The sequence below is a fragment of the Acinetobacter sp. GW821-FHT01E09 genome (assembly GCF_059422385.1).
Genome location: NZ_JBWKWU010000001.1, coordinates 2,825,153 through 2,882,823 on the forward strand (window position 1 = coordinate 2,825,153; position 57,671 = coordinate 2,882,823).

Consider the following 57,671-nt stretch of genomic DNA (forward strand, 5'->3'; position numbering starts at 1 on the left):
TTGGTGAAGTTGAAGAGGTTCAACGTAAGCCAGCTAAACCTGTAAAACCGTGGTCTGATGAAGTGCGTCTAAAAGGCGAAAAAGATACATTGGGTTTATATCTGACAGGTCATCCAATTGATGTCTATCGTGCAGAATTAAAATCCTTTATTCCAAATAAAATTAATGAATTAACCCCTACTCGCCGTGGTGTAACCACCGTTTTCGCTGGTTTAGTGGTCGATATTGCCAATTTCCCAAATCGAATGATGATTACCCTTGATGACGGCACAGCACGTATCGAAGTCTCTGCGAATCATGAACGCTTCCAACGCTTTAAAGACATTATTCAAAATGAAAAAGTGGTGGTGATTGAAGGTGAAATTTATGAACGTGAAGGTTTTGACCGCCCTATGGGTCGTTTGACCAAAGCATTCACCCTCAATGAAATTCGACAAAAGCGTGCCAATAGCATTGCCATCACACTGAATACTGAAGTGATGACGAAAACTTTAGCCTCGGATATTCAAAAGATCTTACTGCCTTTCTGTAATGTCGATATGTGTCAACACATTCCAATGCAGATCCAGTTAGATTATGACTATGCCACGGCTGAGTTACATTTAGGTCAACAATGGAAAGTTGCCCCATTGGATGAGTTACTTTCAAAATTACGTGATTACTTTGGTAAAGAATCTATTCATATTGAATACCAAGTCAAATCTAAAGCGGCAAAAGCCGTAGATCATCGTGGACTTGCCCAACCGACTCAAGTTGCACCACCACCAGAAAATATGAGTATGGATGATGCAATGGATGACTATATGGCAGATGCAGGCCAATTCTCCTAACCTCCCTATTTGAATTTAAAGCTTAATATTTTGGAATATTCATGGATATTTTCGACAATGCTGTGATTTCACAGCATTTAAGTCATGTACGTATTGTCATGGTCAATACGACACTTCCTGCCAATATCGGAAGTGCTCTACGTGCAATGAAAACAATGGGCTTAACTAAACTTGTGCTCGTTGCACCTAAAACCTACCCTCACCCAGATATAGATGCCTTGGCAGCGGGTGCGGCAGATCTGATTGAGCACATAGAAATTGTCGACAGCTTAGAAAGTGCCATTAAAGATTGTCATATCGTATTTGGAACCAGTGCGCGTAGTCGCACCATTCCGTGGCCTTTGCTTGATGCACGCCCTGCGGCGCAAAAATCTATGCAAGCGGTTATTCAACATCAGCAAGAAATCGCTATTGTCTTCGGTCGTGAAGATCGTGGTTTAACCAATGAAGAGCTTGCACTGGCAAACTTTCATGTCACAGTCCCAGTAAATAGTGATTATGGTGTGTTAAATGTTGCTCAAGCAATTCAAGTGCTGTGCTATGAAATGCGTATGGCAACATTAGAACTGGCTGATAAGAAACTGGATACTGAAGCAGTGATGCGGGTAACAGATTCAGCAGATATGCATTGGGATGAACCGTTGGTCACACATGAGCAAATGGAACAATTTTATCCGCATATTGAAAAAATGTTGGCTGATATCGAATTTTTAGACCCTAAAAACCCGCGTTTACTGCCTTTACGCTTGCGTCGATTATTTGGGCGTATACAATTAGATAAGATGGAATATCATTTATTAAGAGGCATTTTCAGCCGAGTTCAAGCCTTAAATAATGGTACATGGAAAAAGTCAAAAGATGAGGATCAAAACTAATGCTAAAACAGCTTAAAGAAGATATCCAAGCTGTATTTGCGCGAGATCCTGCTGCGCGTAATACATTTGAAGTTTTAACCACATATCCTGGGATACATGCATTAATCATGCATCGTGTTGCCCATGAATTATGGGAAAAAGATTGTAAAACTTCAGCACGCATTTTGTCTTCTTTTAGTCGTTTTACTACAGGTATTGAGATTCACCCTGGCGCTAAAATAGGTAAACGCTTTTTTATCGATCATGGTATGGGTGTGGTGATTGGTGAGACAGCAGAAATTGGTGATGATGTCACCTTGTATCATGGGGTGACTTTAGGTGGCACGACATGGAATAAAGGTAAACGTCATCCGACTTTAGCAGACGGTGTTGTAGTAGGCGCTGGTGCAAAAATCCTAGGCCCTTTTGTGGTCGGTAAAAATGCCAAAGTCGGCTCAAATGCTGTGGTGACTAAAGCTGTACCTGATGGCGTCACGGCGGTAGGTAATCCTGCTCGCTTTATTAGCAAAGATAAAGAAATCGTCACTACACCAGAACCAAGTTGTCCAGAAGAAATGACCAGTGGTATCGAAAACACAGAATTTCAAGCCTATGCAGCCGTACCAGAACAATCCGACCCTATGCTTGATGGTATGCGTGTTTTGTTAGATCGTTTGGAACAAAATGAAAAACGCATCAATAGTTTGTGTCAGCGTTTATCACTTTTAGACCCAACCTTTAATTTACAACACAATATTGAACAGCCTTTAAGTGAAGATGAAATCAAAATTATTGAAGAAGTTAGACGTGAATGTGAAGCACAAAACCACTCATCGAAAGCATAAGGTTTCTTAGGGCCTGTTGACAATTCGTCTATGTTTGCGACTACGTGTGTTTTTTAGGCGATACTAGACGCGAAATACGAAATTTAGTCATTCTAAATGAGTAGTTCGTAACGACGTAGCGGCAAAAAATACACTAGTCCCGAAGGGTTGTGGCTAAAATTATCTCAGCCTTCGTTATGAAACTCGAAAATAGTCTCGCTATTCTCTTCGTTTCATGCCTTGCCTGCTCAATTTTAACCTACAACGCAAGCCATTTATGAAATGGCAACAGACCCAACTACTTCACAAAATGAAGTGTCAATAGACTGTAATGTATAATTTTTAATAATACGAACCAAATCAAGTTGCATGTTCAGACGTCTTTTCATAGACTGATGCGCATGCACGTTTTTTAATATAAATTAATGGAAGAAACACATGACGATTAAGCCTTTGGCATATGCATTGCTCGCAACATCATTACTTACTGCGTGTTCAACAACACCGACCAAGCAACAGAATAAAATAGATGCAAACGAGCCGTTTATTTACACTGAGCCTGAATTGTCTCCTCCGTTCTATGCATTAAACCCTTTCGATTACTCGCAACCGCCAGTTTTTGAATTAGAGTTGAAAAAAGCAGCGGCTCAACCTGTAAATAAACTCGAAGTGACAGATCCTGCAAATCCAAGCCAAAAAATCATTTTAGATACCAATAAACTGATTGTACCTACAGTAAATAGCGCACAACGTGCTATGAAATATGCAGTACTTGCTGGAAACAATGAAATTGACATCACAGCCATTGATGATTTCTTGCAAATGGTTGAAGGCAAAGCACGTCATTACCCACCACAATTTAGTGACCGTAAAGAACGTAAAGGCTTTGAAACTAAGTTGAAAGAAGTCTCTACTCAGCTTGACCAATTGGCTGCGGCACCAAATGCTTCTTTTGATGTTTTGATTCGTGCATTTAAAGCCAGTGTTTTAGGCCGTAACCTTGACTTAGGTTCTTCTTATACCACCAAGTCATTAGAGTATGCTCAACGTATTCTCAAAATCAACAAAGATGATGCTGAAGCAAACTTGTGGTTTGGTTTCTCTTTATCTGAGGGTGGCGGTCAAAAAGAAGCGATTCCATATTTAGATAAAGCCATCAAACAAGGTGTTCAAGAAGCCTATTTATCTTCTGCAAACAACTTTATTGGTATGGAGCAAAAGAAAAACGCGATCCAAACCTTGAAAAACTATAAAGTGAAATACCCAGAAGAAGCTGAAGTTGCTGATCGTTTAATTCAAGAAATTGAAAAACAAGGTCGTTACAACGTTTGGCAGGTTTTGAAAAACCCAGCTCTGGCAAAATAAATTTATAAATTTTTGAAAAAAATAGGCTGAACATTCAGTCTATTTTTTTGTTTATAAATTGAATAAAACTAACGTATGATTCAGACAAAGATTGATCTAGTTAATGATTATGCAATACTCAAAAAACAATATTTTGCTTTGTGCTTTAGCAATGAGCCCATTGATTTTATCTGGATGCCAAGTTGTCAGTGTAAAAAATCAAAAGGTGAACGTAACCATTGCCAATGAACGTGACAGCATTTTGACACGTTCAAAAATGAGTGAAGCCAGCTTAAATGTCTTGTCGATGACTGGACGAGAAGCCAAATCTTGTACAGATGAACCCGAAAAATGTGTGGCAGATTTAGCTGAAATCCCACAGATTCAAGATGAACAACTGCTTTCGACCGCAAGTGAAATTTACTTAACCAAAGCAATCAATCTTGGCGACTCATCAGATTGTAAAGTCAGTCTTTTTTCAAAACATCAATCCACTGAAAAGCAGCAAGCCTCTCAGAAAAACTATGAGCAATGTTTAGATCAGCAAATGGTGATGCTAGATAACAGTATCCGTTATAGTTATGCCTATTTGTTTAAAACTGAACGCCAACCTCAAGACCGTATTTTTAACAACAGACAAGTTCAGATACGTGACTTTTATAATCAAGCTTTAGCCAAACTGATTTCGACATATGCCATAAGAAATAAAAACCAAAAAGTGGCAAAACAAATTAAAGTGGGCAAAAGCACTTACCGTATTAATTTTAATGGCTACCCTGCACTGGCTCAAATTGAACTTGAAGATCTCGTTTCAAGCTATAATTTAAACTTCTCAGGATTACGCTCGATCAACCGTAGAGACGGTTTCGGTGCAGAATTTGTCGCAATTTTACCCAACACGACAGCGCCTGAAGAAAACAAATATATTGTGAATCCGTTTGATTATAAATACAAAAATGGCATGAATCCCAATATTCATCAACCGCGTTATTTATCGGTCAGTATTGCAGCACAACCTGAAAATGCAAATGAATCATTACAGAACATCTTACATAACCCAAATTTTCAACTGAATGTGTATGACCCGTATAGCATTGAAAATTTAAAAATTGGCGGTAAGCAATACCCACTTGCTGCAAACTTTTCAGCTCCCTATGGCCTATGGCTGGCTCAAAACAACTTAGGCATCGCAGCTTATTTGAGCTTAATTGATCGCGATCAAAGCCTGACCATGCCTCATTTATATATGCTTGAACCGTATAACCCAAATAAGAAAGTGATTGTTTTGGTACACGGTTTAGCCAGTAGCCCTGAAGCGTGGATTCGTTTAACCAATGATATTATGGGCGACAATGTATTACGTGAGCACTATCAAGTCTGGCAGGTTTTTTATTCAACCAATATGCCGATCTTAGAAAGCCGTTTTCAGATCAATGCTATCATTAATCAAGGTTTTGCTTCAATTAATCAAAATTCGGCTTCTGCTAAAGATGCCGTGTTGATTGGGCATAGTATGGGCGGGATTATTGCGCGCTTATTAGTCAGTGATGCCAATCTGACACAACCCGCCTTAAAGATGTTGAACAATCGTAAATTTGATAAATTTAAAGATGATCCAATGTTCAAATCTCGTTTGACCATTCAATCTGTGCCTAATTTTGATCGTGCTATTTTTATTTCAGCACCACATCGCGGTACTGCATTTGCTGATCGCTGGTTCACTTTGGCTGCTCGTCGAATTATTAAGCTGCCAGGCGCCTTCTTGGGAGCTTTAGCTGACTCTATAGATGATCGTGATTTAAATGCAAAAAACTTTTTAAAAGATGTTGGGCATGGACTGATTCAAAATGGTCCAAGTGACTTAAGCCATAGCTCAAACTTCACCAAATTGACTGAAAACGTTATGCCAAAGAAAGACATGATCTATCATTCAATTATGGGGAATATCACCAATAGCACTGATCCTAACGTGATGACGGATGGAATCGTTCCATATACCAGCTCACATTTAGACGGCGCAGTATCTGAGAAAATTATCAAAGGTGGCCATTCAATCCAAGAGACACCTGAAGCCGTATTGGAACTTAGACGGATTTTAAGATTACATTTGACTGAGCTTGGGCTTTATAAACCTTAAACTCAGCGTCCAAGCACGTAAAAATGCCAGTCAATTTCAATTGGCTGGCATGGAATTATTGGTTTTATAAAAACCTAAGGTCTTATCAGAATCAGTGAATAACTTATTTATAAATCAGTGGTTCCTGCAAAAAGCGCTATTACATCTGCTTCGGTTAGTTTTTTTGTGTCATTGTTAAAAGCATAAAACTCAGGTTTATTGTCTATAAAAATTTCCATATCGAATTTTATATCTTGAGGCTGTTGATCCAATGCAAATGCATTGATATTGCAATAACTTTGGTCTTTAGTCCGCCAAAATAAATTTGTGCCACAGCAGTTACAAAAACCTCGCTCGCCCCAATCAGAAGAATTATAAATACTTAAGTGCTCATCTTGAGAAAACTGTAAACTGCCCTGTTCGACATCAATCGTCATAATTACACCGCTCGTTTGTCTTCTGCAAATTGAACAATGACACGCATGAACATCATGATTTTTTAATTCAACCGTAAAAGTTGTTGCCCCACAAACACATTGCCCTTTCATAATGATTTCCTTGTTTTATAAATTTTCCATAAAGATACTACAATGATGTAGTGAAATTATAGTGAAACAGATATTTTTTATCATACCCATGTTTTTTAATTGAAAAGCGAAATGATTCGCTCTAAATTAGTCAATACAACAATTTAAATATAATATTTGGAAAAGTATGCGTTATAAAATTATAGATGTTTATCAGCTCCAAAATATTCAACGGTATATTGCAAAGTGTCTAAAGACACAATCACCTCAATTCATTGTGATTGAAAGTGATCAAACCTTATGTAAAGAGCTCGATATTATTGATGTCGACTTACAAGCATCGATTGCCACGTGGGCAACGGGTGAAAGAATTGATTTAAAAATCATTCATCAATCCAACCATATTGAAAAATTCTACGATTTTGAACATTAAAAAGACCAACTCAATCGTTCAAATTCAATAAAAAGTTTGACAGTAAATCCCCCAACATCATATTTTACTTTAAGTTCTCTTTTAGAACCCTATATAAAGGATAAATATATGAAACACCCAAAAGAAATGACAGGGCTTGAATTTCTACAAGCAATGGTTGCTGGACAAATTCCTAGAGCATCGATTAGTGAAACCATCCCGATGGATTTACATGAAATTTCGCATGGTCATGCAAGTTTTAAAGTCAAAGCGGACCAACGTCATTTAAATCCTTTAGGCGGCGTACATGGCGGTTTTGCAGCAACAGTTTTAGACTCAGCAACAGGTTGTGCAGTACATACCACCCTAGAAGCAGGCGTAGGTTATGGCACCATCGATTTAAATGTAAAAATGTGCCGCCCTGTACCTCAAAATAAGCAATTATTTGCTATTGGACAGTTGATTAATTTAAGTAAAAGTCTTGCCATTTCTGAAGGGAAATTGGTCGATGAAGATGGCAAATTATATGCACATGCAACAGCGACCTGTATGATTATTCGTACATAATTGACTGCTTAGAGTGCTATTTATATTGAATAGCACTTATTCAGCATTAGCCTTCGGTTCATCAACATACATCTTACCCATCTTCAGCTGTTTTAGGCTCTCATCCCATTCCAAATTACGCTTACAATTGATTGCTTCTGCACGGCTAATTTCTGCCATGTTTTGCCCACAATATCCCCCACCAACTTCGACTTGAACGATAGCTTTGGCTTGATTATTGATAACCTGATAAGAAAATACCGCACTGTTAAAAATTTCTTGTATGGTTTTATGATCTTTAGATTGGTAGATCACCAGCTGATCTCCCCCATGCCCTCTAAATACACCATCTTCAACACACCGAATCGAGTCAGGTTCATAAATATATTCTGGCTGATCATCCCCAATTAAATCCACAACCGTAACAACATCTTTCATATCAACCGCTACAGCTTGCTTACAATGTTTCTGCGCATCTTTTACCTGCTGTATAAGCTCATCAGGATAATTGAACGCTTTAGATTTATGCTCTATTTTTGCTTCAGTAACAGTCGTAGGAATTTCGGCTTCAACTTCACTGCTTGCCTTTCCTGTATCAGCTTTTGCACGATCAACTTTGTCATTATTATCTGCTGCAATCGCTGCTTTTTTCGTAGACTCCGCTGGAGCTGCATTCTGAGAATTTTGTTGAGAACAAGCGCTTAAGAAAACAAGCCCTGATAAACTCAAAATATTGACGATGTTCAAAATATTTTCCTAAATATAAACTAAGGTTTATTAATAAAATAAATACTTAAAGTTATGAAATTTAACTATAAAAAATGAAATCAGCAATTTTATAAAAGACCGAATAATAACGATTTTTGCTCTGATATAAATTCACCTTTAAAATTTTAACAAATTTACTTTCGCATTTTGCTCAAAATGTTTTCTAAAATATTCAGTCTGATACAAAGGTTGCATGTGATAAAAATGCTGTAAAACTTCTGCTCTTTTGACTTTATAGATTTCTGCATCAACCCACGCGTATTCTTGTTGAATTTGCTGTTCATATTCTGCAAAACGTTCAGCAGAGCTAGCTAAAATTGCTAAATCGATATCAAGTAAATAATTTAAATCATGCTGTTTAGACGGTTGATGCTCTTGTGTTGCAATGATCCATTGAGAAACTTTGTCTAAGACCGATTGCGTTAAAATATCCGCACAATGCTCACGCATTAATTGAGCACTTTGTTGTTCATTATCTTTTGCTTGTGGATTATAAACGGCATCATGAAACCAAATTGCCAACTCAACAGCAACAGGATCACTCAATTGCGCTTTTACTTGGTGAAATAACTCAAGGCATTCGACAATATGTTGAACCGTATGATAATGACGTTGTGGCTCAGTATAAGCAGCAACAAGCAACTGCTGTAAAAAAATACAATGCTCTGTTTCGATTGCTATGTGATTCGCAAATTCACCCCAATACTGATTGAATGGTTTGAGGTAATCTTCTGTTTTAGCTATGATCATATTTATAGAACATCTAAGACTTTATATATTAATACAACATTTTTGGTTGTTATCCCATGATCAATAAATCAAAATTTTTAGCCCCTTCTCATTTAGACAAATTTGCTTGTTATAAACACGCTGCCTATTTTCAAGATCTCATTGATATTGAATGGCGAGGTCAAATACAGTCCTCCACACAAAATAAACGATTTAAAATCAAATATTATGGAGAGATTTTTGAAGAATATCAGCTCATTTGTGGGACAGACTTTGCACCAGAACTCATCTACGCGGTAGATGTAGAAGGCAATGAAGAAATTTTACTTTTTGATGGTACGCAACATGGCTATGATCCCATGTTCTGTGATGAGTTTACACATGAACAAATCACCGAAAGACCGTTAATCCATTTTTATAAAGATCAGGACAATCAGGATGAATTCGAGATCATTTTTAGTGTCTATGACAATATAGATTATGATGAAGAACTAAATGATTTTCTCAATCAAGACGGTGAAATTGAGCTTATTTCGGGGGAAATAATTTCTGCTGAGAGATTAAAATTAGATGGCTTTGATTTTGTTCAAATCAAAGCGGTAAATTCGCTTGGTCATGAATACATTATTTTTGAAAAAGAGCTGGCTTAAAGCAAGCCAACTCTCTTTCAATACATTAAACGCTTTAAATACTTAAGCAACTTGCTCATCACGCTTAAATACCAGTTCACCTTTCAATGAACTCTCGGCATCGAAATAATAACCATCAGTATTAAAGGATTTAAGATCATCCATTTTTTTCAATTGATTTTTAATGATGTATCGAGCCATTAAGCCACGCGCTTTTTTAGCATAGAAGCTAATCACTTTATATTTACCATTCTTCTGATCTAAGAATACTGGTTTAATAATATCAGCCTGAATTTTTGCTTCCTTGACCGATTTATAGTATTCATCAGAAGCAATATTGACCAATAACGTTGAGCCGCTTTGTTGCAAATCCTGATTGATCAAATCGGTAATTCGATCCCCCCAAAACTCATAAAGATTATGACCACGGGTATTGGCAAGTTTTATTCCCATTTCCAAACGATACGGCATCATTAAATCAAGAGGACGTAATAAGCCATATAGACCAGATAAGCTGCGTAAATGATCTTGCGCAAAATTGAGATCGTCTTGCGACAAACTATATGCATCCAGACCAGTATAAACATCGCCTTTAAATGCAAAAATTGCTTGTCGCGCGTTGGCAAAACTAAAGTCAGCATTCCAGTCACGAAAACGCTCCGCATTGAGATTGGCAATTTTTTCACTGACACTCATCAAACTGGCAATATCTGAAGCGGAGAGTTTACGACTTAGGTCTATAAGCTGTTGAGATTGATCCAGCAGTCTTGGTAGAGTGTGCGTATCGGTCGGGAGTGCTGACTGGTAATCGAGCGTCTTAGCAGGGGAAATTAAGGCGAGCATGGTCTTCCTGATCAAAAAATAACTAATCAAACTATAACAGTCGGGATATTTTAATTCCAATTCATGTTTTCTGTGAACAGAATCGGTAAACTATCGCACTTCCCTGCTTATGATCGTTTAAATTATGTCCGAACAACTGTTCATTCAAGGTTCGGTTGGCAAAATTGAAGTTTTTGTTGACTATCCTGTGGGCGAAGTAAAAGGTTTTGCTGTCGTTTGTCATCCTCACCCACTGCAAGGTGGTACACCTCAACATAAAGTTCCTGCTTTACTTGCACAAATCCTCTCTGAACAGGGTTGTGTGGTCTATCGCCCAAGTTTTCGCGGTTCTGGACAAAGCGATGGAATCCATGATGAAGGCTTTGCTGAAACTGAAGATATTCTAGAGGTCATTAGACACGTTAGACAATTACACAAAAGTCTACCTTTCTATGTTGGCGGTTTTAGTTTTGGTGCACATGTAATGGCAAAAGCCTATCATGCGCTCCCTGATGAAATTAAACCGCAACAAGTGATCTTATGTGGTTTACCAACATCCACTGTAGATGGTCTACGTCATTATGTTACCCCAGCAATTAAAGGCGATATCCTGTTTGTACACGGTGAAGCAGATCCGACGACTAAACTCTCTGATTTGCTTGAATGGGCGAAACCACAACGTCATTTGATCACCGTATTGCCAGGTGCAAACCATTTCTTTACAGGTTATTTAAAGCAGTTAAGAATCGCAATTTCGCGTTTTCTTCTTGTGCCATAAATCTGAATTTAAAAAATTTAGGATAAATAAGGTGAGTGATTCACTTTATTTATCCGTTCACATCATCCCAACTCAAACCAAATTTCGCCAAATACTTTTTCACGCGATCGCTGTCGTTGGTGGTTTGTCTTTGCTCGCGAGATACAGAAAATAAACGCCGTCCAGCATCGGCCATGGATTTCGATTTTTGGCAAACATCAATCACCCCCTGCAATTGAATACGATCAAATTCATCAATCTGCGCCACTTGTTCAGCACTTAAAATTTTCATCAGTGACGATTGGGTTAAAGCCTCTTTATTTTCAGCAATATTCCAAATTTGTTGTAGTCGGCCAATCTCAGCATTTACTTCATGTAAACCAATACGCTCACCATTGGCTAAAGTCGCCATACGTGTCACGCTTGCAGTTAAATCACGAAAATTCCCTTGCCAACTGGCGTCTAAAGATTGCGCAAATTTTAAATATTTTTCTAAGGCATCGGTATGAAAACGTAACTGCCGTTGATGCGCAACAGCAAAACGCTGTAACTCAAAGGTGATGTTCGGTTCAATATCTTCCACACGATCTTTTAAGCTCGGTAAAAAGAAGGTCCATGTATTTAAGCGAGCCCATAGATCTTCACGGAACCGCCCTGCACGGACTTCCTCACGTAAATCTCGATTGGTTCCAGCAATCAACTGAAAGTCAGCCTGAACCTCTTTATCACTTCCTACATGAAAGAATGACTTATCCTCCAAGGCCTTGAGCAACATGGCTTGCTCATCCAACCCTAGCTCGCCGATTTCATCGAGAAATAAAATGCCATTATCCGCACTTTTTAAATAACCAGTACGTGCTGCAATAGCACCTGTAAATGCACCTTTACTATGACCAAATAATGTCGACATCGCACTATCACCAACCAGCGTTGCGCAGTTCACATCAATAAAGCGCCCAGAAAGATGAAATTTTTCCTTTTTCAATTGATAAATTTGCTTAGCTAAATGCGACTTACCGACCCCTGTTGCACCCATAATCAAAATTGGCGCACTTGAGCGTGTTGCAACCAGTTCTACTTCTTGAATCATTTGATTAAAGTTTTGGTTCTTCGTGGCAATATTGGCTTTTAACTGCTGCCAATTTTCAGATTGTTCATGTTCAAACCGCTGGGTTAATGCTGCATATCGAGATAAATCTAAATCTATAATACGATATTCACCCTCAGGTTGTTGTTTACCTGTAGGTGCACTTTGAATGAGTTTGGCTGGTAAATAATGCGCATCAATTAATAAATACCAACATATTTGCGCAACATGCGTACCTGTGGTGATATGTAATAGATAATGATTGTTCTCAGTATCAAAAGAATATGATTTTACAAAGTCATATAATGCACCATACATATCCGAAAAATCCCAGGGATCACGGATATTCATCTTATGGCCAGTAATTTGGGTTTGCGGTGAAATTTCTAAAGCATCTTGTCGCAAATGATCAATTAAGCTGACATTTCGGCGATCATGTAATAAAACCAGCTCATCAACCACTAAATCTTCATGCATCAACAAACTCATGGTGGGACGCCAGCGTTGCCAGCGATCAAGTTTTTTCCCTTGATCTAAAGTTGAACCCACAAAACCAATCACGACTGTTTTTTTAAATTTTTGCATATTTCTATAAATCTATAAAATTTTATATATCTTGCTTAAAGCATAGTTTTATTTTGTCAAAAATCAAATACTGTTTATACCGTCATTTTTTAATATTTTAAAAATCTCAGTTTCTCTTTTGAATATAATGCGACTATACTATTGATGTACAAAACTTTTACTCACTTCTCCCATCACCGTCTGATTCGACACTTTTTTGATGGAATCCACCCTGCTTTGTTGTAAAAACAATCATAGAAAACATTTTAAATATTCAATAGGTTTTAATTCCTCATGTTACAGTTTACATTCTTAGGGACATCCTCTGGTGTGCCCACATTAACACGCAATGTGTCAAGTTTAGCGATTCATTATTGCAAAAGCAAAGACTGGATATTGGTTGATGCAGGCGAAGGTACACAGCATCGTATTCAACAAGCAAAACTCTCTTTACAACATTTAAAAGCCATTTGCATTACGCATGTACACGGCGATCATTGTTATGGCTTGATGGGTTTACTGGCAAGTGCTGGTATGAATGCACGCAAAGATCCGATCACGCTGATTGCACCCAAAGAAATTCAGCAATGGTTTGAAGTAACCTGTCAATTCACTGAACTTTTCCTGCCTTATCCAATACATTTTATCGATGTAAATACTTTGACGAATCCCTTTCAATTGGATGAGCATATTTCCATTGACGTTCATCACTTACACCACCGTGTGACAAGTTATGCTTATGGTTTTAAAGCGACACAAACTCAGCGCAAACTCAATGTTGACGTTTTAAATCAACTCAAAATTCCAAAAGGTAAACTATGGGGTGATCTACAACAAGGTCAAAATATTGAGTGGAATGGGCAGTCCGTCTTAAGTCAAGATGTTCTCATTCAAAACACTCAAAGTGTTTATGCCATTGTCGGTGGAGATAACGATCAGCCAGAATTACTATCGAACGCTTGTCAGGATGCAGCACTGCTGATTCATGAAACAACCTATACTCAATCGATATTAGACAAAGTAGGCGCAGGCCCAATGCACAGTTCTGCGAAAATGGTCGCTGAGTTTGCAGAATCGATTCAACTACCTAATTTAATTGCAACGCATCTCAGTGCCCGTTACCACGATGCACAAGGTGTGCAAAGCATTGGTAATGAAATTGCCCAGTACTATCATGGCAATTTTTACATTGCTGATGATTTTGATCAGTATGAACTAAATATGCACGGCGAATTAACACCGTTTCGCACTGGGAAACCCTGGGAAAAGTAATTTTCCCAACTTCAATTTAACGCTATGCAATATTATTGAATCATAGATGGTCGTTCTATCGTGTGGAGATATGGATATCGCCCATTGTGTAGGAATGCTGGGTACAGGATCTATCCCTCGCCCAACATGAGCAAAACAAAGCTCAGCTTTGTTTGCAGCGCAAGGTTTGGCCTCATCTTCAAAAGGTGTGGCAGTGTAAGCTTTTTATATTCAAATAGTTTATTCCGCCATGCAATTAATTTAATTAAAAATATGAATTAAAAAAAACATCTTTTTGTGCCTGAGTTTTTAATAGGTTGACTATATCCCAACTAACTTTGCTTTTAGCTGGAGTTAGTGTCCTTTTTTATTTGCACAACATTAGGCTCATTGATTTTTTACTTTAAAAATAGAAATAAAGATAAAAATCTATAAATAAAGATATTTTATTTTATACCTTTTAAATTTTAAAACAAATAACCACTGAACTTTTAAATTTTTTAAACTCATAAAATCAGTCACTTAAAAATAAAATTTCATTCCAAAACAAAACTTGGCACACTCTCTGCAATATCTATCTCAAGAAATTAAAAAATCACTTGAGGATGCTGTCATGGCGAACAAGACAATTTTTGCCTCTAAACAACAGGCAAAACCAAAAACCATTGAATATAACGAAGCTGGTGGTCGTGCATATAAATTAAAATCTCGTGCCGCATTAGCACAGCTTGCAGCAACAGGTACACTGAATCAGACCTTTTATCAAAATGCCCAAGTACAACTTGATAATATTCTAAACCTAGCGCTTGAAGTAGAGCCTGAATTTGTGGCTAAAACTGCAATTTATGCACGCCAAAAGGCACATATGAAAGATACACCTGTGGTGTTATTGGCTTTACTTTCTGAACTTGATGCAGAATTATTTAAGCAAGTTTTTCCATTGATTATTGATAATGGAAAACAGTTGAGAAATTTTGTTCAAATCATGCGCTCTGGAATGATTGGTCGTAAGTCATTGGGTTCATTACCGAAACGTATGGTCAATGAATGGATTCTTTCAGCATCAGATCAACAATTGATTGCGGCCAATATTGGAAACAGCCCTTCACTTGCTGATGTGTTAAAAATGACTCATCCAAAACCAAAGACAGTACAACACGATGCTTTTTTTGCCTATGTCCTAGGAAAAGAATACCAACTTGTCCAACTACCGACTCAAGTGCAAGCATTGGAAGAGTTTCGATTGGGAATAGCAACACAAGTACCTAAAGTACCGATGCAGCTTTTAACCAATTTAAATTTGAATGCAAAACAATGGGCTGAAATTGCAAAAAATGGTTCTTGGCAAATGCTACGTATGAACTTAAATACCTTCTTACGCCATGATGTTTTTAAAATCAAAGGAATGACAAAAATCATTGCCGATAAATTGATGGATGAGCAAGCCATAGCCAAAAGTCGAGTATTTCCATATCAATTGATGATGGCTTGGTCAGCACTTGCAGAGGATATGCCACATGAAATTGCCAATGCGCTAAAGTTTGCTATGCAGCGCGCCATCGCCAATGTACCGAAACTTGAAGGAAATGTGGTGATTGCGATTGATGTTTCTGGTTCGATGTCGAGTTCTGTGACGGGTTATCGTCAGGGTGCAACCTCTCAGTTACGTTGCGTAGATGCTGCTGCATTATTTGCTAGTGCATTTAAATATGTAAATCCAAATATTCGTTTGATGCCGTTTGATACTGAAGTTCGTCAATTATCCAATTTCAGCAAAGTACAGGAATATTTAAAACGAAAAAATTTTGGAAAACAGCAAAATTCAGAAATAGATATTTTTGCTTTGGCTAAAAAGTTTGCCAGCATGTGTGGTGGAGGAACTGATTGCTCTAAGCCTTTGGAACTGTTAGTGAAAGAAAATGCCAAAGTTGATATGGTAATTTACTTCTCTGATAATGAATCATGGGCAGATCAAGTTCCAAGATCACATCGAAAAACAGGGATGATGCATTATTGGAAACAGTTAAAACAGCATAACCCTGATGCAAAACTGGTGTGTGTTGATTTGCAACCCTATACCACCACACAAATGCCTGAACATAGCGATGTGATGAATATCGGTGGGTTTTCCGATACGGTATTTCAACTGATTGAAAGTTTTGCTAAAAATGAAATGCATGCAGATCATTGGGTAAACGAAATTGAAAAAATAGATATTACACAAACTCAGCTTTATGCAAGCTGAATGTATAAACAAATTTGATCGAGTCTCTTCAAGTGTTTACATTTAACAATGTCCACACTTGATAAGACTGGGTTAGATAAAAAGCACAAATGCCATAGGAACTACATTTCAAGATTATGCTGTTTCTATATTTAATTGTTGTGCTAAGTAAGAAATTGCCAAATGCAGATAGAACTACATTACTTTGAATAATTGATGTTTTATCGACACCTTTGTTGGCAAAATACATCGCATAAAATGCGTTAAGGACTACATCTTTAATGCGTAGGTCGGTGGTTCAAATCCACCCTTTTCACGCTTTTCCAAGTTTGAAAAGTAGCTCAGTTGGATAGAGCAACGAAACGTCTTTAACATTTTGTTTATGCAAAGCAGTAAAAGAATCAAATGCTTCAAGGACTACATCTTAAAATTGACGTCATCGGTGGTTCGAATCCACCCCATCATTTCGATGATGGTCGCCAAGTGGTAAGGCACGAACGTCTTTGAAAAACTTGTTGATTCACTTGTAGGGCAGTATATGAAAATATGCTGGGGTCATCAGTCCATCAAATACTCATAGGACTACATTAGAATTCACAGATCAGGGGTTAGATTCCTCTGCTGTATATACATACAGTCGCTTAAAGCAAAAGCAGTGAATTGTTTGTCTTATAATCAAATTTGTTGATGGGCTTTGACCTATGTTTAAACGATCAAATGCCTGTTGGATTACATCGCGATCTTACGCACAGTATTTTGGGTACTGCACATATCCAACACTACTTTTTTGATCTTGTATCACCAAGAATGAAAGTACATCAAATGCTTTGAGGACTACATTACGCGTTTGTCGGTGCTTCGATACCACCCTGTATGACAACATACAGTAGCTCAGTTGGTAGAGCCACGACTGTCTTCAGCCTTTTGTTGATGTACTCTTATTATAATAATTAGATTTACGCAATAAGCAGTCACGAATATAGATTGGATTTCATAGTAACGCCTTAGTGCAGGGTTTAAGCCCTCCTATCGTGTTCACCCACAAAATCTGATCTTAACGTTTGTGACTGCTTTTCTTTTTAAACTCATCATGTTTAAAAGCGATACTTGTGAATCAATAAAAAATTTGCTAGCTTGGATACTCAACTCAAAACCAAAGACAGGTGTCAGTCTGCAAAACGCAAATCATGTCTATACAAGTTATTGTTGATGATAACAATCTTGATCTTGCTTTAGAAAAACTAAGAGTCAAAAAGTACTATCTAGAAACTAACCACTGGTATAAGAAATGCCATAACTATCATGAAAAACCGCCAAGTAAAAGTCGTAAAAAAAGCGAATTGAAACTTTTACATGGGCATAGTCAAATCCTAGAAGATGATCCTCTCGCACTGAGGTTAAAAATCCATATCGAAGAACATTATCAACCAAGTGATGATAATACGGTATGGGATATGAACAAAGATTAAGACTCACAAATTTCATCAAACTAACTCTTGGGAGAAGAAATTCTCCCAAGCTAGATTTCATACTATAATCTGTAACATGATAAATATCCTGAATAATAACAATGCGTACTTGGTTTGCTTTCCTCTTATTTCCTTTACTAATTTTTGTATTCTTATTTTTCTTCTATGTCATTTTTTTGCTTTCACTCACTTTGGGGTGCGGTTTCCAGCAAGAAGATATCTCAACCTGCTCAAAAATTTATTATTTTTCAATTATATCAATATTTCCAATAGCAATTTGGCTCGGCTATTTTACAACTAAATTTGCACCACATTGTGGAAGATATTTCCTTAGTAGTATTTATAACCTAATATTTTCAATCACTTTATTTTCATATTTACAAGGCTCTAAAATAAGCCTCATCTTTTCAATTGGTTTTAGCCTACTTTTCTTGTTATGTTTAGGAATTGGTTGTTTTATATTTCATTTAAAATATAAAAATAGATAAATTACTATCTAAAATAATATTTAAATTTACATAATTTTTTTAAAATATACATTTAAAATAAAATTTAAATTAATTTATTAATTAAAAATCAATATCTTATAAAATAAAATTAATTGAAAAACAAAGTTGGTACACTCTCTGCAATATATAGAACATACATCATGAGGTGTATATAAATATCACCTGCCTGCAACCGCTTGGCAGGCAGGTTTTGAAAAGGATCAAAGCAATGACTATGTTAGTCGCAGAACACATCGAAAAACAAACTTCCTTAGCACAACATCAGGAACATACTTATAACGTTATTCAGGATGCTAAAGGTGTTCCTATAAAAATGTGGACCAAAGGTGTCCCTGTTGATGAGAAATCGAAAGACCAATTATTAAAGACAGCACAAATGCCATTTATCTATAAATGGATGGCAGTAATGCCAGATGTACATGTAGGAATCGGAGCAACGATTGGGAGTGTAATTCCAACCAAAGGCGCAATCATTCCTGCTGCGGTCGGTGTAGATATCGGGTGTGGAATGATGGCCGCACGTACTTCGCTAAGCGCATCAGATTTACCAGATAACTTACACGCACTGCGTACCGAACTTGAACGTTTAATTCCACATGGTATGACCAAAGGTCGTGGTCGTCGTGACCGAGGTTCATGGGATACACCTACTGCACGTGTTGATCAGGCTTGGGCTGAATTGGTGACTGATTTTGAATATATTTGCGCCAAGCATCCCCGTTTGAAAAATACCAACAACCATAAACAGTTGGGTACTTTGGGAACAGGAAACCATTTTGTTGAAGTCTGTTTAGATGAGCATCAACAAGTATGGATTATGTTGCACTCAGGTTCTCGTGGTGTAGGAAATGCAATTGGTAACCACTTTATTGAGCTTGCACGTAAAGATATGCAAAAGCACTTTATTAACCTACCTGATAAAGATTTAGCTTATTTAGTGGAAGGGACTGAACACTTTGATGATTATTGGTTTGCGGTGGGTTGGGCACAACGATTTGCTATGAAAAACCGTGAGTTAATGATGGAAGCTGCAGTTCAAGCTTTACGAATCATCATCAACAAACCATTTCACGCCAAAGTAGAAGCCGTAAACTGCCACCATAATTATGTGGATAAAGAAGAACACTTTGGTCAAGAAGTGCTGGTAACACGTAAAGGTGCTGTACGAGCCCGTTTGGGTGAGTATGGGATTATTCCGGGTTCAATGGGTGCGAAATCTTTTATTGTCAAAGGTAAAGGAAATCAGGAGTCTTTCTGTTCATGTTCGCATGGGGCTGGTCGTGTACATAGTCGTACTGCGGCGAAAAAGTTGTTTACTGTTGAAGATCAGATTGAACAAACCAAAGGTGTGGAATGCCGTAAAGATGCAGCCGTGATTGATGAGATTCCATCTGCATATAAGCCAATTGAAGATGTGATGAAAGCACAAAGCGATTTGGTGGAAGTGGTTTATACCTTAAGTCAGGTTGTTTGTGTAAAGGGATAATATAATGATGACCAACATCTCCAATCCGAGCATAACTGAAATTCGAGCATGGGCATTTTCGGATACATATTTGCCTACTACTGAATGGGATTTATACTTGGTCTGGAAAGATGAATTATTACTTTTTCTGGAACTCGCAGTAGACCACAGATGCAATAAGCAGAATTATTTTAAGTATCTGCTTTACTATATGGTTGCTTATCAATTTAAAAGATTAAGTGATCCCTTTGAAAAAACTTTGGTTTTACAGCGGTATTTAAGTGAGTCTAAACAGATAAAGCATGGAGATATTCGTATCTGGAGAAATGAGATTATAGCCTTACAACGTAATATTCACTCTTTTTCATATGATGTATGGATTGAAAAAGGACTTATATATCATAAAGCTTTTAGTCTTTCACAAATTCCTCCTAACTGAATGTTCAATTTGGGATGATGCATTGGATTATTCTTATTTAGAATTTTGTAATTATGATCTACCTAAAGACGATGATTATAATTTCATGACCACTTGGCATGAAAATCAAACTTTAGAAGATGTTATAGAATTTGCCGAATCAATTCCAGTTGATACATTACCCCAGCAAACTATATATGAAATCGTTGTGTTAAATATTGATTGACTATTAAAAGCGATAAGGAAAATAAAATGAAACTTGCAGAAGCACTTTTATTACGAAGCGATCAACAAAAGAAACTCGCTTCATTAAAACAACGTATCAATGCGAACGTATTGGTACAAGATGGTGATGAGCCATCCGAGGATCCAAATGAGTTATTAAAGCAAGTATTTGCATTAACTCAAGAATCCCAAAAACTTGTTTATGCCATTCATCAAACCAATGCTTTGGCAAAATTAACAGATGGTCGTTTATTATTGGCTTTACTTACTCAACGTGATGAGCTTGTAGAGCGTCATAAAATTTTAACGTCTGCCATCAGTAACACACAACGTGAGCCTGACCGCTATAGTACACGTGAAATCAAATGGCATAAGGTCATTCCAGTATCATCCTTGCAAAAGCAATCCGATGATATCAGTGCCAAATTACGCGACTTGAATGTATTGATACAAGCCACCAATTGGCAAGTTGATTTACTTCACGTTTAAAGCCATCATTTAAAAGCTTTGATAGGGCTTACCCTATCAGATCTCGAAATATATTGGGCGAGTACAAGATCTAAGGCTGTATAGATTGAAATAAAAGTCAGCATCATTTTTGGGTAATGACAGCGAAGCGGATTTAGAGCGGAAACGCACCAATCAAATCCATCACCTTTCATCACTTAAACCTTTGTGAATCAGAGTGACTATTTACACAGCATTACCACGTACTGACAATATATTTCACCTTATCTCAAGTGATTCGTCATTTGAGATCACCCGAACATACTGGGCGAGTGCAAGATCCCCTACCTCCACAACACAGGATTGAAAATAAGGTGTAGTGGCTTGATGAGCGAGCGGGTTAGCTTAAAACTTTAAGCACAAATCAACCCATCACTACGTACAAGGCAAACCTTTGTGAAAGCAAAGTTACAATGCACTAAGCATCACCATGCACTGACAGTATGTTCACCCCTTTTTGGAATTTTTAATGAATTACCCTTGTTCTTGTTGTCATCATTACACGAGAGATCAACCTTCGGGTAATTTTGACTTTGAGATTTATCCAGTTTGTTTTTGGGAAGATGATCCTGTACAAAATATTCATCCAAATTCAAAAAGTGGTGCAAATGCAATCTCATTAGCAGAGGCACAAGATAATTATCAATAGGGTCTGTTGACAATTCGTCTATGTTTGCGACTACGTGTGTTTTTTAGGCGATACTAGGCGCGAGATACGAAATTTAGTCATTCTAAATGAGTAGTTCGTAACGACGTAACGGCAAAAAACACGCTAGTCCCCCGCTGCGCCTTGCGCTGCAAACAAAGCAGTGCTTTGTTCTTGCTCAGGGTTGTGGCTAAAATTATCTCAGCCTGCGTTATGAAACTCGAAAATAGTCTCGCTATTCTCTTCGTTTCATGCCTTGCCTGCTCAATTTTAACCTACAACGCAAGCCATTTATGAAATGTCTACAGACCCTAATATACTGTAAGTGAATTACGATTTTTAAAACATGTTCGAAAACCGAATGATTTAGAAAGAAATGATGAAGAACAAAATGAACACATTAGTAAAAAATAAAACCATCCAAATTGATGGCTCACAAGGTGAAGGTGGAGGGCAAATTTTAAGAACTGCCCTTTCATTGTCTATGTTAACGGGTATTCCATTTGAGCTTGTGAATATTCGTGCAGGGCGTAAAAAGCCGGGCTTAATGCGACAGCATTTAGTCTGTGTACAAGCATCACAACGCATCAGTAATGCCATTGTGGAAGGTGCTGAACTACATTCACAAAAATTATATTTTCAACCCCAACAAGTTCAAGCGGGTAAATATGATTTTCATATTGGTTCAGCGGGCAGCACAGTATTGGTTTTACAAACACTACTGCCTGCGCTGATGATGCAAAATGAAATCAGTCACATCAGTATCCACGGCGGAACACATAATCCAATGGCACCGACTGCAGATTTCATAGAGTCTTGTTTTCTACCTGCTCTTCATAAACTTGGAATAAAAGTCGACTTTGAATGCGAACGTGCTGGTTTCTTTCCAATTGGTGCAGGTCAAATCAATATTACAACTTATCCGTGGATAGATAAGCTTGAATATTCAGTATTAGATAAAGGCAAATTACTGGAAATACATGGCTATGCCGCTGCTTTAAATATTCAACAGAATATTGCGGATCGTGAACTGGAAGTATTGCATAACAAATTGAGCTTAAGCCAACGTAATAGACTAAATTTTCAAGGGATTAGTCAAGGGAATACGGCTTTTGTGGTGTTAAATTACCAACACCACCAACAAGTATTTTCTGCGTTAGGTGAAATGAAGAAAAGTGCAGAAAAAGTAGCGCATGATTTAGCCAAAGAAGTTAAATCCTTTTTAGCTTGCGATGCTGTGGCTGACGAATATCTAGCAGACCAACTTTTATTGCCTTTAGCTTTAGGTAAAGGCGGTGCATTTACTGCTCAAGTTGTCAGTGAACACACTACGACACAAGCTGAAATGATTCAAAAATTCTTAGATTGTGAAATTCACTTTGAAGCAATCAATGATATTTTTAAGGTGAGTGTCATCACATAAGCTACAGCTATGCTAAATCCAGTTTACAAGCTCATCAATTGCTTATCTTTATGTGCCAATTCATTTTAAATTTCATACTTATTGGCACATTATGTAAATAAATGACCCAACTATTCATTATATAATCAACGCCTTAAATAAGTATGATTTTAAAGTAGAAAATACCCACTTAAGGAATAAGGGAAATGATGAGAGTTTTATTGGGGTCAGCATGTATCGCATTTTTAACATCGACAGCTTTTGCAGAAGATATCGTGGGAACTTGGCGTTATATCGATGACAAAACTGGTGAAGCAAAGGGACTGGTTAAAATTGAAAAACAAAGTAACGGTACCTATGCGGGTACAGCATTAAAAGCAACACCACGCCCAGGCTACACCCCAAAAGAATTTTGCACCAATTGCCCTGCACCTTATACCAACAAGCCAATTATTGGCTTACAGGTAATCTCTGGGCTAAAGACAGATGATCATGTGAGTTATACTGATGGGAAAATTATTGACCCAGTTTCAGGTAAAATCTATCGCTTAAAAGGTAAAGTCAGCCCAAATGGCAAGAAACTATTTCTTCGTGGATATTTCGGTATTTCAGCAGTAGGTCGTAGCCAAACATGGTTACGTGTCGAGTAATAGCATAATTTAATTCATAATAGAAATGACAGTTTTATCTCAATCAAACTGTCATTTCTAAACATCTATTTTGAATGATTTTTAAATCAGTTATTCACAGCAAGTTGATATAAAAAATCTAAATGTGTAGCTGCATCACCCTTATCTAAATTGAGATCACTGGCACGCCCACCCAATCTCAGTGCAGGAAGATAACAATACATTTGATTATCAGTTAATTTACCATATTGAGTTTGTGCCTTTGCTAAGGCTGATTTTTCTAAAAATTGCTCAATGATCTCATCATCACAAATCCAGTCATTAAAAAAATCTGTTAATGACCAAGCTGTTACCCCAATATCCGAGTTGTGCGGGTCGATAAAGGATACATCCTCATCGCCATCATCGCTCAATAAACGATAATAAAACACCAAACCAAATGCCGAAATAGCAATGGGTAATCGGGTCATATCAGGTTGATCTTTCATTAACCATGACCAAAGCACATCTTGATAAAGCTCAGGGTTAATGATCTGTAGCAAACCGTTGCCATAGAAGCCAAAACCATGATTTTGCCAAAGCTCTATAAGTGCTTCTGGTAAATACGCTTGATATTTTTTTACAGTTTCAGGACTTACTGTATTTCCTGCCTGATCTACTGAAAATTTATTGATAAATGCTTGTAATTGCATAAGTATCTTCTCTAGCCCTGCTTATACTTTCCATTCAAATCCACTAAACGCATCATCTTCTTTTAATGTATTTTCGACAGCATTTGCCAATTGCTTAATCATGCTCTGGGTTGCAATCTTCTTAAACCATGCTTGTTCTTCATCAGCATGGGCTGAAATTTCACAAGTTAATAATCCTTGATCATTTAAATGACAATTAACCCCCAAACCAATTGGATGATTTTCTACGCTGACAGCAAGGTCTTCATCGGAGTGTGTTGTTTCCGCTTTAAAGCCATATTGAGACAGTTGTTTTAACAACAAGGTCGTCACGTATTCCTGAGTGACATAACATACATTTTCACCATGGTTGTGACTGTTAATATGATTCTCACAGTTTGCTGTAAATTGTAATGTTCTCATTGCTTCATCCAAAAGGCTTTATAGTTGTATGGTTTTAGAATAAGCAATATAAACAAAACAGCCAAGCATTTGCTTGGCTGTTTTTAATTAATTATACAAATATTAGACAAGGACTGATTTATTCGGTGACTTGAATCTGAAGCCCCGCCTGATTAGTGAGTTCAGTAAATGTTGGGAAACTTGTTGCTACAGTTTCAGTACCGATAATCTTGATCTCGCCTGAGTTCCGTAAACCCGCCATAGAAAAACTCATTGCAATACGGTGGTCATGGTGCGATTCAATTTCACCGCCAGAGAAAATTGCAGACCAGTCGCCCGATTTACCTTTTCCTTCAATGATGATGCCATCATCAGTTGGCGTACAATCAATCCCCATGGTTTTTAAACCATCTGCCATCACTTGGATACGATCAGACTCTTTAACCCGTAATTCAGCAGCACCTGTCAACACCGTTTTCCCTTCAGCACATGCCGCAGCAATAAACAAAGATGGAAACTCATCAATTGCCAACGGTACTTGATCTTCAGGCATATGAATGCCTTTCAATGTACGGGTACCACGGATACGTATATCAGCAATCGGCTCACCGCCTGCAATTCTTTCATTTTCAACAGTTAAGTCTGCACCCATTTGCTTCAGGATTTCGATTACGCCTGTACGAGTTGGATTAATCCCAACAGCTTCAAGGGTAATATCTGAACCTTCAGTAATGGCAGCACCCACCATAAAGAATGCAGCAGAAGAAATATCAGAAGGCACTTGAATCTCTGTCCCAACTAACTTGCCACCACCGTGTAATGAAATACGATTACCTTCCGTTTTTACAGCATAACCAAAAGCACGTAACATACGCTCAGTATGGTCACGGGTTGGTTCAGGTTCAGTCACAGATGTTTCACCCTCTGCCCATAAACCTGCCAATAAAATTCCAGATTTGACTTGCGCAGATGCCATTGGCAAATCGTAATGAATACCTTTAAGTGCTTGAGCGCCAGTAATAGAAACAGGCGGAGTACCACGTTCACCCGTGGTTTGAATTTGCGCACCCATTTCACGTAAAGGTTTTGCAATACGCTCCATTGGACGCTTAGACAAAGACGCATCACCCGTCATCACAGAGTCAAACTGTTGTGCTGAAAGCATGCCTGAAAGCAAACGCATCGACGTACCAGAATTACCCATGTACAGTGCCGTTTTGGGCGCTTTTAAACCATGAATACCCACACCATGAATGGTCACTTCACCATTTTTAGGGCCTTCAATACTGACACCCATATCGCGAAATGCTTGAAGTGTTGCTAAAGCATCTTCACCTTCAAGGAAACCTGTAACGTGGGTTGTACCTTCAGCGATTGCACCAAACATGATGGAACGATGTGACACTGACTTGTCACCCGGCACGGTAAATTTACCTTTAAATGTCTTCTCACCTGGCAAAATGGTAAATTGTTGTGTCACCTTATTTTTCTCCATCAAAGGTTTATTGGCGAGCATATGATTGAAATGCTGTCGTGCCGCTTGTGCATGTCCTAGCAATCCCATCAGGGCTTGTGAATTCTCATCTTCAATCAGTTGACGTAATGTCGCAAGTTGCGTTTCAAAACCATCAACTGCTTTCAATATGGCTGTTTTATTGGCAAAAAATATATCATGCCACATCTGCGGATCACTGGCAGCAATACGTGAGAAGTCACGAAAACCTCCAGCGGCATAACGGAAAATATCTAAGTTATCTTCACGATTTGCAAGCTGTTCAACCAGATTAAATGCCATCAGATGCGGTAAATGACTGGTATGTGCCAACACTTCATCATGTTTGTCCACATCCATACAAATGACTTCGGCTTTTGCAGCCTGCCAAAGCTGAATCAGTTTTTCAACTGCCCAATCAGCACTGCTCGGCAACGGCGTTAGAATCACTTTATGATTCACAAACAAGTCAACTTTACCAGCATGGACACCTGTATGTTCTGCACCAGCAATTGGATGACCAGGTACAAAACCTACAGGAAGATTTTCACCATAGACAGCATGTGCTGCTGCCACCACATTCCCTTTGGTACTTCCGACATCGGTAATAATGGCGTTTTCAGAAACATAAGCTTGAATCGTTTCAAGCACTTTCTGTGTCGCGCGAACGGGCAAAGCCAGAACGATTAAATCTGCATCTTTTACAGCTTCGACAGGATCACTAAAACCCGCAGAAATAATTCCTAAAGCTTTTGCATCTTCCAGCGTTTTTTTTGAGCGCGTTGACGCAACAACATTTTCAGCAAGATGTTCTGCTGCAATTACACGGGCTAGACTTGAACCAATCAGTCCAAGTCCAATAAAAGCAACTTTTTTAAATAAAGGTTGTGACATAACGATTTTGAACTACCTATTTCACAACGACATCAAAGCACAGCAATCGGATATGAACCCAGTACACGTACTTCTTTAACCAGTGGGCGAATATCTTCAATCGCCGCTTTAACATTGTCCTGTTCCACATGACCTTCAAGATCAATAAAGAATACATAAGCCCATTTTTCAGGTAATGCCGGACGGGTTTCAATACTGGTCAAACTAATGTTGTGTTTTGCAAATGGTGCAAGAATTTCCAATAAAGCCCCTGCACGGTCATGTGCTGAAATCAGTAATGAGGTTTTATCATTGCCACTTTGCGGTACTTTTTCACGGCCGATTACCAAGAATCGTGTCGTATTTTCAGGGTTATCTTCAATATTGCCGTGGAGAACTTCTAAGTCGTAGATACTTGCAGCCACATCAGATGCAATTGCTGCTGAATGCCATTCATTGCGAATACGGCGTGCAGCCTCCGCATTTGAGCTTAAAGCCACACGTTCTACACCCGGATAATGTGCATCCAACCACTTACGACATTGCGCAAGTGTTTGTTGATGTGCATAAATTTGTTTAATACTGTCTTTACGAGTATTTGAAGAAATCAGGAATTGGTGATGAATACGCAATTCAACTTCACCAATCACATTTAAATGCGATGCTTTAAAACAGTCTAAAGTATGGTTAACCACACCTTCAGATGAGTTCTCAACTGGAACTAAACCATAATGTGCACTGCCCGCTTCAACCTCACGGAACACTTCATCGATCGTTGGTAGTGGACGAACCACAGCATCCTGACCAAAATGTTTTAATACAGCAGAATGGGTATAAGTGCCGACTGGACCTAAAAATGCAATACTTTGTGGTGCTTCCAGTGCCAAACATGCAGACATAATTTCACGGAATAAACGTGCCATGGTTTGATCTGACAATGGCCCTTCATTGCGCTCCATAACTTGACGTAAAACCTGTGCTTCACGTTCAGGACGATAAAATAACGGATTCTCTTCTGCTGCAAATTTTGCTTTAGCAACTGATTCCGCCAGTTTTGCACGGCGATTGATAAGTTGTTGGATTTGCTGATCTACAGAGTCAATATCTTCACGGATTTGAGCAAGATCTAGAGAAGTCGTTTTTTGATCATCGTTGATCATTGTTATGTCGCCCTTTAAAGTCGAGAATTACGAGAAGTCTATGTTTTAGACCACTGACAGTATAACAATAGTTCAGTTTAATTTGTTGGGCAATAGTGCATTTTTCAATGTTTCACTTTCAACTTATATATTGAATAAAATGTCATCACTTTATAACTTTTCTGACTACAAAATGAATTACAAAGCAGCTATAGAATTTTAAGCATTGCGCTCTATGATAAAAAGCATAAGCGCATTTCGAGTCATAGAATATGAATAAAAAAATCGCTGTTCTCATTACCCATGATTTCGAAGATGCGGAATATCATCATCCCGTTGAAGCTTTTCGAGCTGCAAGCCACTCTGTACGCAATATTGAAAAGTCTGCGGGGAATATTGTGTATAGCAAACAAAGAAAATCTTCGGTCAGTATAGATTTAGGCATTGATGAAATCTCTGTTCGGGATTTTGATGCGCTAATGATTCCGGGTGGATATTCCCCTTATCATCTTAAAGAAGATGAACGGTTTATTGATTTTTTACGTAATTTTGCCAATGCGCAAAAACCTATTTTTTTATGTTGTTACAGTAGCCATTTGCTTATCGATGCACAAATTGCCATTGGACGGCGCTTAACCTCAATTGAAGATATCCTCAAAGAACTTAAGGACGCTGGCGCTGTGGTTTTTGATCGCGAAGTGGTAAACGACAACAATTTATATATTTCTTCACGCTCGACTTTTGAGTTACCTATCTTTATCAATGAATGTTTAAATGTATTAAGCGCTTAGTTTATTAATTTTAACCTTATTTATGAAATTTTGTATCTCTTTTATAAGTCAAAATGATCATATTGCATGAGTGATATGGGTATTGAAAGCCCATTCCCCTTTTGGGAAAAGACTAGAGTGACGAAGCTTTTATGTTGATCTATGCTTTAAAAAGGATTTACGGCTGAAGCCTAATATAAAAATTTAAAAGCTTATCCAAAAAGCGAAATGATTAATTTATTCATCATTGTTTGTACCAATGGATTTAAACGTTTAAGCTAAAATCACGTTGTAAGGGCTTTACAGCAATATGAGTTGACTTATTCAATATAGCCTCACTAGTGGTCAAATATACCTACTCAAAGCTTGACCATTAAAACCTATAACAGAATCGAAAAAGAAATATGATCTCCTGAATATATCTTCTCTTTTTTGCGAATCTCTGCTTTAAGTGGCAGTAAATAGCCCTCTGATTGCTTGTCAGGAAATATAGATGTTTTCCAGATACTTTTACCCAGTGTGACAGTAATAGGTACAGCACCCCAGCTTCGTTTCTGATGAATGTATTTTTTTATTTCTTCAGATTGTAATTTGGAAATAAGAGCATAATGCCATCCACCAACACCCAAATACTGCTGGACTGTTGATTCAATTTGAAAAGAAACTCCATGATCCATCATTTTAATTTCACTCGAAAGTTTAAACAGCTTATCGTTGTTATATCTATTTCATTCGCCAATTCTATTTTTTAGATAAGGCATGAGCACATTACCACTGACTTATTATTGTACAAATCCAATCAAGCAAACAAGACCTACACCTACGTATTTGATTAAATGTTGTTTGCTCTATCTTTACTTTTTAATGTTTGTTTTTCAATATATTTATTTGATTTTTCTCAATATATTCCCATCAAAATAAAAAAACTGTTCATGTTCCATAAAAAACACGAACAGCTTATATTTATATTATCGTTACATATGCATTATCGCCCAATGATGCCACGTGCCACGATTTCTTTCATAATTTCATTTGTACCACCATAAATACGCTGAATACGTGCATCTACAAAGAAACGAGAAATTGGATATTCCGTCATATAGCCATAACCACCAAACAGTTGTAGCAAGCTGTCGATGATTTTCATCTGCATATCCGTACTAAAACTTTTTAAAGCCGCTGCTGTTTCAACATCCAATTTACTTTGTTTATACAAAGCTAGATTTTGGTTATAGAATGCTGCTGTTGCCAACTCATCAATTTTTGCTTGAGCCAAAACAAAACGAGTATTTTGGAAGCTGCCAATTTTCTGACCAAACGCTTGACGTTCCTGTACATACTGAGTAGTAATATCGATTGCACCACGAATTGCACCAAGTGCCGTTGCTGCAATTGCAGTACGTTCACGAGGTAACTCCTGCATCAAATAGGCAAAACCTTGACCTGCGCTACCTAACAATTGATTTGCTGGAACTTTAACATTATCAAAGAACAGTTCTGAGGTATCTTGAGAATGCAAACCAATTTTATCGAGGTTGGTGCCCTTTTTAAAACCATCTAGATGTGTATCAACCAATAAAAGTGACACACCTTTTGCACGTGCTTGAGGGTCAGTTTTTGCTGCCAATACCACTAAATCTGCATGTTGACCATTGGAAATAAATGTTTTAGAACCATTCAAAACATAATGGTCACCATTTAAAATTGCACTACTGCGCATCCCTTGTAGGTCTGAACCCGCACCCGGTTCTGTCATCCCAATTGCGCCCACCACTTCACCTGACACCATTTTCGGTAACCAGTATTGTTTTTGTTCTTCGTTGGCAATATGCAAAATATAAGGAGCTGCAATTTCTGAATGACATGAAATCGCGGTAGACAATGCACCATAGCCTGCACGCGCAGACTCTTCAACCAACATCAATGAATATTCAGTTGGAACGCCATAACCACCATACGCTTCAGGCACATCCACACAAAGATAACCATTTTCACCCAATAATGACCATACTGAACGTGGCATTAAACCTTCTTTTTCCCATTGCTCATAAAATGGAGCAACGTGTTCACTCATAAAACGTTTAAAGTTATCACGAAAAAGTTCTAAATCTGCATCATATGCCAACATGTCTTGTATTCCTTTCAATCTGAGTTTTTGATTTTATGATCCCTAGCATGCTAATCATTTTTTACGGACTTGTCATGACCACATGAGGTCATTTTTTCTGAGCATTTTTGCGAATAAAGAAAAGACTTTTCCATAAAAAAAGAGTAATCAGCTTTCGCCAATTACTCCTTAGGTTGTCAATGAATAATCAAAACTTAGAATTTATCGTCTTTAAACATCGGTAAAGAAGAATTTAGCTTGGTGATCTCACTCATCAATTTATTCACAACGGATGGGATTAAGGCATCTGCCATTTGTGCAGCTTGTAAACCTAACTTTTCGCCAAGTGTTGGCTTACGACGTGTTTGAATCACATATACGTCATGTTGTGGCAATAAGCTCAGCAAGTATTCATCTGAAGTTTGCAATTTATCCACTAAATTTAAATTGCGCGCATCTTCACCATACCAGTGTTCACCTGTTGCAACTTTTTCGACATTGAGTTGCGGACGATATTTTTCAACAAAATGCTTAAATAATTGATGCGTTTGTTGTAACTCTTCTTCAAATTTTGCTTTACCTTCTGGGGTGTTTTCACCAAACATCGTCACAGTACGTTTAAACTGACCTGCGGTATATAGCTCAAAATCAACATGATGTTCTTTTAACAGTCGATTAAAATTAGGGACTTGCGCAACAACACCAATCGAACCAACCACAGCAAATGGTGCAGAGACGATTTCACTTGCGATACACGCCATCATATAACCGCCACTCGCGGCCACTTTATCCACACAAATCGTCAGATTAAAGCCTGCATCGCGTAAACGAACCAATTGTGCAGCTGCAAGACCATAACCATGCACCATACCACCCGGGCTTTCTAAACGAACAATGACACGATCACGCCCTGCTTTTGCTGTCGCAAGAATTAATGTAATTTCTTCTCTTAAATTTTCTACAGCTGAAGCCTGTACATCTCCTTTAAAATCTAAGACATAGATTTTTTGATTATTTTTTTTACGTACACGTGCTTCTTTTACAAACTGTTGAGTCAGTTGAAACAGTTCCAATTTCGATGCAGTAGATTGAGCAATTCTTTTTCTTTGCTCATTAATTCGGGCATTTAAATGACTGATACGAATTTCTGCGGGTACTTTGGGTAAATGAAATAACATAGAATTTATAATCTCTAATATTTAAGGAAATGCTTTTCTAATAAGATGCGGACGGATCAGTTAAATTTCAATACACTTTTTGAAAAATTCGACAAAGCCCAGTCCACTTCGACTTGATGCATGATAAAAAGCTTTGTCTACACACTTTATAACAGACAACAATAACTAAATTTTAGTTATGAAATATATAGCTTTTTTTTATACTTAAAAACGCATGAAAATTCGAGTAAAGATACGCGTTTTGAATAGATTAAGATTTTATTAATAGTTTTTATATCTAAGTTAAGCATTGCTGATTTCAGCATATTCAGCGACTTTAACTCGAAAAAAACGTAAATGCCACTTGGTAGAACTTTTGCTGGCTTTTCTTATGACAAATTCACACAAAAAAACATAGACATGTTTATATCAAACAGATAATACAAATAAACATATATCACACATTTTGATTTTTTATATTAGGTTATTTACCAGCTCTTTTTATCTAAATAACATATTTGTTATTTTGATTAAACTATTTAAAATCAACACGTTAAAAACAATAATTACATTTTGTAAATTTATGAACATTTTTATGTCATTTCTTTAAAAAATGTTTAATTTTATCAACATCAAGGATAAGGATTGAGTATGGATATCTCCTCACACGATGAACACCTACCCCCTAAAAAACAAAAGTTTTATCAAATCCTCTATGTTCAAGTTATTTTTGCCATTGTACTTGGTATGCTTCTTGGACACTTTTGGCCAGATATTGGTGCAAGTTTAAAGCCGTTAGGTGATGCATTTATTAAACTGGTCAAAATGATTATTGCACCTGTTATTTTCTTGACGGTTGTCACTGGAATATCAGGCATGAAACATATGGGAACTGTAGGACGAGTAACGGGTAAAGCGATGCTTTATTTCCTAACATTCTCCACACTCGCATTAATCGTCGGGATGATCGTTGCCAATATTATTAAACCAGGACAAGGTTTAAATATTGACCCTACATCATTGAAATCAGAGAAAGTTGTTGAGTACGCTGAAAAAGCACATGATGCTTCGATTGTCGATTTCTTACTGAATATTCTTCCGACAACCATTGTCAGTCCATTAACAAGTGGCGACATCCTGCAAGTTCTATTTGTTGCTGTATTATTTGGTTTGTCCTTGGCTGCGGTAGGCGAAAAAGGTCAACCGATTGTAGACTTCTTAAACAATCTTACAGCACCCGTATTCCATTTAGTTGGAATGCTGATGAAATTTGCTCCGATTGGTGCTTTTGGTGCAATGGCATTTACAATTGGTAAGTATGGTATTGAAAGTATTGGAAATCTTTTACTTTTAATTATGACATTCTATATCACTGCCTTACTCTTTATTCTGGTTATTTTGGGTGCAGTGGCACGTTATAATGGATTTAGAATTACAGATCTAATTCGCTATATCAAAGATGAATTATGGTTAGTTTTAGGGACCAGTTCATCTGAAGCCGCACTTCCATCCTTGATGCGTAAAATGGAAAAAGCAGGCTGCGAAAAATCTGTGGTTGGCTTGGTTATTCCTACTGGTTATTCATTTAACCTAGACGGTACCAACATCTATATGACGATGGCGGCGCTCTTTATTGCACAAGCATGTAATATCGATTTGAGTATTCAAGACCAAATCTTATTGTTGCTTGTTGCAATGCTCAGCTCTAAAGGTGCTGCGGGTGTTACAGGTGCCGGATTTATTACCTTAGCAGCAACATTGTCTGTTGTTCCAGCAGTTCCTGTTGCAGGTATGGCTCTAATTCTAGGTATTGACCGCTTTATGTCTGAATGCCGTGCACTGACCAATTTAGTCGGTAATGCATGTGCGACGATTGTTGTGGCACGTTGGGACAATGCTTTAGATAAAGATAAACTGGCTGCTGCATTCTCTCATCCAAGTAAAGCACACTATGATGCTAAAGCTGTTGAACAACATCGTGAAGATCCAATCGATTAAAAATATCCTATAAGCAATATTTGTAATAAGAAGGAGCTTTTGAGCTCCTTTTTTATATAAAGCAACTATGAGTAGATCAGAAAATTACAAACAACAATCAACTGCTATTCGCATATAAAATAAAGCACTAACTGAAAAATATATTTAATGCACAAAGTTTAAAATGATGTGTTTCTTAAAAGCATTTGTCTAATTTACCCATTCTCAATAGATTGGTTTTATTCAGACAATACCATACTTAAACAAAAATACTTCATTCAAAAGACTTAACGAAAACCGTATTCCCCCCTATTTCAGTACTCATCAATGAATAGGTTTAGACGATCCATTCATTATTTTAGAGCTTAAATTTTTAATTGTTTTTGATCCACCATTCTCATCAATTTAATTCACTGCATCAGAGGTTTATATACTGTATCTATAAAAAAAGAGCCTTTCGGCCCTTTAATTTCACATCTAAACTTGACTTAATCAGTACTCGAATTAACCGAAACGGCCGGTAATATAAGCTTCAGTCAATTGGTGATCTGGTTGAGTAAAGACTTTCTCTGTAGAGTTAACTTCGATTAAGTCACCTAAATGGAAGTATGCTGTACGATCAGAAACACGCGCTGCTTGTTGCATGGAGTGGGTTACAATTGCGATTGTATATTGCGTAGAAAGCTCAGAGATTAATTCCTCAACTTTTGCTGTTGCAATTGGATCGAGTGCAGAACATGGTTCATCCATTAAAATCACTTCAGGGCTTACCGCAATCGTACGTGCAATACACAAACGTTGTTGCTGACCACCTGAAAGACCTGTACCAGGCTGACTTAAACGATCTTTTACTTCATCCCACAAACCTGCTTTACGCAAGCTGTTTTCAACAATCTCTTCTAAATCATACTTATCTTTGGCCAAACCATGCAGTTTAGGCCCATAAGCAACATTATCAAAAATTGATTTAGGGAACGGGTTTGGTTTTTGAAATACCATTCCAACTTGAGCACGAAGCAACACAACATCTAGATTTGGATCATAAATGTCTTGGTTGTCTAAGCGCACTTTACCTGTTACACGGCAAGTATCAATCGTATCATTCATACGGTTCAAGGTACGTAGAAATGTTGATTTACCACAACCTGATGGTCCAATAAATGCAATCACTTCATTTTCATAAACTTGAAGATCAATACCCTTAATCGCTTCTGCGTCACCATAGTAAACATGCACGTCTTCAGCACTAAGTTTCACAGTTGTATTTTTTTCTTTCTTCGGTGTCGAAGACTCAAACTGGGAGACAAAAGAAGTGCTTGCTTGCTTTTGCTTACTATCAGTCGATGTAAATTGAGATTGTTCAGAATTCACGGTTGTATCCTGTCTTAAGGAATTTTTAGTTTCTACAGTATTCATCTCTATTCTGCCCTCTTTTACCAGCGAACTTCAAATTTCTTACGTAACCAAATTGCAAAGCTGTTTAAACCAACCATAAGTGCCAATAACACAATGATGGCTGCAGCCGTACGCCCTTCGAAGAAGTTACGTAATTCATTACCTTGCCATAAGTAAACTTGAACAGGTAAAGCCGTAGATTGATCTAATGGAGATACTGGAATATTTGCAACGAAAGCGCTCATACCAATTAATAGTAATGGTGCGGTTTCACCCAATGCATGAGCAATACCAATAATCGCACCTGTCATAATCCCCGGTAGAGCCAAAGGCAATACATGGTGGAATACTGTTTGTAAACGAGAAGCACCAATACCTAACGCCGCTTGGCGAATTGATGGTGGTACTGCTTTCAATGAAGCACGTGTGGTAATAATTACTGTAGGCAAAGTCATTAAACTTAAGACCAAACCACCAACCAAAGGTGCGGATATAGGTAAATGCATCCAACCAATAAAGATAGCAGCACCCAATAAACCAAATACAATCGATGGAACTGCTGCAAGGTTATTGATATTGACTTCAATGATGTCAGTAATAAAGTTTTTCGGTGCAAACTCTTCTAGATAAATCGCACTTGCTACACCCAATGGAATAGAAATCGCGATCACAATTAACATCATGAACAATGAACCCATAAATGCACCAGCCAAACCTGCTGTTGCTGGTGAGCTGCGTGAATCTGGGTTGGTGAACATTTGCGTGTTAAAAGTACGGTTAATAATCCCTTTCGCAGCCAAGTCATCAGAAAGTTTACGTACTTCTGGACTAAGTTGTTGCTGCTCATCAGGCAATGAACGATCGATATGACCAGCCAACCACACATCAATATTGGCATCAGCAAGGAAATTAAGTTCTACCGTTTTACCAATCAATGCTGGGTCTTTAAACATCATATCACGGATACGATATGCTTCTGAACTGGTGTAAATACTTGAAAGATCATCACGACGACTTTCGAGTGCAGGGTCTTTTGCAATGATTGCATTTACAATCAATGCATCCCAATCGACCATACCCATTTTAGTTTGCCAGTCGACATAACGCTCTTGAAATACAGCAGGAGATTCGCCCACTTTTTGTGTCGGTTTTGGTCCAGCATCAATCATACTTGGATCAAAATACACAGGTACAGTCATACTTGCTTGCCAAAATGCTGGCAACCCTTTGTATAAGATACTTCCAAATAAAATTGCAACAAATGCCAAACCAATAATCACTGCTGAAAAACCAGCAAAACGGAAGGTCTTTTCTTTACGATGGCGTTTTGACAATGAGCTGGCGATTTTAGCTTTACGTTTTTCTCGCAACTCAGCGGCAGCTTGAGGATCAAATACATTTTGATCCACAGGAGATGTATTTGATGTACTCATTCGTATTGCTCACGATATTTACGCACAATATAAAGTGCGACAATGTTTAAACACAATGTAATGGTAAATAAAGTTAAACCCAGCGCAAACGCAACCAATGCCTGCGGACTTGCAAAGTCTGTGTCACCTGTTAATTGTTTTACAATCGTTACAGTAACTGTTGAAACAGCTTCAAGTGGATTGATATGTAACAATGGACTATTACCAGCAGCAAGTACCACAATCATGGTTTCACCGACTGCACGAGATACTGCAAGTAAGAATGCACCCGTAATACCTGGTAAGGCAGCTGGAAGAACCACTTGACGAATGGTTTCAGATTTGGTCGCACCTAAACCTAAAGAACCATCACGTAAGGCGCGTGGCACTTGAGTGATAATGTCATCTGACAAAGAAGATACGAATGGGATAATCATAATACCCATTGCAAAACCTGCTGTTAATGCACTGGTCGCATTAACTTCGACACCAATTGAATCACCAATAGATTTGAAGATTGGGCCAATCACCATCATGGCAAAAACACCATAAACAATGGTCGGAATACCCGCTAAAACTTCAATTGTCGGCTTTGCCCATGAACGGAATCGAGGTGAAGCATATTCAGCAAGATAAATTGCAATCATTAAACCCAGTGGAACAGCAACCAGTAGTGCAATACCACTGACCATGAGTGTTCCCCACAGTAATGGTAATAAACCATAACTTCCTTCAGCATTGCCTGAAGTACTAAAGCCAGGATTCCACTCTGTACCAAAGAAGAAGTCGATTGGACTTACAAACTGGAAAAAGTGCATCGCCTCACTGAACATCGACATCACAATACCCACAGTCGTGAGAATCGCAACACCTGAACACAGGATCAAAACAACGTTAATGGTTTTTTCAACTTCGTTACGTGCACGAAATTGTTGACTAATTCTTTTTCTTGCCCAAATCAATCCAAGGATCGCTGCACAAGTTACCACAGCAAACTTTGCAAACGAGCCAATTCTTTCAAATTTTGAGAGTTGTTCTGCAGCTGCAACCTCATAAGCTGCTGGCGTATCTGTCACACCAAAGCCAGAGGCAATTGCTTTAATACGATCTACCAGTACATCTACCCCAGCTGTATCTAGCGATGAAGCAATATTTGCTGGAACATTTTTTAAAATTAGATGTTGTAAAACACTTGGTTCTACCAAGTTCCAAACAATCAAAATTAAAAAAGCTGGGATTCCACACCACAACGCCACCAAAGAGCCATAATAGCCAGGACGTGAATGTAAAATTGCAGTGTTATTTCCCTTACCTGCTAGGCTTCGGCTTTTTCGTAGCCCGATTTGATATGCGATAGCGATTAAAGCCAATAACACGCCAATGAGTAGCAGATTCATGTATTCTCCACCGTTTTTTCAATTTTAATGATTTGAAAAAACTCTACTTAGCAAGGAAAGCCGATGGTAGTCACCCACCATCAGCTCCATTATTGCAGTTTTATTATTTACCAGCTTTAAAACCAGCCAATACTTTTGCACGTTCAGCGTCAGACAATGAAATCAAACCAGCTTTGTCTAGCTTAGAACCTTTACCAGATACTTTCTTGTTAAGGAAGTATTCAGTATATTCTTTTAAGCCTTTGATTGACTGTAAATGCTCACCTTTAACATAGAAGTATAAAGGACGAGATACAGGGTAAGTACCATTTAGTACAGTTTGCTCAGAAGGAACAACGTTGTTCACTGTCGCAACACGTAATTTATCTTTGTTTTGGTCATAGAAACCTAAGCCAAATACACCTACCGCACTTGGAGATGTTTTTAAACGTGCTAGAGTTTCAGTATAATCACCAGCAATTTCAATTACTTTACCGTCTTTACGGAAGTTAGAACATGCTTTTTTCTGTGCATCTTTGTCTAACTTTTTGAAGTAATCGTAAGTTTCGCAACCCGCTTCAACCATTTTCTCTTGGAACACTTCACGTGTACCGTGGTTAGAAGCTGGAACAACTAAAGTAATTGGCTCATTTGGAAGCGATTTATCAATTTGGTTCCAACGTGTATATGGGTTTGGTACCAATTTACCATTTGATGGTAATTCAGCTGCTAGGGCTGCAAATACATGTTGTGGACGTAATTTATAAGCTGCTTTGCTTGCATTTGAAGCAAAAACGATACCGTCATAACCGATTTTTATTTCTTGGATTTTATTTACGCCAGCTTTTTTACATGCTGCAATTTCAGTATCTTTAATTTTACGTGAAGCATTTGCGATATCAATTGTGTTATCGCCTACACCTGAACAGAACTGTTTAAGACCAGCAGAACTACCGCCTGAGCCAACTACAGGTGCTTTAAATTGAGGGAAAGTATTACCAAATTCTTCAGCAACAATACTCGCATAAGGAAGTACAGTAGAAGAACCAGCGATTTGGATGGTATCACGAGCGTTTGCTGCTACTGCTGCCCCTGAAACTGCTAATGCAAGTGCGATGTGATTAATGCGCATTCTTTTCTCTCTTAAATAAACTGCTATTTTGAAGTACACCACTTCTTGTTGTGTCGTACTTTTCGGATAACTGCATTTTGATTTTAAAATATGACAAATAAGTTACAGCTTTATGACGCTTTTATGATATTTGATAATTCACATTTGATTTTATTAAAAATCTTTTAAATTCAATATGTAAACAACTGTGTTCTATTTTTTAAATTTGAGGATATTACAATTCAAATTGTAATATTTCATGTGTATGTCACAAAAGCTGTATTAAGGTTTACCCATTTCAAGCGACACTCTATGTCGTGATAGCCTTATTTTCTCATCTAAAAACCCTTAAAATAAATAAAAAAGAGCAATTTAAATGATCAGATTAAATCGTAAAGAATGGCATGAAACTTTTCTAAAAATGGTAGCCTCAGCCAGCATGATCACGTTTATTATCTATATGAGTTGTTGGATTATTTACTTTTTATTGGCACAAATTAGCCAATACAATCTGATCCAAAATATTGTCATTAGTTTTAGCTTCATCAGTTTATTTATATTAACCATGCAAACCTTACGTTCAATGTATCAGGTCTACTATTTGCCTTTAATGAATAGTTGCAGGTTAAATTATCAAAAAATTATTTTCTTTTGCAGTAGTTTCTCCATTGCACTTATTGTAGTCAGCTCATTTTTATTAAATTTTGGAAAAATGTTAAAAGATTATTACAGCTAAGCAGATCTAAAAGACCACCACTGCGCATGCCTACTATGCAATCAAGTGTTCTATTTTTCTTAATCATTCCACACAATAATTGAAATTTCAAAGAACACAGCATTGTTTTATATTCAAATGAGCATTCCCTAAAAGATTTGAATATGAATAGCAAAACACTGAACAACTTTAACCCAGACCTCCCCGTTCATATGAGTTTCTCCGAACATGACTGGCAGCTCTTAGCCCAATATTGGTATCCAATTGCATTAGCAAGAGATATTACTGAGCAACCACTCGGAACCATGTTGCTGGATATGCCATTGGTCATTTATAAAATAGATACTGAAATCATTGTTGCCAAAGATGCCTGCCCACATCGCGGTGTTCCTTTAAGCATCGGAACAAATGATGGTCAAGGTATCGTTTGCCGTTATCATGGTTTACGCTTTGGTGAAAATGGAAAATGTAATCGTATACCTGCACACCCGAATCATAAAATTTCGGACCGTTTCCACCTAAAAACCTATGCTGCTGTTGAACGTTATGGATTAATCTGGTGTTCACTTTTAGCAAAAAAACAGGATATAGCCAATATTCCAAACATGCCGCATTGGGATGAGACCACGTACCAACAACTGGTTTGTCCTCAAGTCGATTTAAAATGCTTTGCTGGTCGACAATTGGAAGGCTTTATCGATGTTGCTCATTTTGCATGGGTACATCCAGAAACTTTTGGTGATCCAGAAAATACTGAAGTGCCTGATTACACCACACAAGAAACAGACTATGGTTTTAGTGCTGATTATATCAGTAGTGTGGGTCGTTACCCAATTGGTCTAGATCAATTAGGACAAGCGGATTTTCAATGGTTACGCCATTTTGAAATTCATTTACCTTTTACCGCAACATTAACCATTCATTTCCCCAATCAAGCGAAACAGGTCATTATGAATGCTGCCTCGCCCATGACAGCACGTAGTACTCGATTATTTGCCCCCATTTGTCGTAACTATGATCAAGATTTACCAATAGAAGATGCTTATGAATACAACCTTACAATCTTTGAAGAAGACCGTTTGATCGTTGAGACACAAAAACCAGAATATCTACCTTTAGATTTATCCATTGAGGCGCACTTCCCTGCTGATCGCAGTTCAAGTATGTATCGCCGTTTATTAAGGAAAATTGGATTTAGCCCATTATTCGCCGCATAAATCAGTTTCATCACCATGTTTTATAGAAGTTGATCAGGCTTCTTTAAAACAATAAAACCTGAATGTATCGCTCTATATATTTATATTTTTTCCAGTTGATTAAATTTAACTCAAAAGTTTCTATTAAAATTGCACTCTTCGATTAAAAGATTAAAATGCACATTACATAAATGAAGTGACTCCAATTAGGTGGTATAACATGCAACAAATGTGGTCAGACATCGATGCCTATATCGAATCACATTTAATTCCTGAAGATCCAATCCTCATACAAACATTAAAAAACACTGAGGATAAAGGATTTCCAGACCACCTTGCTGTTGCCGCAAATCAAGGCATGTTATTGCAAATGTTGATTCAAATGAACAAGTGCAAACGTGTTTTAGAATTAGGTACTTTTGCAGCGTATAGCACCATGTGGTTAGCCCGTGCGCTACCTGAAGATGGCTATATTTTAACGATTGAGGGTCGTGATACGCATGCTGCTTTAGGTCAAGAAAATATAGATCAGGCCAAGCTCAAACAAAACGTTGAATTAAAGTGTGGTCGTGCAGCTGATATTTTAAAAGCGTTGCCTGAAGCTACAGAACCTTTTGACTTTATTTTTGTCGATGCTGATAAACAAAGCTATCCTGAATATTTAGAATTAAGCTTAAACCTGTCGCATTCAGGTACAGTGATTGTTTTGGACAACGTTATTCGTGCTGGTGACATTCTTGACCCAGACAACATCAAACCAAGTATTGAAGGGATCCGTGACATGTATAAAGCCATGCAAAACCATCCTAAAATTCTGTCATGTACAGCTTTGCAAACTGTAGGTAGCAAAGGGCATGATGGTTTTGCCATTGCAATTGTAAAATAAAACATGCTGATTTAATTTTTAAAGCTGCTATTTAGATAGCAGTTTTTTTATAGCTAAAATTTTAACAAGTCCAGCTTAGCTTCAATCATTCTCCTTAGAGTTATCCCCTGAACTTGTTTGTAGAATTGTGGATAACTCAATAATGCTTTAATAAACCCATGAAAATAAAATACTTTTAATCGTCGATTAATTTTCAACCAGTTAAATTCATGGTTCATGAAAAAGTGCTTGCATTTCAAAATGCAATATTTTTATCAAATTTTTTAATCAAAAAAAATGCCACAAATCATATTATTTGTGGCATTTCATCTCTTCTGTTTGATCGGCCATTTGACTCAATGTCGATTGCTCAGGTCGCGTTGTCTTTTATCTTCAAATCAAACTTATTTTGCGACCAACAATGGAACTGCAGCGTTTCTAAAAATAGTGGTCGTTACACTACCCAAAAAGAATTGATGAATTTTACTATGACTAAATGCACCTAGAACAATCAATTGAATTTGATGCTGATCTTGATAATCCAAAATATTTTCAGCAACATCACCATAACGGTACTCTACCACCACATCTAAACCTGCATCTTTTAAACGTTGCGCAGGCTCATTGAGAATTTCAGGATGATCACCGACATAGAGTAAATGGCATTGTAAAAGTTTAAGCAAATCACTTTTTTCAACACGTTTTAGCATTTTTTGACATGTTTCTGAAAGCTCATAAGCAAAAATAAACCGTGTAGGTGGTTTAAATGTTTGTCCAACAGTTAATACGGTACTTTTGGTTCCACGAATAAAGTTTTCAACATTACTGCCCAATATTTTATTCTTCTCAGCTGAACGCTCACCCACTCGACCGATGACAGCGATATCATCTTCAGTCAATTCATTGAAGCTTTGTTCGAGAAAATCACCTTTGGCTTGAATTTGAATTGGTGTGATATTGTATTTTTCTTGAATCATTTCAGAAATATGCTTGAGTAAATTATTACTGTAATCCAGTGCTAACTCACTTTGCTTTTGTTCAAGTTCAGCCAGCTCTTTAAGTAACATCGCATTACTTTCAAAGCCAATTACCCCACTAATTTCCCCTAAATGATAACTTGCAGGGTAATAATCCAATACTTGCAATAAAACCAGTTCACGACCAGTTTTTTGAGCAATCCATGCGGCTGCTTCTGCCAATGCATTGATGCACGGAGAAGAGTCAATACAAGCCACTACTCTGTTCATTTTAACCTCGCTTTAGCTTTACAGCTTTGGGTCTATATTATTTTAAATTAGCATAAGTTTTTATAAGTTTGGACAACTTTATGTAATTAATTCCATAATTTAATTATGTATTTGTACAAACTGTGCGTTCATTCACGATAACGAATAAAACGCGCTGGGTTCCCAGCCACAATTTCTCGTTCAGCTACATTTTTAGTGACCATACTATTCATTCCAATCACCGCATGTGAAGCAATTTTTACACCATCTTTCACACCAACATGCGCGCCCAGCCAAACATCCTGACCAATTTCAATGCCTTTGGAAGTCACAGCTTGTTGATAAACAGGAGTACTCAAATCCATCCCATGATCAAAAGCATAAAGATGACAATAGGCAGCTATTCGGACTTGATCATGCAATTTAATACCGACTTTGCCCCCATCCAAAATACAATGATGATTGATCGCGACTTCATTACCAATCTCTAACGGTCCATGCAAGGTACAATCCGCTGCAATAAAAGTATTATCCCCAATGACAATTTTCCGACCAGGCTCAGCAAAAATATGAGCTAATGGTGAAATAAAACAATTTTGACCTATTTCAACAGTTTCCATTGCCATCAAATACGCTTGATACTGCTGCTGCCACTGCTCCGCCCAAACTCGATTTTTCGGTTTAAGTGAATAATACAGCCACGGCATATAATTTAAGCGATGCTTATGTTGTTCACGATATTTTAATAATGGGTCTTGTTCAATCATCAGCGTCTTCCAACAATTTAAGTTGCTCACGCCCACGCGTTACATCTTGAATTTTTAACTTAAGTGGATCAATTTGATGTATTTGTAATAATGCCTCAACTTCAACCCCATCAGCAGTATATTGTTCTGTATATTCAATACCTTGGGTATTTAATTCATACTGAAAAATTGACCATTCGCTGAATTGGCATTGAAAATAAATTTTCTTCTTTTCAATCAGTTCTATTTTTTCAGCCAAAAGCAAACATTGCCCTGCACAGCCACCATAGGCACGAACTAAACCACCTGTACCCAACTTGATGCCACCATACCAACGATTGACCAATACAATTGCATTGGTTAAATCATTGCCCTCAATGGTCGCAAGGATCGGGCGACCTGCTGTACCTGAAGGTTCACCATCGTCATTAAAACGAACATTATGACCTATTTTCCATGCCCAGCATTGATGTGTTGTTGTTAGATCTAAATGTTTTTCCAGAAACATTTTAACTTGCTGTTCATTTTCAACAGACGCTGCAATGGCTTGAAATCGACTCTTTTTAATATCTTCCTCAAAAATCGTTTCGGATACAAGTGTATAAACCATAATGAAAATAAAACATTCAAACTCAATATATTGCCATTATAACGTGCTTTTAAAATACATTGGACAATAAAAAACCCTAAGCGAACTTAGGGTTTTTTCGATTCACTCACTAAATTACAGGACAAGCTGATGATTTTGAAGCAAGAGTTTCAAGATATCATCTTCAGTTTTGCCGTTAAATGCAGCACCTGATTGCGCCAAATTATCCAATTGGAGTAAATCAGTTTTGCCAGTGTACGTAGTTCCTGCACCATCACGATCTAGGGTGAGTGTGACATTATTACCATCAACTCTTACACCAAGATAGTTTTTCAAATAGTTTGCCGATGCTGTTAAATCAGCTGTGATATTTGCACTGTTAAAACCAATCAGTAAATCAGAAATATCAATGATGTCTGCATTCGTATCAGTGTTCACATTTCCAGAATGGAAGTCTGTCCAATGATCAACACCATTTCCACCACTTGCACTTGCACTTTCCAATACATGATATACAAGTACATCTGAACCAGCATGACCTGTAAAGGTATCATTCAGTTCACCACTAATCAGTGTATTACGTAGAGCATCACCAGTCGTTATTGCATCAACAGTTACTGTAAGAGATGCTATATGATCTTGACCAAAAACAGAGAGTTTGTAATCGAATACTTCTTGACGACCAATTACGCCTGCACTCGGTGTATACACATAGCTTCCATCACTTTTAACAAACAGACTGCCATATTCACCTTGTACAGTTACGCCGTTATATCCCACTTCAACAAAGTGGCCACTCCCCGTATCAATACTGAATTTTGCATAAGATGGATTATAAGTATCATCTGTCAACATGTTGCCAATAATTGGAGCTGCGGTTACTGGGCCAATTTCATTATAGTGAGTAATATCTTGCGCTAAGCTCACTGTAGCAGTAAATCCAAGACCTGTATTACCTGATGCAGATGCTTCGATTGTATATTTACCTGGTGGTAAATTATCAATATCTACAGTTAATGAACTTCCAAGTGCATTGAGTAAAGGTGTACCTGTTTTTGTACCGACGATTACACCACTTGCATTCTTGATTGTTAAAACAAAGGTTGGCAATACAGAAATTGAAAGTGCTGGCACATTAACTTTAATTTGTACTTTTGCAGTATCAGTATTCGCAATATCAAATGTTGTCGCAGTATAAGTACCACTACCACCTAAACCAAATATACCAGCTGTAACATTAAATGTACCTTGATTAGCTGCACTTACTGTTTGCACCACATTCGTTACAGCACCGATAGCGACATGCTCTGCATTGTCTAGAATGATTGGGGCTGGAAGAGAAACATCATTTTGAGGATTTGTATTATCCCAAACCACGCCAGAGTTATCACCATCGATACGGATATTCAAATGCGCAGAGGCTTCACTACCATTAAAGTCCCTGATCGTATAGGTAAATGTATCTACCTTACCAATATCAGCAGGATTACCATTACTTACATATTTATAATGTCCGTTTGGAGAAATATAAAGTGTTCCGTAAGCACCAACCACAACCGTGTTTGCACCTGATAATGTGACTGCAGGATCCCCCACTTCATTGGCCACTTTAGTGACAAATGTTGTTGTATTTACTTCATCTGCACCATCCACACTTGTAATTACATTTCCTTCTATGGTACTTGAACCTAAATATTTATTGGTTTGGTCTTGCATGGTTAATTCAACACCACCAAATAACTGTGCAGATGCTGTCGAATCCAATAAATTCAAGATTTGTTGTAATAAACCAGAATCCGTTGGTTTCTCTTGCAGTGCGATGGTATAAACGCCTGGTGGCAAATTATCTAAATTAATCTGACCAGAATAATTAAAGATAATGCCCAACAATCCAGGTGGCGTTAGCTTTACAGCATCCTCCACGATGAAGTGTTCTTTTTGTATTACACCATTTTCATCCACATATTGACGTTCAAGTACAGCATTGAAAAACTTATCTGCCGTACCTAATAAAGCACCAATAAGACCGCCTATCGCAGCACTTACAACACTACCGCTTACATTGACATGAATACTTGACGTGCTGTTTTCTTCAACTTCAAAATTAAATGGTACTGTATTACCTAAAGAGATATTTAATCCGAGTAAATTTACACCCAATAATTGTGAAGCTCGACCATGTACACCAACATCATCACCCGCGGATTCATGATAATTTTTAACAGTTGCAAGGTCATCATGAGCAACAACCTGATCAACATGATCTGGTGGTGTTAATTCACCTGGGTCTGCTGGCGTTCCTGCAATATTAATAATGATTTGAGCTGTGTCAGATGTTGTTCCATTCGACAGCTTATAATCAAATATTTCAGTTTTTCCAAGAGCTGCTTCTCCGGCTGTCACCGTATAGGTAAAGGCTCCTGTTAGAGTATTAATTTCAAGGCTTCCATACTCTCCTTGAATCGTAACAGTACCTGGTGTAACAGACGCACCGTCTATTTCAATGATCGAACCACCACTGACTACATCTTGTCCATTGCCATTATCAGCAAAAACATTGCCTGTTAATGCATAGTTAGCAAAAACTTCTTCAGTTCCCGTTACGCTAATATTTGTTTTTTCATAAATCGTTAATAAGTTTGATAATAAAGGAGCAACCGCAGCATTAACAATATAATCAATGACTCCAATTGGTAATACATCTAGTAACTGGTTCACTACACTTGAAAGTGGTAAACCGATTGTATTAACAGGGATTAAGATTGTATTGACTAAAGCGAGAATTGGAGCACCCAATACTGGGCCAAGTACTGCATTAATTGCTACTCCGATAGCTGCTGCATTTGAAGCCCCCAGAATTTCTCCTTCGCCTCCAAGGTCACTAATAGCAACATCTTTGAGTAACGTCGTTAGAGCACTATCATCTGCTTTAACTGCAACTGTATAATTACCTTCAGGTAAATTAGTGAAATCAAGTTTAATTGAGTCGTTACTATTCACGACACCAATGATTCCAATACCACCAACTGTGACAATTCCACCTTGGCTACTACCACGTGCAACCTCCACTGGTCCATTGGCGGTTTGCTGATAAATAACAATCTGAACAGCCTCACCGACCGAAATCAGGTCTTGTTGCGAAACTGTGACCGAAATATTACCAGTCGTTGCCTTACCTGCACTTCCTGTCGTTTGTGGAATTGAGAAATCTAGACCAGTAGCATTATTCCCTAAGAGATCAACAACTGCGATATCTGAACCCGCAACTTCTGTACGGTTTTCACGAACTTCTTGACCTAGATTTAATGCAAACTCATCATTCACAGCATTAAGTGGCGGAAGAACAACTGAACCATTGTCTACCGCTGTTGCTGGAAGTGTTGCCGCATCATTGCCAGCTGCATCTTGGATCGCATTTGGATCATTAGCCGTGGTTGGATCGGTATAACCCACCGTCACCGCTTGACCTAAAGTCACTGGTGCACCCAAGGTTAACACCACGTTATTGCCCACCACCGCAACACCTGTTACAGGGACAAGCTGACCATCTGCAGTCACTGCAAAGTCGCCTGCAACTGGTGGATGTAATGGATCAAGCGCTTCATTATAGGTCAGGGTCAATGTAGTCCCTGATAGATCCACTGTGGCGCTGACAAAGGTCGGTGCTGTGGTATCGCCACCAGGAATAATCGAACCATTGTCTACCGCTGTCGGTGGAAGTGTTGCCGCATCATTGCCAGCTGCATCTTGGATCGCATTTGGATCATTAGCCGTGGTTGGATCGGTATAACCCACCGTCACCGCTTGACCTAAAGTCACTGGTGCACCCAAGGTTAACACCACGTTATTGCCCACCACCGCAACACCTGTTACAGGGACAAGCTGACCATCTGCAGTCACTGCGAAGTCGCCTGCAACTGGTGGATGTAATGGATCAAGCGCTTCATTATAGGTCAGGGTCAATGTAGTCCCTGATAGATCCACTGTCGCACTGACAAATGTAGGCGCTGTGGTATCACCACCAGGAATAATCGAACCATTGTCTACCGCTGTCGGTGGAAGTGTTGCTGCATCATTGCCTGCTGCATCTTGAATCGCATTTGGATCATTAGCCGTGGTTGGATCGGTATAACCCACCGTCACCGCTTGACCTAAAGTCACTGGTGCACCCAAGGTTAACACCACGTTATTGCCCACCACCGCAACACCTGTTACAGGGACAAGCTGACCATCTGCAGTCACTGCAAAGTCGCCTGCAACTGGTGGATGTAATGGATCAAGCGCTTCATTATAGGTCAGGGTCAATGTAGTCCCTGATAGATCCACTGTCGCGCTGACAAATGTAGGCGCTGTAGTATCGCCACCAGGAATAATCGAACCATTGTCTACCGCAGTCGGTGGAAGCGTTGCCGCATCATTGCCTGCTGCATCTTGAATCGCATTTGGATCATTAGCCGTGGTTGGATCGGTATAACCCACCGTCACCGCTTGACCTAAAGTCACTGGTGCACCCAAGGTTAACACCACGTTATTGCCCACCACCGCAACACCTGTTACAGGGACAAGCTGACCATCTGCAGTCACTGCAAAGTCGCCTGCAACTGGTGGATGTAATGGATCAAGCGCTTCATTATAGGTCAGGGTCAATGTAGTCCCTGATAGATCCACTGTCGCGCTGACAAATGTAGGCGCTGTAGTATCGCCACCTGGAATAATCGAACCATTGTCTACCGCAGTCGGTGGAAGCGTTGCCGCATCATTGCCAGCTGCATCTTGGATCGCATTTGGATCATTAGCCGTGGTTGGATCGGTATAACCCACCGTCACCGCTTGACCTAAAGTCACTGGTGCACCCAAGGTTAACACCACGTTATTGCCCACTACCGCAACACCCGTTACAGGGACAAGCTGACCATCCGCAGTCACTGCAAAGTCGCCTGCAACTGGTGGATGTAATGGATCAAGCGCTTCATTATAGGTCAGGGTCAATGTAGTCCCTGATAGATCCACTGTGGCGCTGACAAAGGTCGGTGCTGTGGTATCGCCACCAGGAATAATCGAACCATTGTCTACCGCTGTCGGTGGAAGTGTTGCCGCATCATTGCCAGCTGCATCTTGGATCGCATTTGGATCATTAGCCGTGGTTGGATCGGTATAACCCACCGTCACCGCTTGACCTAAAGTCACTGGTGCACCCAAGGTTAACACCACGTTATTGCCCACCACCGCAACACCTGTTACAGGGACAAGCTGACCATCTGCAGTCACTGCGAAGTCGCCTGCAACTGGTGGATGTAATGGATCAAGCGCTTCATTATAGGTCAGGGTCAATGTAGTCCCTGATAGATCCACTGTCGCGCTGACAAATGTAGGCGCTGTGGTATCACCACCTGGAATAATCGAACCATTGTCTACCGCTGTCGGTGGAAGCGTTGCCGCATCATTGCCAGCTGCATCTTGGATCGCATTTGGATCATTAGCCGTGGTTGGATCGGTATAACCCACCGTCACCGCTTGACCTAAAGTCACTGGTGCACCCAAGGTTAACACCACGTTATTGCCCACCACCACAACACCCGTTACAGGGACAAGCTGACCATCTGCAGTCACTGCGAAGTCGCCTGCAACTGGTGGATGTAATGGATCAAGCGCTTCATTATAGGTTAGGGTCAATGTAGTCCCTGATAGATCCACTGTCGCGCTGACAAATGTAGGCGCTGTGGTATCACCACCAGGAATAATCGAACCATTGTCTACCGCTGTTGCTGGCAAGCTTGCTGCATCATTGCCTGCTGCATCTTGAATCGCATTTGGATCATTAGCCGTGGTTGGATCGGTATAACCCACCGTCACCGCTTGACCTAAAGTCACTGGTGCACCCAAGGTTAACACCACGTTATTGCCCACCACCGCAACACCTGTTACAGGGACAAGCTGACCATCTGCAGTCACTGCAAAGTCGCCTGCAACTGGTGGATGTAATGGATCAAGCGCTTCATTATAGGTCAGGGTCAATGTAGTCCCTGATAGATCCACTGTCGCGCTGACAAATGTAGGCGCTGTAGTATCTCCACCAGGAATAATCGAACCATTGTCTACCGCTGTTGCTGGCAAGCTTGCTGCATCATTGCCTGCTGCATCTTGAATCGCATTTGGATCATTAGCCGTGGTTGGATCGGTATAACCCACCGTCACCGCTTGACCTAAAGTCACTGGTGCACCCAAGGTTAACACCACGTTATTGCCCACTACCGCAACACCTGTTACAGGGACAAGCTGACCATCTGCAGTCACTGCAAAGTCGCCTGCAACTGGTGGATGTAATGGATCAAGCGCTTCATTATAGGTCAGGGTCAATGTAGTCCCTGATAGATCCACTGTGGCACTGACAAATGTAGGCGCTGTAGTATCGCCACCAGGAATAATCGAACCATTGTCTACCGCAGTCGGTGGAAGCGTTGCTGCATCATTGCCAGCTGCATCTTGAATCGCATTTGGATCATTAGCCGTGGTTGGATCGGTATAACCCACCGTCACCGCTTGACCTAAAGTCACTGGTGCACCCAAGGTTAACACCACGTTATTGCCCACCACCACAACACCCGTTACAGGGACAAGCTGACCATCTGCAGTCACTGCGAAGTCGCCTGCAACTGGTGGATGTAATGGATCAAGCGCTTCATTATAGGTTAGGGTCAATGTAGTACCCGATAGATCCACTGTCGCGCTGACAAAGGTCGGTGCTGTAGTATCGCCACCAGGAATAATCGAACCATTGTCTACCGCAGTCGGTGGAAGCGTTGCTGCATCATTGCCAGCTGCATCTTGGATCGCATTTGGATCATTAGCCGTGGTTGGATCGGTATAACCCACCGTCACCGCTTGACCTAAAGTCACTGGTGCACCCAAGGTTAACACCACGTTATTGCCCACCACCGCAACACCGGTGACAGCCACAAGCTGACCATCTGCAGTCACTGCGAAGTCGCCTGCAACTGGTGGATGTAATGGATCAAGCGCTTCATTATAGGTTAGGGTCAATGTAGTCCCTGATAGATCCACTGTCGCGCTGACAAATGTAGGCGCTGTGGTATCACCACCAGGAATAATCGAACCATTGTCTACCGCTGTTGCTGGCAAGCTTGCTGCATCATTGCCTGCTGCATCTTGAATCGCATTTGGATCATTAGCCGTGGTTGGATCGGTATAACCCACCGTCACCGCTTGACCTAAAGTCACTGGTGCACCCAAGGTTAACACCACGTTATTGCCTACCACCGCAACACCTGTTACAGGGACAAGCTGACCATCTGCAGTCACTGCAAAGTCGCCTGCAACTGGCGGATGTAATGGATCAAGCGCTTCATTATAGGTCAGGGTCAATGTAGTACCCGATAGATCCACTGTCGCGCTGACAAAGGTCGGTGCTGTAGTATCGCCACCTGGAATAATCGAACCATTGTCTACCGCTGTTGCTGGCAAGCTTGCTGCATCATTGCCTGCTGCATCTTGAATCGCATTTGGATCATTAGCCGTGGTTGGATCGGTATAACCCACCGTCACCGCTTGACCTAAAGTCACTGGTGCACCCAAGGTTAACACCACGTTATTGCCCACCACCGCAACACCTGTTACAGGGACAAGCTGACCATCTGCAGTCACTGCAAAGTCGCCTGCAACTGGTGGATGTAATGGATCAAGCGCTTCATTATAGGTCAGGGTCAATGTAGTCCCTGATAGATCCACTGTGGCGCTGACAAAGGTCGGTGCTGTGGTATCGCCACCAGGAATAATCGAACCATTGTCTACCGCTGTCGGTGGAAGTGTTGCCGCATCATTGCCAGCTGCATCTTGGATCGCATTTGGATCATTAGCCGTGGTTGGATCGGTATAACCCACCGTCACCGCTTGACCTAAAGTCACTGGTGCACCCAAGGTTAACACCACGTTATTGCCCACTACCGCAACACCCGTTACAGGGACAAGCTGACCATCCGCAGTCACTGCAAAGTCGCCTGCAACTGGTGGATGTAATGGATCAAGCGCTTCATTATAGGTCAGGGTCAATGTAGTCCCTGATAGATCCACTGTCGCACTGACAAATGTAGGCGCTGTAGTATCGCCACCAGGAATAATCGAACCATTGTCTACCGCAGTCGGTGGAAGCGTTGCCGCATCATTGCCTGCTGCATCTTGAATCGCATTTGGATCATTAGCCGTGGTTGGATCGGTATAACCCACCGTCACCGCTTGACCTAAAGTCACTGGTGCACCCAAGGTTAACACCACGTTATTGCCCACCACCGCAACACCTGTTACAGGGACAAGCTGACCATCTGCAGTCACTGCAAAGTCGCCTGCAACTGGTGGATGTAATGGATCAAGCGCTTCATTATAGGTCAGGGTCAATGTAGTCCCTGATAGATCCACTGTGGCACTGACAAATGTAGGCGCTGTAGTATCGCCACCTGGAATAATCGAACCATTGTCTACCGCAGTCGGTGGAAGCGTTGCCGCATCATTGCCAGCTGCATCTTGGATCGCATTTGGATCATTAGCCGTGGTTGGATCGGTATAACCCACCGTCACCGCTTGACCTAAAGTCACTGGTGCACCCAAGGTTAACACCACGTTATTGCCCACTACCGCAACACCCGTTACAGGGACAAGCTGACCATCTGCAGTCACTGCAAAGTCGCCTGCAACTGGTGGATGTAATGGATCAAGCGCTTCATTATAGGTCAGGGTCAATGTAGTCCCTGATAGATCCACTGTGGCGCTGACAAAGGTCGGTGCTGTGGTATCGCCACCAGGAATAATCGAACCATTGTCTACCGCTGTCGGTGGAAGTGTTGCCGCATCATTGCCAGCTGCATCTTGGATCGCATTTGGATCATTAGCCGTGGTTGGATCGGTATAACCCACCGTCACCGCTTGACCTAAAGTCACTGGTGCACCCAAGGTTAACACCACGTTATTGCCCACCACCGCAACACCTGTTACAGGGACAAGCTGACCATCTGCAGTCACTGCGAAGTCGCCTGCAACTGGTGGATGTAATGGATCAAGCGCTTCATTATAGGTCAGGGTCAATGTAGTCCCTGATAGATCCACTGTCGCGCTGACAAATGTAGGCGCTGTAGTATCTCCACCTGGAATAATCGAACCATTGTCTACCGCTGTCGGTGGAAGCGTTGCCGCATCATTGCCAGCTGCATCTTGGATCGCATTTGGATCATTAGCCGTGGTTGGATCGGTATAACCCACCGTCACCGCTTGACCTAAAGTCACTGGTGCACCCAAGGTTAACACCACGTTATTGCCCACCACCACAACACCCGTTACAGGGACAAGCTGACCATCTGCAGTCACTGCGAAGTCGCCTGCAACTGGTGGATGTAATGGATCAAGCGCTTCATTATAGGTTAGGGTCAATGTAGTCCCTGATAGATCCACTGTCGCGCTGACAAAGGTCGGTGCTGTAGTATCACCACCAGGAATAATCGAACCATTGTCTACCGCTGTTGCTGGCAAGCTTGCTGCATCATTGCCTGCTGCATCTTGAATCGCATTTGGATCATTAGCCGTGGTTGGATCGGTATAACCCACCGTCACCGCTTGACCTAAAGTCACTGGTGCACCCAAGGTTAACACCACGTTATTGCCCACCACCGCAACACCTGTTACAGGGACAAGCTGACCATCTGCAGTCACTGCAAAGTCGCCTGCAACTGGTGGATGTAATGGATCAAGCGCTTCATTATAGGTCAGGGTCAATGTAGTCCCTGATAGATCCACTGTCGCGCTGACAAATGTAGGCGCTGTAGTATCTCCACCAGGAATAATCGAACCATTGTCTACCGCTGTTGCTGGCAAGCTTGCTGCATCATTGCCTGCTGCATCTTGAATCGCATTTGGATCATTAGCCGTGGTTGGATCGGTATAACCCACCGTCACCGCTTGACCTAAAGTCACTGGTGCACCCAAGGTTAACACCACGTTATTGCCCACCACCGCAACACCTGTTACAGGGACAAGCTGACCATCTGCAGTCACTGCAAAGTCGCCTGCAACTGGTGGATGTAATGGATCAAGCGCTTCATTATAGGTCAGGGTCAATGTAGTCCCTGATAGATCCACTGTCGCGCTGACAAATGTAGGCGCTGTAGTATCTCCACCTGGAATAATCGAACCATTGTCTACCGCAGTCGGTGGAAGCGTTGCCGCATCATTGCCAGCTGCATCTTGGATCGCATTTGGATCATTAGCCGTGGTTGGATCGGTATAACCCACCGTCACCGCTTGACCTAAAGTCACTGGTGCACCCAAGGTTAACACCACGTTATTGCCCACCACCACAACACCCGTTACAGGGACAAGCTGACCATCTGCAGTCACTGCGAAGTCGCCTGCAACTGGTGGATGTAATGGATCAAGCGCTTCATTATAGGTTAGGGTCAATGTAGTACCCGATAGATCCACTGTCGCGCTGACAAAGGTCGGTGCTGTAGTATCGCCACCAGGAATAATCGAACCATTGTCTACCGCAGTCGGTGGAAGCGTTGCTGCATCATTGCCAGCTGCATCTTGGATCGCATTTGGATCATTAGCCGTGGTTGGATCGGTATAACCCACCGTCACCGCTTGACCTAAAGTCACTGGTGCACCCAAGGTTAACACCACGTTATTGCCCACCACCGCAACACCGGTGACAGCCACAAGCTGACCATCTGCAGTCACTGCGAAGTCGCCTGCAACTGGTGGATGTAATGGATCAAGCGCTTCATTATAGGTTAGGGTCAATGTAGTCCCTGATAGATCCACTGTCGCGCTGACAAATGTAGGCGCTGTGGTATCACCACCAGGAATAATCGAACCATTGTCTACCGCTGTTGCTGGCAAGCTTGCTGCATCATTGCCTGCTGCATCTTGAATCGCATTTGGATCATTAGCCGTGGTTGGATCGGTATAACCCACCGTCACCGCTTGACCTAAAGTCACTGGTGCACCCAAGGTTAACACCACGTTATTGCCCACCACCGCAACACCTGTTACAGGGACAAGCTGACCATCTGCAGTCACTGCAAAGTCGCCTGCAACTGGTGGATGTAATGGATCAAGCGCTTCATTATAGGTCAGGGTCAATGTAGTACCCGATAGATCCACTGTCGCGCTGACAAAGGTCGGTGCTGTAGTATCGCCACCTGGAATAATCGAACCATTGTCTACCGCTGTTGCTGGCAAGCTTGCTGCATCATTGCCTGCTGCATCTTGAATCGCATTTGGATCATTAGCCGTGGTTGGATCGGTATAACCCACCGTCACCGCTTGACCTAAAGTCACTGGTGCACCCAAGGTTAACACCACGTTATTGCCCACCACCGCAACACCTGTTACAGGGACAAGCTGACCATCTGCAGTCACTGCAAAGTCGCCTGCAACTGGTGGATGTAATGGATCAAGCGCTTCATTATAGGTCAGGGTCAATGTAGTCCCTGATAGATCCACTGTGGCGCTGACAAAGGTCGGTGCTGTGGTATCGCCACCAGGAATAATCGAACCATTGTCTACCGCTGTCGGTGGAAGTGTTGCCGCATCATTGCCAGCTGCATCTTGGATCGCATTTGGATCATTAGCCGTGGTTGGATCGGTATAACCCACCGTCACCGCTTGACCTAAAGTCACTGGTGCACCCAAGGTTAACACCACGTTATTGCCCACTACCGCAACACCCGTTACAGGGACAAGCTGACCATCCGCAGTCACTGCAAAGTCGCCTGCAACTGGTGGATGTAATGGATCAAGCGCTTCATTATAGGTCAGGGTCAATGTAGTCCCTGATAGATCCACTGTCGCACTGACAAATGTAGGCGCTGTGGTATCACCACCAGGAATAATCGAACCATTGTCTACCGCTGTCGGTGGAAGTGTTGCTGCATCATTGCCTGCTGCATCTTGAATCGCATTTGGATCATTAGCCGTGGTTGGATCGGTATAACCCACCGTCACCGCTTGACCTAAAGTCACTGGTGCACCCAAGGTTAACACCACGTTATTGCCCACCACCGCAACACCGGTGACAGCCACAAGCTGACCATCTGCAGTCACTGCGAAGTCGCCTGCAACTGGTGGATGTAATGGATCAAGCGCTTCATTATAGGTTAGGGTCAATGTAGTCCCTGATAGATCCACTGTCGCGCTGACAAATGTCGGCGCTGTGGTATCACCACCAGGAATAATCGAACCATTGTCTACCGCTGTTGCTGGCAAGCTTGCTGCATCATTGCCTGCTGCATCTTGAATCGCATTTGGATCATTAGCCGTGGTTGGATCGGTATAACCCACCGTCACCGCTTGACCTGCTGTCACTGGTGTACCTAAAGTCAATACCACACTAGAGCCATTCACTGTAACGCCCGTTACAGGTACCACCTGACCATCTGCGGTTACCACGAAACTGTTTAATGACGGTAAGTTGTTACTGTCTAGTGCTTCACTATAAGTCAAGGTGAGCGATGTGCCTGCTGTATCTAGCGTTGCACTAACAAAGGCCGGTGCTGTGGTATCTCCACCAGGTACAGTTGAACCATTGTCCACCGCTGTAGCTGGAAGTGTTGCTGCATCATTACCCGCGGTATCTTGAATCGCATTAACATCGTTACCCGCTGTTGGATCGGTATAGCCCACTTGCACCGCTTGACCTGCTGTCACTGGTGTACCTAAAGTCAACACCACACTAGAGCCATTCACTGTAACACCTGTTACAGGTACCACCTGACCATCTGCGGTTACCACGAAACTGTTTAATGGCGGTAAGTTGTTACTGTCTAGTGCTTCACTATAGGTCAAGGTGAGCGATGTGCCTGCTGTATCTAGCGTTGCACTAACAAAGGCCGGT

42 protein-coding genes and 1 pseudogene (2 of these 43 running past the window's edge) are annotated in these 57,671 nt (G+C 39.9%); 23 read left to right on the forward strand and 20 right to left on the reverse strand.

From position 1 onward, the window contains the following. From dnaE to AC07U8_RS13015, 5 genes are all read left to right on the forward strand, one after another. On the forward strand, positions 1-830 hold the end of the coding sequence (dnaE, locus tag AC07U8_RS12995) for a DNA polymerase III subunit alpha (RefSeq protein WP_004822504.1). The gene continues 2,743 nt to the left of window position 1, outside the view; the window shows 830 of its 3,573 coding nt (coding positions 2,744-3,573); the start codon falls outside the window, past its left edge; the stop codon is at positions 828-830. Between the two features lie 41 nt (positions 831-871). Beyond that, on the forward strand, positions 872-1,705 hold the full coding sequence (locus AC07U8_RS13000; RefSeq protein ID WP_004822507.1) for an RNA methyltransferase: 834 nt from the start codon (positions 872-874) through the stop codon (positions 1,703-1,705). Next, entirely contained in the window at positions 1,705-2,529 is an 825-nt protein-coding gene (gene cysE, locus AC07U8_RS13005; RefSeq protein ID WP_004822508.1) for a serine O-acetyltransferase, read from the forward strand. Before AC07U8_RS13000 ends, cysE begins: the two co-directional genes overlap by 1 nt. 417 nt (positions 2,530-2,946) lie before the next feature. After that, on the forward strand, positions 2,947-3,873 hold the full coding sequence (locus AC07U8_RS13010; protein ID WP_270384130.1) for an ABUW_2363 family tetratricopeptide repeat lipoprotein: 927 nt from the start codon (positions 2,947-2,949) through the stop codon (positions 3,871-3,873). A 103-nt stretch (positions 3,874-3,976) separates the two neighbouring features. Next, complete coding sequence (locus tag AC07U8_RS13015; protein ID WP_494738006.1) at positions 3,977-5,989, forward strand: lipase family alpha/beta hydrolase; 2,013 nt, start codon at positions 3,977-3,979, stop codon at positions 5,987-5,989. Between the two features lie 107 nt (positions 5,990-6,096). Here AC07U8_RS13015 and AC07U8_RS13020 read toward each other — a convergent pair whose 3' ends face one another. Further along, entirely contained in the window at positions 6,097-6,516 is a 420-nt protein-coding gene (locus tag AC07U8_RS13020) for a GFA family protein (RefSeq protein WP_056511984.1), read from the reverse strand. Positions 6,517-6,682: 166 nt separating this feature from the next. On the opposite strand from AC07U8_RS13020, the gene AC07U8_RS13025 reads away from it, so the two are divergent. Then, on the forward strand, positions 6,683-6,928 hold the full coding sequence (locus AC07U8_RS13025; RefSeq protein WP_004719281.1) for a hypothetical protein: 246 nt from the start codon (positions 6,683-6,685) through the stop codon (positions 6,926-6,928). Positions 6,929-7,036: 108 nt separating this feature from the next. Beyond that, positions 7,037-7,474 carry a PaaI family thioesterase gene (locus tag AC07U8_RS13030; RefSeq protein ID WP_004719280.1) on the forward strand — a complete coding sequence of 146 codons (438 nt, stop codon included), beginning with the start codon at positions 7,037-7,039 and terminating at the stop codon, positions 7,472-7,474. Positions 7,475-7,510: 36 nt separating this feature from the next. Here the strand turns inward: AC07U8_RS13030 and AC07U8_RS13035 are convergent, their stop codons facing one another. Together AC07U8_RS13035 and AC07U8_RS13040 are read right to left on the reverse strand one after the other, a co-directional pair. After that, positions 7,511-8,200, reverse strand: coding sequence for a hypothetical protein (locus AC07U8_RS13035; protein ID WP_494738007.1), 690 nt, complete (start codon positions 8,198-8,200; stop codon positions 7,511-7,513). A gap of 138 nt (positions 8,201-8,338) precedes the next feature. Then, positions 8,339-8,971, reverse strand: a complete 633-nt coding sequence (locus AC07U8_RS13040) for an HD domain-containing protein (RefSeq protein WP_494738008.1) — start codon at positions 8,969-8,971, stop codon at positions 8,339-8,341. A 56-nt stretch (positions 8,972-9,027) separates the two neighbouring features. Here AC07U8_RS13040 and AC07U8_RS13045 point away from each other — a divergent pair, with 56 nt between their 5' ends. Beyond that, positions 9,028-9,600, forward strand: a complete 573-nt coding sequence (locus AC07U8_RS13045) for a hypothetical protein (RefSeq protein ID WP_494738009.1) — start codon at positions 9,028-9,030, stop codon at positions 9,598-9,600. Between the two features lie 42 nt (positions 9,601-9,642). Here AC07U8_RS13045 and yaaA read toward each other — a convergent pair whose 3' ends face one another. Further along, positions 9,643-10,422 (reverse strand): peroxide stress protein YaaA, encoded by a 780-nt coding sequence (gene yaaA, locus AC07U8_RS13050; protein WP_419279976.1) that lies wholly within the window; start codon positions 10,420-10,422, stop codon positions 9,643-9,645. A 124-nt stretch (positions 10,423-10,546) separates the two neighbouring features. On the opposite strand from yaaA, the gene AC07U8_RS13055 reads away from it, so the two are divergent. Next, entirely contained in the window at positions 10,547-11,179 is a 633-nt protein-coding gene (locus tag AC07U8_RS13055) for an alpha/beta hydrolase (protein ID WP_004719268.1), read from the forward strand. 49 nt (positions 11,180-11,228) lie between these two features. Here AC07U8_RS13055 and rtcR read toward each other — a convergent pair whose 3' ends face one another. Beyond that, positions 11,229-12,830 carry an RNA repair transcriptional activator RtcR gene (gene rtcR, locus AC07U8_RS13060; RefSeq protein WP_234624330.1) on the reverse strand — a complete coding sequence of 534 codons (1,602 nt, stop codon included), beginning with the start codon at positions 12,828-12,830 and terminating at the stop codon, positions 11,229-11,231. Positions 12,831-13,103: 273 nt separating this feature from the next. Here rtcR and AC07U8_RS13065 point away from each other — a divergent pair, with 273 nt between their 5' ends. The 10 genes and pseudogenes from AC07U8_RS13065 (at position 13,104) to AC07U8_RS13110 (ending at position 23,575) form a co-directional block, all read left to right on the forward strand. Next, positions 13,104-14,081 (forward strand): ribonuclease Z, encoded by a 978-nt coding sequence (locus AC07U8_RS13065; RefSeq protein ID WP_494738010.1) that lies wholly within the window; start codon positions 13,104-13,106, stop codon positions 14,079-14,081. A gap of 592 nt (positions 14,082-14,673) precedes the next feature. Beyond that, on the forward strand, positions 14,674-16,305 hold the full coding sequence (locus tag AC07U8_RS13070; RefSeq protein WP_494738011.1) for a TROVE domain-containing protein: 1,632 nt from the start codon (positions 14,674-14,676) through the stop codon (positions 16,303-16,305). Positions 16,306-17,471: 1,166 nt separating this feature from the next. Continuing rightward, a complete protein-coding gene (locus AC07U8_RS13075) occupies positions 17,472-17,753 on the forward strand; it encodes a hypothetical protein (protein WP_494738012.1) in 282 nt (93 codons plus the stop codon). A gap of 723 nt (positions 17,754-18,476) precedes the next feature. Continuing rightward, positions 18,477-19,748: an RtcB family protein gene (locus AC07U8_RS13080; RefSeq protein WP_494738599.1), complete on the forward strand. Its 1,272-nt coding sequence runs from the start codon at positions 18,477-18,479 to the stop codon at positions 19,746-19,748. A gap of 4 nt (positions 19,749-19,752) precedes the next feature. Then, positions 19,753-20,166 (forward strand): hypothetical protein, encoded by a 414-nt coding sequence (locus tag AC07U8_RS13085; RefSeq protein WP_494738618.1) that lies wholly within the window; start codon positions 19,753-19,755, stop codon positions 20,164-20,166. Then, positions 20,165-20,371, forward strand: a pseudogene (locus AC07U8_RS13090) (DUF7684 family protein); the annotation flags it as partial. The gene AC07U8_RS13085 and the pseudogene AC07U8_RS13090, both read left to right, overlap by 2 nt. 26 nt (positions 20,372-20,397) lie before the next feature. Continuing rightward, complete coding sequence (locus AC07U8_RS13095) at positions 20,398-20,859, forward strand: DIP1984 family protein (protein ID WP_494738013.1); 462 nt, start codon at positions 20,398-20,400, stop codon at positions 20,857-20,859. 487 nt (positions 20,860-21,346) lie between these two features. After that, positions 21,347-21,526, forward strand: coding sequence for a CPCC family cysteine-rich protein (locus AC07U8_RS13100; RefSeq protein WP_419263389.1), 180 nt, complete (start codon positions 21,347-21,349; stop codon positions 21,524-21,526). Positions 21,527-21,914: 388 nt separating this feature from the next. Beyond that, entirely contained in the window at positions 21,915-22,946 is a 1,032-nt protein-coding gene (gene rtcA / locus AC07U8_RS13105) for an RNA 3'-terminal phosphate cyclase (RefSeq protein ID WP_494738014.1), read from the forward strand. Positions 22,947-23,131: 185 nt separating this feature from the next. Beyond that, positions 23,132-23,575 (forward strand): DUF2147 domain-containing protein, encoded by a 444-nt coding sequence (locus AC07U8_RS13110; protein ID WP_244013084.1) that lies wholly within the window; start codon positions 23,132-23,134, stop codon positions 23,573-23,575. Positions 23,576-23,661: 86 nt separating this feature from the next. On the opposite strand, the gene AC07U8_RS13115 is transcribed toward AC07U8_RS13110, so the two are convergent. From AC07U8_RS13115 to pheA, 4 genes are all read right to left on the reverse strand, one after another. Further along, the gene (locus tag AC07U8_RS13115; protein WP_004822558.1) at positions 23,662-24,246 is read right to left on the reverse strand and encodes a GAD-like domain-containing protein; all 585 of its coding nucleotides are present in this window, start codon (positions 24,244-24,246) and stop codon (positions 23,662-23,664) included. Between the two features lie 21 nt (positions 24,247-24,267). Next, positions 24,268-24,648 (reverse strand): hypothetical protein, encoded by a 381-nt coding sequence (locus AC07U8_RS13120; protein ID WP_004822559.1) that lies wholly within the window; start codon positions 24,646-24,648, stop codon positions 24,268-24,270. A gap of 118 nt (positions 24,649-24,766) precedes the next feature. Beyond that, a complete protein-coding gene (locus AC07U8_RS13125; protein WP_434279370.1) occupies positions 24,767-27,013 on the reverse strand; it encodes a bifunctional prephenate dehydrogenase/3-phosphoshikimate 1-carboxyvinyltransferase in 2,247 nt (748 codons plus the stop codon). 32 nt (positions 27,014-27,045) lie between these two features. After that, positions 27,046-28,152, reverse strand: a complete 1,107-nt coding sequence (pheA, locus tag AC07U8_RS13130; protein WP_004719240.1) for a prephenate dehydratase — start codon at positions 28,150-28,152, stop codon at positions 27,046-27,048. Between the two features lie 251 nt (positions 28,153-28,403). Between pheA and AC07U8_RS13135 the strand changes: the two genes are divergently transcribed. Then, on the forward strand, positions 28,404-28,922 hold the full coding sequence (locus AC07U8_RS13135; RefSeq protein ID WP_004719237.1) for a DJ-1/PfpI/YhbO family deglycase/protease: 519 nt from the start codon (positions 28,404-28,406) through the stop codon (positions 28,920-28,922). A 359-nt stretch (positions 28,923-29,281) separates the two neighbouring features. Here the strand turns inward: AC07U8_RS13135 and AC07U8_RS13140 are convergent, their stop codons facing one another. From AC07U8_RS13140 to sohB, 3 genes are all read right to left on the reverse strand, one after another. Next, a complete protein-coding gene (locus AC07U8_RS13140; protein ID WP_096734460.1) occupies positions 29,282-29,581 on the reverse strand; it encodes a DUF1905 domain-containing protein in 300 nt (99 codons plus the stop codon). 305 nt (positions 29,582-29,886) lie between these two features. Beyond that, positions 29,887-31,029: an acyl-CoA dehydrogenase family protein gene (locus AC07U8_RS13145; protein ID WP_004719235.1), complete on the reverse strand. Its 1,143-nt coding sequence runs from the start codon at positions 31,027-31,029 to the stop codon at positions 29,887-29,889. Positions 31,030-31,223: 194 nt separating this feature from the next. After that, positions 31,224-32,186, reverse strand: a complete 963-nt coding sequence (sohB, locus tag AC07U8_RS13150) for a protease SohB (RefSeq protein WP_004822565.1) — start codon at positions 32,184-32,186, stop codon at positions 31,224-31,226. 630 nt (positions 32,187-32,816) lie between these two features. Here sohB and AC07U8_RS13155 point away from each other — a divergent pair. Then, the gene (locus AC07U8_RS13155) at positions 32,817-34,163 is read left to right on the forward strand and encodes a dicarboxylate/amino acid:cation symporter (protein ID WP_494738015.1); all 1,347 of its coding nucleotides are present in this window, start codon (positions 32,817-32,819) and stop codon (positions 34,161-34,163) included. A 483-nt stretch (positions 34,164-34,646) separates the two neighbouring features. On the opposite strand, the gene pstB is transcribed toward AC07U8_RS13155, so the two are convergent. The 4 genes from pstB to AC07U8_RS13175 form a co-directional block, all read right to left on the reverse strand. After that, complete coding sequence (gene pstB, locus AC07U8_RS13160; protein WP_004719228.1) at positions 34,647-35,558, reverse strand: phosphate ABC transporter ATP-binding protein PstB; 912 nt, start codon at positions 35,556-35,558, stop codon at positions 34,647-34,649. A 17-nt stretch (positions 35,559-35,575) separates the two neighbouring features. Then, positions 35,576-36,970 carry a phosphate ABC transporter permease PstA gene (gene pstA, locus AC07U8_RS13165; protein ID WP_494738016.1) on the reverse strand — a complete coding sequence of 465 codons (1,395 nt, stop codon included), beginning with the start codon at positions 36,968-36,970 and terminating at the stop codon, positions 35,576-35,578. Then, positions 36,967-38,346 carry a phosphate ABC transporter permease subunit PstC gene (gene pstC / locus AC07U8_RS13170; RefSeq protein ID WP_004822570.1) on the reverse strand — a complete coding sequence of 460 codons (1,380 nt, stop codon included), beginning with the start codon at positions 38,344-38,346 and terminating at the stop codon, positions 36,967-36,969. The genes pstA and pstC overlap by 4 nt, the downstream gene beginning before the upstream one ends. Positions 38,347-38,449: 103 nt before the next feature. Beyond that, complete coding sequence (locus AC07U8_RS13175) at positions 38,450-39,457, reverse strand: substrate-binding domain-containing protein (protein WP_004822573.1); 1,008 nt, start codon at positions 39,455-39,457, stop codon at positions 38,450-38,452. An 858-nt stretch (positions 39,458-40,315) separates the two neighbouring features. Here AC07U8_RS13175 and AC07U8_RS13180 point away from each other — a divergent pair. Both AC07U8_RS13180 and AC07U8_RS13185 read left to right on the forward strand, forming a co-directional pair. Then, on the forward strand, positions 40,316-41,368 hold the full coding sequence (locus AC07U8_RS13180) for a Rieske 2Fe-2S domain-containing protein (RefSeq protein WP_494738017.1): 1,053 nt from the start codon (positions 40,316-40,318) through the stop codon (positions 41,366-41,368). Positions 41,369-41,567: 199 nt separating this feature from the next. Then, positions 41,568-42,233 carry an O-methyltransferase gene (locus tag AC07U8_RS13185; RefSeq protein WP_494738018.1) on the forward strand — a complete coding sequence of 222 codons (666 nt, stop codon included), beginning with the start codon at positions 41,568-41,570 and terminating at the stop codon, positions 42,231-42,233. Positions 42,234-42,616: 383 nt separating this feature from the next. Here the strand turns inward: AC07U8_RS13185 and AC07U8_RS13190 are convergent, their stop codons facing one another. The 4 genes from AC07U8_RS13190 to AC07U8_RS13205 all read right to left on the reverse strand — a co-directional run. Continuing rightward, entirely contained in the window at positions 42,617-43,459 is an 843-nt protein-coding gene (locus AC07U8_RS13190; protein ID WP_004719212.1) for a universal stress protein, read from the reverse strand. 128 nt (positions 43,460-43,587) lie between these two features. Further along, a complete protein-coding gene (locus AC07U8_RS13195; RefSeq protein ID WP_244013093.1) occupies positions 43,588-44,205 on the reverse strand; it encodes an acyltransferase in 618 nt (205 codons plus the stop codon). Beyond that, on the reverse strand, positions 44,198-44,794 hold the full coding sequence (locus AC07U8_RS13200; RefSeq protein WP_004822578.1) for an IMPACT family protein: 597 nt from the start codon (positions 44,792-44,794) through the stop codon (positions 44,198-44,200). Before AC07U8_RS13200 ends, AC07U8_RS13195 begins: the two co-directional genes overlap by 8 nt. A 114-nt stretch (positions 44,795-44,908) precedes the next feature. Further along, positions 44,909-57,671 carry the 3' portion of a BapA/Bap/LapF family large adhesin gene (locus tag AC07U8_RS13205; protein WP_494738019.1) on the reverse strand. The gene runs 2,210 nt beyond the window's last position, so 12,763 of the gene's 14,973 nt are visible here — the last part of the coding sequence; the start codon falls outside the window, past its right edge; its stop codon occupies positions 44,909-44,911.

What these genes read in the sequence shown, in the direction of transcription:
- AC07U8_RS13135 (WP_004719237.1), top strand. Translation starts at nt 28,404, where the DNA reads ATGAATAAAAAAATCGCTGTTCTCATTACCCATGATTTCGAAGATGCG.
- AC07U8_RS13095 (WP_494738013.1), top strand. Translation starts at nt 20,398, where the DNA reads ATGAAACTTGCAGAAGCACTTTTATTACGAAGCGATCAACAAAAGAAA.
- cysE (WP_004822508.1), top strand. Translation starts at nt 1,705, where the DNA reads ATGCTAAAACAGCTTAAAGAAGATATCCAAGCTGTATTTGCGCGAGAT.
- AC07U8_RS13180 (WP_494738017.1), top strand. Translation starts at nt 40,316, where the DNA reads ATGAATAGCAAAACACTGAACAACTTTAACCCAGACCTCCCCGTTCAT.
- AC07U8_RS13100 (WP_419263389.1), top strand. Translation starts at nt 21,347, where the DNA reads ATGAATTACCCTTGTTCTTGTTGTCATCATTACACGAGAGATCAACCT.
- AC07U8_RS13200 (WP_004822578.1), bottom strand. Translation starts at nt 44,794, where the DNA reads ATGGTTTATACACTTGTATCCGAAACGATTTTTGAGGAAGATATTAAA.
- pstB (WP_004719228.1), bottom strand. Translation starts at nt 35,558, where the DNA reads ATGAATACTGTAGAAACTAAAAATTCCTTAAGACAGGATACAACCGTG.
- AC07U8_RS13185 (WP_494738018.1), top strand. Translation starts at nt 41,568, where the DNA reads ATGCAACAAATGTGGTCAGACATCGATGCCTATATCGAATCACATTTA.
- AC07U8_RS13155 (WP_494738015.1), top strand. Translation starts at nt 32,817, where the DNA reads ATGGATATCTCCTCACACGATGAACACCTACCCCCTAAAAAACAAAAG.
- AC07U8_RS13025 (WP_004719281.1), top strand. Translation starts at nt 6,683, where the DNA reads ATGCGTTATAAAATTATAGATGTTTATCAGCTCCAAAATATTCAACGG.
- rtcR (WP_234624330.1), bottom strand. Translation starts at nt 12,830, where the DNA reads ATGCAAAAATTTAAAAAAACAGTCGTGATTGGTTTTGTGGGTTCAACT.
- AC07U8_RS13070 (WP_494738011.1), top strand. Translation starts at nt 14,674, where the DNA reads ATGGCGAACAAGACAATTTTTGCCTCTAAACAACAGGCAAAACCAAAA.
- AC07U8_RS13110 (WP_244013084.1), top strand. Translation starts at nt 23,132, where the DNA reads ATGATGAGAGTTTTATTGGGGTCAGCATGTATCGCATTTTTAACATCG.
- AC07U8_RS13000 (WP_004822507.1), top strand. Translation starts at nt 872, where the DNA reads ATGGATATTTTCGACAATGCTGTGATTTCACAGCATTTAAGTCATGTA.
- AC07U8_RS13020 (WP_056511984.1), bottom strand. Translation starts at nt 6,516, where the DNA reads ATGAAAGGGCAATGTGTTTGTGGGGCAACAACTTTTACGGTTGAATTA.
- AC07U8_RS13040 (WP_494738008.1), bottom strand. Translation starts at nt 8,971, where the DNA reads ATGATCATAGCTAAAACAGAAGATTACCTCAAACCATTCAATCAGTAT.
- AC07U8_RS13015 (WP_494738006.1), top strand. Translation starts at nt 3,977, where the DNA reads ATGATTATGCAATACTCAAAAAACAATATTTTGCTTTGTGCTTTAGCA.
- AC07U8_RS13065 (WP_494738010.1), top strand. Translation starts at nt 13,104, where the DNA reads ATGTTACAGTTTACATTCTTAGGGACATCCTCTGGTGTGCCCACATTA.
- AC07U8_RS13145 (WP_004719235.1), bottom strand. Translation starts at nt 31,029, where the DNA reads ATGTTGGCATATGATGCAGATTTAGAACTTTTTCGTGATAACTTTAAA.
- AC07U8_RS13085 (WP_494738618.1), top strand. Translation starts at nt 19,753, where the DNA reads ATGATGACCAACATCTCCAATCCGAGCATAACTGAAATTCGAGCATGG.
- AC07U8_RS13055 (WP_004719268.1), top strand. Translation starts at nt 10,547, where the DNA reads ATGTCCGAACAACTGTTCATTCAAGGTTCGGTTGGCAAAATTGAAGTT.
- AC07U8_RS13140 (WP_096734460.1), bottom strand. Translation starts at nt 29,581, where the DNA reads ATGATGGATCATGGAGTTTCTTTTCAAATTGAATCAACAGTCCAGCAG.
- rtcA (WP_494738014.1), top strand. Translation starts at nt 21,915, where the DNA reads ATGAACACATTAGTAAAAAATAAAACCATCCAAATTGATGGCTCACAA.
- pstC (WP_004822570.1), bottom strand. Translation starts at nt 38,346, where the DNA reads ATGAATCTGCTACTCATTGGCGTGTTATTGGCTTTAATCGCTATCGCA.
- AC07U8_RS13030 (WP_004719280.1), top strand. Translation starts at nt 7,037, where the DNA reads ATGAAACACCCAAAAGAAATGACAGGGCTTGAATTTCTACAAGCAATG.
- AC07U8_RS13010 (WP_270384130.1), top strand. Translation starts at nt 2,947, where the DNA reads ATGACGATTAAGCCTTTGGCATATGCATTGCTCGCAACATCATTACTT.
- AC07U8_RS13080 (WP_494738599.1), top strand. Translation starts at nt 18,477, where the DNA reads ATGTTAGTCGCAGAACACATCGAAAAACAAACTTCCTTAGCACAACAT.
- AC07U8_RS13190 (WP_004719212.1), bottom strand. Translation starts at nt 43,459, where the DNA reads ATGAACAGAGTAGTGGCTTGTATTGACTCTTCTCCGTGCATCAATGCA.
- AC07U8_RS13195 (WP_244013093.1), bottom strand. Translation starts at nt 44,205, where the DNA reads ATGATTGAACAAGACCCATTATTAAAATATCGTGAACAACATAAGCAT.
- AC07U8_RS13125 (WP_434279370.1), bottom strand. Translation starts at nt 27,013, where the DNA reads ATGTCACAACCTTTATTTAAAAAAGTTGCTTTTATTGGACTTGGACTG.
- AC07U8_RS13115 (WP_004822558.1), bottom strand. Translation starts at nt 24,246, where the DNA reads ATGCAATTACAAGCATTTATCAATAAATTTTCAGTAGATCAGGCAGGA.
- pstA (WP_494738016.1), bottom strand. Translation starts at nt 36,970, where the DNA reads ATGAGTACATCAAATACATCTCCTGTGGATCAAAATGTATTTGATCCT.
- AC07U8_RS13045 (WP_494738009.1), top strand. Translation starts at nt 9,028, where the DNA reads ATGATCAATAAATCAAAATTTTTAGCCCCTTCTCATTTAGACAAATTT.
- yaaA (WP_419279976.1), bottom strand. Translation starts at nt 10,422, where the DNA reads ATGCTCGCCTTAATTTCCCCTGCTAAGACGCTCGATTACCAGTCAGCA.
- AC07U8_RS13120 (WP_004822559.1), bottom strand. Translation starts at nt 24,648, where the DNA reads ATGAGAACATTACAATTTACAGCAAACTGTGAGAATCATATTAACAGT.
- AC07U8_RS13075 (WP_494738012.1), top strand. Translation starts at nt 17,472, where the DNA reads ATGTCTATACAAGTTATTGTTGATGATAACAATCTTGATCTTGCTTTA.
- AC07U8_RS13175 (WP_004822573.1), bottom strand. Translation starts at nt 39,457, where the DNA reads ATGCGCATTAATCACATCGCACTTGCATTAGCAGTTTCAGGGGCAGCA.
- pheA (WP_004719240.1), bottom strand. Translation starts at nt 28,152, where the DNA reads ATGATCAACGATGATCAAAAAACGACTTCTCTAGATCTTGCTCAAATC.
- sohB (WP_004822565.1), bottom strand. Translation starts at nt 32,186, where the DNA reads ATGTTATTTCATTTACCCAAAGTACCCGCAGAAATTCGTATCAGTCAT.